Here is a 49,482-nt window from a genome sequence, read left to right as displayed (position 1 = left end):
TACGATTTCGAATATCCATGCTTAAGGCTTTCATGAATAAATACTGCTAACACCTTTTTCAAAAAAGGCGCCTAGAAAATCTGTCTATATCAAGAAAAAATGCGCTAGCTGTTCAGGGTTTCTTCCTTCCCCTTACGGCTTTGCATAGAATTGTCCTCGCCCTTATCCTTCTTGCGGTCCTTGCGGTCACGGCGCTGGTAATAACGATAGACGTAATCCGTTGAGCTATAAGAATAACCGTAATATCCATAGCGCTGAGCACCCGCTCCCTTGACCGAATTCAGGATAACGCCAAGCACATTGACGCCCACCTTGTCAAAGTCCTGTAGGACACGCTTAGCCTTATTGCGGTTGACCGCATTTTGGCGAGAAACATAGACAACCTCATCAACAACCTCACCCAACTGCAAAGTTTCCACGAAGATGCCAGCTGGTGGAGTATCCAGCAGAACCAAGTCGAATTCCTTTTTTAACTGAAACAACAATTCCTCAAAACGAGGCTGGGAGAGCATTTCTGTAGCGTTCTTAGACGTGCCACTAGCTGGTAACATCCACATGTTCTCCTCGAGTTGCACGATGCCTAATTCACTGTTCGTTTTGAGAGGTATCGAGTCTTGAACCTCTTTCTTAGTGTTCCACCAATTTAAAAATCCTTTCTCATTATCCAGCTTGTAAAAGCGGTGGAGAACGGGACGCCGTAAGTCAAAGTCGATGAGCAGGACTTTCTTACCATGCTTGGCGAACGTAAAAGCAAGGTTGGAGACCAGAGTCGATTTCCCCTCACCAGGTATCGTGCTAGTCACGAGGATGGACTTGGGAAATTCCCGCTCAGAAAGCATTGTAATCTGACCATACAGGACTCGAAATGCCTCCGAGAGAGAATCATTCATGTCATCACGAATCGCATAAGGCAGCTTTTCCGGATCAATGCGATTACTGCGGGGCACTTCACCCAACAATTCGCGTTCCAAGTAGACTTGTACGTCCCAGTAACCATGCAAGCGATTGTTGACCAACTCGAGCAAGATCGGCACGCCCAATGCCACAATGAAGAAAAGACCAATCGATTTAGTAATGATATCATTGCGATTTGGCGAAAAGGCCCATGAGGATGGCGCAGCATCGTCCAGCACACGAATATTGGTGTTGTCCAATTGTGCTGAGATCGTCGTTTCATTCATGCGAGAAAGAATCTGCTGATACAGCGAACGATCACTGTCCACCTCACGACGCATAGCATTGTACACAATTCGTAGCTCATCCAAATCAAGCGAATCCTGCTCTGCTCTCGCCATTTCCGCCTGCAAGTTGCTGAATTTACGATTCGCACCAGCCAGTTGAGCCCGGAGGTCGGCTACCGCCTGTCGCACGGCCTCATCAATCAAATTTTGATTCGCATCCAATTGATTTTGGTTGTCAATCATCTTTGGATGCCTTTCCAAGTAGCGGTGCTCCAAGAGAGCTCTGGCAGCCTTCAGGCTTTGACGTTGTGAGGCTAATTCACTGATGCCTGCGTATTGGCTGATCACGGGGATTTGCAATAAATCCACATTATTCTCTAAAGCCTCATCGACCTGCTGGAGCTGTGTCTCAATCGCCAGCTTCTCCACACGCGCTTGGGTCAGCGCCGTATTAAAGCTCTGCAAGCGACTTAGAATAACGTCTTGGCTCTCATCGAGAGAGATCGTGTTATTTTGACGACGAAAATCTTCCAAAGCCTTCTCACCCTTAGCGACCTTTTCCTTGAGCTTATCCGCTTGAGCTTGAAGAAATTGATTCGCCGAAGTTTCGCCCACTGTGGTCCTCTCCAAAAGGTATTGGATGTATTCACTGACGTAGCGATTTGCGATCAATGCCGCCATTTCAGGGTCTCGATGCGTGGCGGTGAAATAAAATACCTGGCCTTCTGGCAAACTTATGCTGACTTTAGAAATAATTGAACCAAGGTTGCCCTTGGATTCCTCGGTATCATAAGGCTGCGTAATTCTGGCAGCTTCTTTTTCGGTAAAGCTTCCGACGACGCGTCGATTGAAACTCCGACTACGCATTTGCGACAAATGGTTGCGTAACTCAGTGCTGCTACGAACAGTATTATCAACAACCTCAGCAATATCCACCACGCGATCAGATTTCGACTCGATTAGCATGGTGGCCGTCGAACGATACAAAGAGGGCTCTTTAAGTTGAAAGAAGGCAAACAAACAGGAGCAAAGTAATCCTAAACTCACGCCGATTAACCAGCGTTCGCGGATCATCAAAAGATAATCCCGCCAATTTCTGACTGGTGTGGGAATCGCGCCAGCAGCTGGCTTCTTAGGATTTAAAGACTTCCGAACTTGGTTCTGAGACATGGTCAGTTAGTGTGTAATAATGCAGTAAGTAGACTAAAGGGCAGCAATAGCTGAGTAGGCTGAGGCTAGAAAAGACGCTCAGGCACATAAATGATATCGCCCGGATAGATGAGGTATTCATCCTTATCATTCCCCTCATCTTGGTCTTCAATCATCGACTCAACGTCTACAATAAAGAACTCTTGGGTTCCATCCGGCTTTTTGCGAGTTACCTTAACTTCGGAGCCTCGTGCAATACCAGTAAATCCACCAGCACGCGCAATTGCCTCAACGATATCAATGGAATCTCGCTCCACCGGAAAAGGCACTTGCCCCTGTGAGCCAAGCTGCCCAAAGACTGAGTATTCGCGTGCCACATAACCCGAAACGGTAACATAAACCTGTGGGTCTCTCAGCAAACGCGCATCAATAAAAGCCTCCTGAATTTTATATTCCGCCTCTCTAATTGTGAGCCCCAGCAAATCGATTTCACCAAGCATCGGAATTCGAACTTTGCCATTTGCGGGTATAAGTTGCGAAACTGTTAGTTCAGGCTCTTGAAAGACCCTGATCTCAACAGTATCCGTGACATTTAGCTTATAGTTGGCGGGTAAGACAATTTGAGTAGTTGTCTCGCCAGAACCTCCAGCCGCAGATTGCCCGCCGCTCCCAGAATCGGTTGATTGAGCTTGCAGAGCAGAAAATGCGAGCGAAAGAAAAGTCAGTTGTAGCCAGCGTAAATGGTAGCGCATAAATAAATAAAACAAATGTAGGATAGTAGAGAGTGAATACTTGCTTAGCAAGCTTCATTTGGGACATCCGAGCATCGCGACCAGCAACAGCATCAATTGTTCCTCATCCTAACACAACAGTCTCAATTTGCCGAAAAGTGGAATTTGAACTGCAAATCGATGGGCACCGCAAGTAGGATTGCATTGTAAGAATCCAATGTATTCAAGACCTGTAATCTTCGATGACAACGTAGCAATAGCGGACACAAAAGCTACGTAAAAACTCTTAGCGCCAGCATACGATTCCAGGATTGCTGCTCCCAAAACGACGTTGACAGGCACTTTTTGTTCAATATGAATTGAATCTTTTAATCGCGGTAAAAATCACCGAGCACAACTACACTACTATCAGCTACATTGGTTTTCCTGAAAAAACAGGTTCCGACCAAGGGCGGCAGCGTAGCTGGCAATAGGCATTCAACAGTTGTAAGATGCAGGAAACCATCATAACTCCCGGATCAGGCGTTGGTTCTATTTGGAAAACCATCTCTCAAATGAGGAGCAATTTCCCGATGAGCTGGGAACTAGCTAAGAGAATGCTGATCAGGGACATACGTGCGATGTATCGCCAATCGGTCCTAGGCTACGCATGGATACTGTTTCCCCCGCTCGCCAGTAGCATCATCTGGATCTACCTCAACAACCAGAAGATCATCAACATCAATACGGGCTCAGTTCCCTACCCGATATTTGTCCTTAGCGGCAACCTGCTCTGGGCGGTATTTAACGGGACCTTAAGCGGCATGCTCAGCTCACTTCTGGACGCCCGAAGCATGCTCTCAAAGATAAACATCCCGCACGAATCGCTACTGATCAGCTCCTTCGGCAAAGCAGCTGTCAACTCGCTCGTGCCCTTGCTACTACTGATTCCGATCCTTCCTTTTTACCTGAAAAGCTTTTCAGCGCAAATGCTGCTTTTCCCGCTAGGGGTTCTACTCATCATGCTGATGGGTAGCATGTTCGCGATCCTTCTCATTCCGATCGCCACGCTGTACACCGACACCGCGCGAGGCATTCAACTCGTCCTCCGGTTTGCCTTCTTCCTGACGCCCGTCGTCTACCCACCGCCCCAAGCTGGCATTGCTAAGTTCATTTGCGACCTAAACCCCCTTTCACCACTTCTCATTACCACACGCAGCTGGCTTATTGGCGATGGCCCCACCTACGTCAGCATCATGATGATCGCTACAGTTGCGATTGTCTTGCTCTTGGCTGTTGCCATCGTGATTTACAAAATCTCAATCCCGTATCTAATCGAGCGGCTCTCAGCTTAGTTTCTTGCTCATGTCAGACTCAGAAATACTGGTAGACGCTCAACATGTCGGCAAAAAATTCTGCCGCTCCCTTAAACGCTCACTCTACTATGGCGCGGGGGACATCGCCAAGGCAGTCAACCCATTCACCCATACCCAGAATGATATTTTTGAGAAACCCGTTTTACGCAAAAAGGAGTTCTGGGCAGTACAAGATGTCAGCTTTCAGCTGAGACGTGGTGATTGCTTGGGGTTACTCGGCCATAATGGAGCCGGTAAAAGTACCCTGTTAAAAATCCTGAATAACCTGATCAAGCCAGACACCGGTCAAATTATAATGCGCGGCCGCGTATGCGCCTTGATTGAGCTCGGCGCCGGCTTTAACCCCATTCTGACCGGGCGGGAAAACATCTACAACTCAGCAGCGTTGTTTGGCATTCCCAAGAAAGTGGTCGACCAGAAGTTCGATGAGATTGTGGCATTTTCCGAGCTGGAAGAGTTTATCGATACGCCCCTACAAAACTATAGCTCGGGCATGCGTGTTCGACTAGGCTTTGCGGTCGCTATCCAAATGGAACCAGACGTGCTGCTGCTAGACGAAGTTCTAGCCGTTGGTGATATTGCCTTCCGCATCAAATGCTTGAACGCAATGTTTGAGATACTGAAGCACTCCGCAGTGATTTTCGTGAGTCACTCGATGTCCCAAATTCATCGGATCTGCAATCAAGTTTGCCTCTTGAGCCACGGCCAAACCGCATACTTGGGCAACGACGTTGGTGAGGGGGTCCATAAATACTTTCAACTCGCTCCAAACCAAAAAACAACACAGATAGGCGATGGCAGTATCTCAGTCGATGACATCAAAGTACTCCGCATTAGCCCGACTGGCAAGCGTGAATCGATTAGTGAGCTATCTCACGGGGACACGCTAGAAATAGAATTTTATGCCAGCAGCAAAAAAGGGCCTGTTGACTGCAACTTCTCAATGGTCGTGTGGAACAGTGAACTCTACCCCATTGACACTTACGTCGATGGCGATGCAAAGCCGCACAAGATTTCGCTGAATGGCGAACCTGCCAAATTTATCGTTCGCGCAGAATCCATTAAGTTGGCGGCCGGTCTATTTAGCGTGAGTTTCCACTTCACACAACCTCCACACAACAAAGTGCTATCTAGAATTGATGGCGCAGCATCATTCACCATGAAGGGGCAAGTCCAAGGACAGGCGAGCCAATTCACAACGACGACACTCACCAAAAGCTGACCTGCGACGATGCAACGAAAAGCATTCATCATTCTAACAACACAGCGTTCTGGTTCTACTTATTTGCGACTGTGGCTAAACAACCACCCCGACATCCGCTGCCACGATGAACTGTTCCTCCCAAACCACAATGGCAGCGAGTCCTTTTCCTCTTTTCTAAAAAGCCGTTTCTGGGCCCGCTCCGCTCACAAAGAATTTCTCGCCAGACAGGCCCCAAAAGCCTTCCTCTATCATCATTACCTGAAGTCTTATGTTGGGAGCATCCTTTCGGATAGCCCCCATGCCCTGCCCAGCAACTCGCATCATCCTTCCAAAGATGCAGCGCCCACTGGATATCAGTGCGAAGCAAAGTGGGTCGGCTGGAAGCAGATGGACAATCACCTCCGCGCGCTCCCTAAGCTCGAAATGTTGCTGATAGAGCGCAACACCCACGTGATCATTCTGCGGCGGGAGAAACTACTCGACATCTACGCCTCCAGAAAGGTCGCAGAGCACAGGAAAGTCTATCATTCCGAGAACTCTGCGTCGTTGGCTGATCTAAAGATCAAACTAGACACCAAGCACCTGATCAAGCACCTCGCTGGAATCACCAACGGACTAAAAATTGCGAAAGAAAAACTAGCAGGCCTGCCTTCCGTCAGCATCTCCTACGAAGAGCTGACAGCACCCGACACCAAGATGCAGACGATCAAGCGATGCTTCGACTTTCTGGAATTAGATGACTCTGCCGCCAGCGAACCCAGCCTGATCAAACAGGTGGACAAACCCGTCGCTGATATCATCGAGAACTACGAGGAAGTTGTCCAAGCACTCAAATTAAATGGATACGATGCCGACGGCCGCGTGATCGAAAGCTAATCCCATTTTCATCCACTTTCTTCAGCCCAAACACATGAAAGCAGTCATCCTAGCCGGAGGTAAAGGCACCAGAATCTCAGAGGAAACCAGCATCCGCCCCAAACCCATGGTGGAGATTGGCGGCCGGCCGATACTCTGGCATATAATGAAAACATATTCCCACTATGGGATTAACGATTTCATTATCTGCGCCGGGTACATGCAGTACTTCATCAAGGAATACTTCTCGAATTATTTCCTGCACTCTTCGGATGTCACCTTCGACATGGCCAAGAATGAGATGCACGTTCATCACCAGCGTTCCGAGCCGTGGAAAGTCACCATTGTCGACACGGGCGAGGAAACGATGACCGGCGGACGCCTCTTGCGCGTGCGCGACTACATCGAAGCTAATGAAACCTTCTGCTTCACTTATGGCGACGGCCTTGGCCAAATAAATGTCGCTGAGCTAATTGCTTTCCACCGCGAAAAGGGACGCTACGCCACGCTGACTTGTGTGCAGCCTCCCGGTCGTTTTGGAGCCCTGCAGTTTGCCGACGAAACCATCGTGGCCAGCTTTCAGGAAAAGCCACGCGGAGACGGCTCGTGGGTCAACGGCGGTTATTTCGTTCTCGAACCCAAAGTCTTTGAATACCTAAAAGACGACGCCACCATCTGGGAGCGTGAGCCACTAGAAAAGCTGGCCGCCGAAGAGCAACTTTCTGCTTATCGCCATCAAGGGTTTTGGCACGCGATGGACACCTTGCGCGATAAGACTCATCTCGAAGGCCTTTGGCAAAAAGGCGCTCCTTGGAAAGTCTGGTCATGACTTCACTCGAAACAACTTTCCGCAACAAACGCGTTCTCGTCACTGGCCACACTGGCTTCAAGGGAAGCTGGCTATGCGAGTGGCTACTCGCGCTGGGCGCGGAAGTTTACGGGCTGTCTCATCGCGGTGATTTTCCCCTCTTTCAAAGCCTTGGTCTGAGCGAGCGCATCAAGCATCACCAATTGGGAGACATCCAAAACGCAGTGGCGCTCCAAGACTTCATCCAGGATGCCCAACCAGACTTTGCCTTTCACTTAGCTGCACAACCGCTGGTGCTGGCGTCCTACGAATCGCCCGTGGAAACCTTTTCCACGAACGTCATGGGCACCTGCCATTTTCTGGAAGGAATGCGCACATTGCAGAAACGTTGCGTCGCCATCGTCATCACCACCGACAAATGCTACGAGAATAAGGAATGGCTGCATAGCTATCGCGAAAACGATGCGATGGGCGGGAAAGATCCCTATAGCGCCAGCAAAGGCGCTTGCGAATTGCTCATCGCCTCTTATCGCCGCAGTTTTTTTGCGCCGCAACACGACTCCCCCATCACGATTGCCAGCGCACGAGCAGGCAATGTCATTGGCGGCGGTGACTGGGCAGAAAACCGAATCGTTCCAGACTGCATGCGCGCGCTGATCGATGGACAACCAATCCTCGTGCGCAATCCGGTCGCCACCCGCCCCTGGCAGCATGTGCTCGATCCTTTGAGCGGATACCTGAAACTCGCGGCGACCATTTCCCAACACTCCTCCAACGACCTTGAGTTCTTGGAAGAGCTGACTTCGGGCATGAACTTCGGGCCACAAACCGAAGCCAACCGAACGGTCTGCGACCTAGTTCAAGAGATCACCCAACACTGGCCTGGCCCCTGGGAAAGTCTTCCCCCAAAAGGCATCAAGCGCGAAGCTGGCAAACTGGCGCTGAGCATCGACAAGGCTTTCCACCTGCTCGACTGGGGCCCGACTTGGGACTTTTCAAAATCGGTGGAGATGACGACCCGCTGGTATCGCGCAGTCCATGAAGGCGCGGCGGCCATCGCGATCACTCAAGACCAGATTCAGCAATACGCTGCGAAATTGGACAATTTGACTACCACGCAACCATGAAGATATCCGTTTCCCAATACATCGTCGACTACTTGAAGCTGCGCGGAGTCAGCAAGGTCTTCGAATTGTCCGGGGGCATGATCATGCACCTGATCGACAGCCTCGAGCAAGCCGCAGACATCGATGTCGTCAATGTTTACCACGAACAATCCGGGGCCTTTGCCGCAGACGCCGTCGGACGCCTGACGGGCAAAGCCGGCGTCGCGTTGGGCACCAGTGGCCCGGGTGCCATCAACCTGCTAACCGGCGTGGGCAGCAGCTTCTTTGACAGTTCGCCCACGGTCTTCATTACGGGTCAGGTAAACCGGCACGAGCAAAAGGGCGAGCAGCCCATCCGCCAACTAGGTTTCCAGGAAACAGACATTGTCGCGATGGTGAAGCCCATCACCAAATGGGCGCTTAAACTGACCGAGCCCGAGCAAATTCTGGGGGCCTTGCCAAAGGCCTTCGACGTGGCGGAGTCAGGCCGTCCCGGCTCGGTGTTGTTGGATATTCCAATGGATATTTTCCGAGCGGAAATTGAAGTTCCATCGCTTGAATTTCCTGAAGACACATCATCCAGTCAGCAGCCATCGACAGAAGATATTTATGAGCTCCTCAATGCGCTCAGGTCCGCAAAGAAGCCGTTGATTCTCGCTGGCGCAGGCATACGCGCCGCAGGCGCTGCAACTGAATTCTGCCAGTTCGTTGAGCAGTCGGAAATTCCAGTGGTCACCTCCCTGCTCGGCTTGGATATCCTGCCCGCATCCCACCCTTTGCGCGTGGGCATGATTGGCACTTATGGCAACCGCTGGGCGAATCTGGCCATTGCAAACAGTGACTTGCTCCTCGTCCTCGGTAGCCGCTTGGACATTCGCCAAACGGGAGCTATTACGGAATTCTTTACCGAAAACCGAAAAGTCATCCACGTGGATATCGAAGCGGCTGAGATGAACAATCGCGTCAAAGGCTGCCAAGCGATTCATGCGGATTTAAAAGCCTTCTTTAAAGCCATCGGCGACCAAGCGCCATCCCTCGCCGGTAAAACTCAACCCTGGCTGCAAGAGATCAACGACCTGCGCCAAAAATGGCCTCACACGGAGGAGCTGCAGAACGTCAATGGCATCAATCCGAACGATTTCATCCACCAGCTTTCCAATGGTCGCCAAGCTGCGGCCTATTGCATCGATGTGGGCCTCCACCAAATGTGGTCAGCGCAGTCTCTGCAACTGCCGGAGAACTGCCGTTTCCTGACTTCGGGCGGCATGGGTTCAATGGGATTTGCACTTCCAGCAGCGCTCGGCAGTGCCTTCACCTATGGCAACCAGCAACCCATAGTGATGATTGCGGGCGATGGCGGATTCCAGGTCAACATTCAAGAGCTACAATCTGTTCAGCATCATCAGCTCCCCATCAAAATGATCGTGCTGAACAATCATTGTCATGGCATGACGCGCCAATTTCAGGACACCTATTTTGGCGCACGCTACGCTGGAACTTATTGGGGCTATTCCACCCCAGACTTCTCCAAAGTCGCTGCTGCCTATGCCATTGAATCCAAGCGCATCAGTCAGGTCAGCGAGACCAAGAGCGCGATCGATTGGCTTTGGGAAGATCCTCTGAAGCCGCAACTGCTAGAAGTCGATATCGACATGAAGGTGAACTCGTATCCGAAGATTGCCTTTGGTAAACCCATATCAGAAATGGAGCCTCACGCATCACCCGTGCAAATGGGCGAAACGCGGTAGCGAAGAAGACTCTAAAGCAACTCCTTGCCACCGAGGCATTCTTCGCTGATGTGCACGTTATCTGTCATCGTCCCCACGTATAACCGCGCTCATTTCCTTGAGAAATGCCTGGAAGCGCTGGTCCCTCAGATACGTGCGGCAGGGAAACGAGCCGAGCTCATCATTCTGGACAATGCCTCGGCTGATCACACGCAAGCAGTCACAGAGCCCTATGCTAATGGCGACCAAATTCGCTATGTGCGCCATGCGGAAAACTTCGGCGTCATCTACAACATTTCCATCGGTCCAAGGGAGTTCGCTAATGGGAAATACGTTTGGATTCTGGGCGATCATAACCTCATTATGCCCAACGCTCTTGAGCGCATCATAAACGAGCTGGACTCCCACCCAAAGCTGGAATTGTTTTACACGAATTTCCGCTGTGCGATTTATCCAGACCAATGGCCTGACTCTTGCCCGAAAGGATTCTACGGCGATTTTGATTACCTGGGCAACCATCGCACCGAAACGCAAATCGTGCCGAAGTGGGGTGATCTACTTGATGCGAAAAGCGGATTTTGCACGCAACTCTACGCACAAATTGTCCGAACGAAAATCTGGTCGGATTACTGGATAGATCGCCCCATACCAGAAACGTTTCGCTGCGGATTGTCGACCTATCCGCACACCTGGATGCTTGCGGAAACGAGCTTCGATAAGCCAGCTCGTTTTCTACATGAACCTGCATTAACCATTTTTAATGGCGCGCAACACTGGGGTGACCCAACCAACAGGCTCAACGTTCTGCTCTATGGATTCAGTGACTTGGCAAAGCTTTTCAAACGTAAAGGCTTTAGCGAAGAACGATTTGGCTCTGCTGTCCAATACACCCGCTGGCGCGTGAACAAACTCATGAAAAGCTCATTTCAAGTTTCGGGAAAAACGGACTGGATACTGTTTACGCGATCAAGTTACATTGCAGCAAAGCGGTGCCCCTGGGCCCTTTCTGGCATACTTGCAACTCTGTTCTGGAACTCCCCCAACCCGATTCTGCGCGCCATGCGCAAGGTGTACCTCCAAGCCCAGAAAGCGAGCGTGTATCTCTTCAAAAATTGCCGACCAGCACGCTGGTTGCGCAAACTGCGTGAATCATGACTGGCGCGAACGTCAAACGCTATGCAATCGCATTTTCCTTCGATGAGAATATCCTCGTCGCAGCGCAGGTAGCCATCCACTCACTACTGGTAACGGCCCCCGAAAACGTTCGCTACGACATCGTTCTGACTTACGCCAAGCATACGCTCAGCGAAGCGAGTCTGGCAAAAATCGTTACACAAATCGAAAGTGCAGGACACACGTGCCATTTGATTGATGTCGGTGATGCATTCAAGGAGTGTTTTGAAATCCGAGGCATTACCGTGCCAACATATTACCGGCTGCTGCTTCCAGAACTACTCCCCTCCGTCGACCAGATCATCTACTCCGACGTAGACATCATCTTCCGCCAGTCGCCGCACAGCGCCGCCGACTTACTCACAGAAGACGATTGGCTGGCCGGTGTTAAAAATGTCTATCGCAACAAGGACGTAAAATACCTGCAAGAGCTGGGACTTGAATCGGGCAAATACATCAACGCGGGCTTTATCGTAATGAACCTGAGCAAAATGCGCGAGCATTCCCTGCAATCCCGGTTCATCGAAATGTCGCGCACAGACTACACTTATCAGGACCAAGACATCCTGAACATCACTTGCGCTGGCCACATCCGCTATTTGCCCGAACGTTACAATATCCACGCCATGCATGATTATTCGGAGGGCGCTGGCAAGCTCACTCCCGACCTCGATGAAGAGCTAAAGCAAGCAGTAGTCCTGCACTATGCAGGCGTAAAGCCGTGGAACTCCAATGCTTGCTTCTACTATGACCAATGGTGGGAGGCTTACCGTCAAAGCCCTGCCTATGACTTCGACTTTTATTTTAAACATCAACGCGAGTCGATGGCCCGGCAACAAAGGCAAGCCCACATTGCCGGCGGTCAATGGGCAAAGATGCAACACATGACCAAGGCGCAGCGCTTGCGCAGTATTTTAAAGCCTTTCTTCTGGTCCTAATATGATGCGCATCGACATTTGTGGCTATGATTCTCCCGTGCATAACGGCGGCCCCCTGGAGTGGCTCATGCGGATGCCGGAAGAGTTTCGCGAGCGCGGTTTGGACTGTCGCATCTTACTTTTCGGTTGGGCACCCAAAGACGAATGCATCGCCTATCAGTATTTCAAGGCCAACAATTTTCAGGTTCACTTTGCTGATTTCCAAGACACACACACGAATGTCCGCTGGCTGCTGCAACAGGCTCAGAATGATACGCCAGCAATATTCGTAGCCAACCATGTCGTGCCTGCCTACTATGCCGCAGGCTTCCTGAAACAGTCGGGAGTCGCCACGGTCGGCGTCATTCGCTCAGATGACGGCTTTTACCACGGACTGATCAATCAATTTTGCTCACGTAAAAACCATTGGGCGCCAACCGCAGTCGCATGCGTTTCTGAATTCCTTAGAGAGCAAGTTATACGCGCCAACTCCCTAGCGCCGAACCAATGCCGGACGATCCCATCTGGAGCCATCATCCCCGCTGAAACCGCTGCCCCAAAAGGAAAAAAGTTTCGTGCGTTGTATGCTGGGCGTCTTTGCTTTGAACAGAAGCAAGCCCTGAAAATGGTCCAAGCGCTACACTTTGCTAAGCAAGCGACCCCGAACCTCGAAGTTGAATTGATCGGTGATGGTAACGCGGTATCCGCAATCAAAGACTACATCGAGCAGGAAAACATCGACTGGATCAAACTACGCGGAGCCCTTCCCACTAAAGCGGTTCGGAACGCCATGCTCAGCAGTCATTGCCACGTATTACTGAGTGACTACGAAGGCACGCCAATGGCAGTAATGGAGGCCATGTCCTGTGGGCTTCCGCCTATCTGCCTGAGCACTCGCAGCGGCATATCCGACCTGATCACTTCGGGAGAATCTGGCATCATCGTTGAAGACCGCGAGCAATCTTTCTCCGATGCGGTGCGCCAACTGTCGCAAGACGACGCACTTTGGCGCAAGCTGTCCACTGCTGCGCGAGCAAAGGCAGAAACAGAGTTTTCCGTCAATGCCTGCGCGAATAAGTGGCTTGCACTCTTTCAAGACATCGCGCCACCACCGGAAACAATCAAGCGGCCGGAGTTGCCCAAGAAGCTCCGACTACTCGCGCCAGAACCAAACTTTAAACGCCAGGACTATCGTCTACCGCAAGGCTACCAGTGGCACAAAAGCCGGCTATATACCACCCTCCGGCGCATCAAAAGAAAGCTTGGCACATGAGCAAGCTCTGCATTATTGGATTCGATGACAACAAGGTCATCAAGGACTTCATTCGCCTGCACGTTGAAAACCTGTCTGGCGAAAAAGTTTTCCTGAACAATTACTACCCGTATTACAAAGAAGGTGGCCGTCTAATTGGGAGATTCTACAGCTTGGCTCCCATTCGACAAAAGCTGAGTAAACTGCTACCATACTTTTTGTTTCACAGGCTAGTCGAGCGCACACGTTTTTCACCTGCGGGCGTAAAGGATGCTCTTGGGGGTTATACTGAAAAGCACCAAGTCGATGTGATCCTAGCTGAGTTTGGAAACACGGGCGCGAATGTCGCCCCGATCGCCAAGGAACTGAACATTCCGTTAGTCGTCCACTTTCATGGCCACGATGCACACCGCAAGCCAATGCTAACGGATGAGCTTCTTGCGAAATATCGCTTCATGTTTGAATATGCCAGCTCAGTGTTGGGCGTCTCCAAGCATATGATCAATACGCTGCAAGAGCTTGGCTGCCCGGAAAACAAGTTGATCTACAACCCCTATGGGCCGCGCAAGTCATTTTACGACATTCAGCCTCAGTATGGCCCCACGCTTTTATCCGTAGGTCGCTTTACCGATATCAAAGCCAACCACTTGGTCGTCATGGCGTTCAAAGAAGCGCTGAAAAGCGTCCCCAATGCCCACTTACTCATGATCGGCGATGGTGAATTGCTCGAGACCTGCAAGACCTTAGCCCAAGTATGGGGCATTGATGACCGAGTAACGTTTACCGGCGCAATTCCCCATCAGGAAATTGCAGAGCACTTTGTACATTCTTGCTGCTTTGTCCAACACTCGGTAACGCCCAGTTACGGCGATGCCGAAGGCACACCCAATACTATACTGGAGGCAGCTGCAGCAGCCCTGCCCGTCATCAGCACCAGGCATGCAGGCATCAAAGATGTCGTCGTTGAAAATGAAACAGGGTTTCTGGTCGACGAACTGGACGTGCAAGGCATGGCCCAACACATGGTCCATCTTTTACAAAATCCTGAGCGCTGTCGCGAAATGGGTCAGACAGCGCGCAAACACATTCAAAACAATTACAGCAGTGAAATGCACATCGAGCGACTGCAAATCGCAATCGATGCTGCCCGCCAATCACACTAGCAACTTTTGCTGAACGCCATGAAAATCCTAGTCGCCAACATTCCTTTGCCAGGCAACCGCTTTATCGTGGACCTGCATGAGGCACTCGAAGAGCAGAGCATCGAAATTGAATATTCCCATGAGACATTTTGGAATATGCAGGGAGACTTCGATGTCGTGCATTATCATTTCCCAGAATACGTGACCTTCGAAGTGCAGGATGCTTATCAGACCCAACTGACTGAGGCCTTTGTAAAAGAGATTGAAAAACGCCTCAAATATTGGGCAGACCATGCGCGCATTGTCATTACCCGGCATGTGCTGCTGCCACACAATGCGACCAAAGATCCAATCTGGGAACGCTACTACGAACTTTTTTACAGCTATGCCGACGGAGTCGCACACTTCGCCCAAGCAAGCATTGATGAATTCAAAGAGCGCTACCGCGACACGCAGTATTATCGCGCCCAACCACCGAAGCACATAATCATCCCTCACGCAAATTATGCTTCGCTACCCAACAACCTCTCCCGCGAGGAAGCGCGAAGCCAGCTAGGCGTCTCACCCAATGCGCAAGTAATGCTCGTCTTTGGGGCCATTCGAAACTTCGAAGAGCGCGAATTGATCATGAACGCCTTTCAAAACTGTAAATCAGCCAATAAGCAATTGCTGGTCTCACGCTGGAAGGAAAAACCCGCCGACGTCTCTTGGATCCGCCTGAGAAATTGGATCCGCGACTGGAAACGCCTCTATTACAAGCTGCATCCCAAATACGTTTTCAACTATAGCTTTGTGAAAGAAGAAGACGCACAGATTTACCTCAACGCTGCAGATGTATTATTCATTCCCCGCTTCAAAGTGCTGAACTCTGGCAATGTCACTTTGGGCATGACGTTCGGCAAAGTTGTTGTTGGCCCTGATTCCTGGGACGTGGGCGAACTCCTACGCGAAACCGGCAACGTCACCTTTGATCCGGACAATCCAAGCACTGCTGCGCAAGCGGTCGAGAAGGCGTTCGAGCTTGCCAAGACAGACTTGAGAGAGAAGAACCGTCAATTGGCCCTCAACGAATGGACACCCGCCCAGTGCGCTCAAAAATACTACGAACTTTACCAATCTAAGCAAACCACCCATACAGCATAAGCTACATGCAAAAAATACTCATCACTGGTGGCGCCGGCTTCGTCGGACGCCGTTTCTGCAAACGCTTTCTTGATCAAGGAGCCGAGGTCCATTGCGTTGACCCGGTAGCAGAGTTCACTGGCGGCATTGACCCCGATGGCGGCTGGCCGTTGTTCAATCCGCGCGATTATGACAACTTCAAGTTTTATCAACAGGACTGCCGACAGTGGTTTAAAGAACATGGCGATGACGACTTTGACTACGTGTTTCACCTCGCTGCCATGGTGGGCGGACGCGCGATGATTGAAAACCATCCCCTCGCGGTCGCGGACGACCTCTCCATCGATGCCGAATATTGGCAGTGGGCAGAAAAAGCGAAACCTAGCAAAACCGCATGCTTCAGCTCCAGCGCCGCTTACCCAATTGGTCGCCAGCGCGCCGAAGGCTATGAGCTGTTGACCGAAGACATGATCGCCTTCGATGACGACATCGGCATGCCCGATATGTCCTATGGTTGGGCCAAACTCACCTGCGAATACCTGGCCCGACTCGCCTATGAAAAGCATGGCCTCAAGTCCGCTTGCTACCGCCCATTCTCTGGCTATGGCGAAGACCAGGACGATAGCTATCCCTTCCCCAGCATTTGCAAGCGCGCCATGGCCCATAAAGGTGAAGACACCTTGACTGTTTGGGGCACCGGCGACCAGATGCGTGACTTCATCTACATCGAAGACTGTGTCGATGGCGTCCTTCAAAGCATCGACAAGATCGACGACGGCGATGCCCTGAATCTTTCAACCGGCATCTACACAAGCTTCAAACAATTTGCGCGTATCGCGGCGGAAGAGTGCGGCTACGAGCCAGAAGTCATCGGCTTATCTGACAAACCCGCAGGAGTCTTCGCTCGCGGTGGCGACACCGCCAAACAAAAAGAATTCGGCTTCGAATACAATGTCTCCTTCCGCGATGGCATCCGCAAAGCACTAAACCTGTATCAAACCGTTTAAACTAGTACACGAAATATGGGGGCAATATCATTCAGCATCGATCCCAAGCTAATGTCCGCATTGCTAGGCTTGGGTATCTATAAGAACTTCGTCGAAACGGGAACATTCCACGGAGACACAGCAGAAGCTGCCTCGCGACATTTTGAGCAGACTTACACAGTAGAGGCATCTCCCGAATTATTTAAAGACATCCAGGCGCGCTTTGCGAACAACACCAAAGTCAAAGCGTCGCTGGGAGATGCCGCAGAGTGGCTAGCACAGCTAAAGCCTCAGCTAAAAGGGAACTCCATCTATTGGCTAGATGCACATTGGTGTCAGGCAGACAACACGAGCAATGAGACATCACAGTGCCCGCTACTTGCCGAACTGGAATCTATCGCGACCTTAGGGGAAGAAGACATCATACTGATTGATGACGCACGGCTATTTACCGCAACCCCAGCACCACCACATGAGATTAGCAGTTGGCCAACCCTCACGGAAATTGTGCATGGCCTATTGGCAATTAGCAGTAAGCACCAACTGTCGATCATCAACGATGTCATTTTCTATTTCCCAAAATCGATAGAAGAAACCATCATCGAATACTCCAAGCATGCTGTGGACTTGATCGAGCTCACCTGGAAGGCCCAAGAGTATGAGCGCATAAAAGCCGAATACTCAGCTAAGCAAAAAACGATGACGGGCAAAGCAAAGAATCTGATTCACAAGATTGTCAAGTAAGCCTCAGATGGACGTAGAGCAGTCAGACGTAGCGATTGCCCTCTTCGTATACAACCGCCCAAATCGTGCGGAGGAGCTTTTGCGAAGCATCAGCAGTCGTCCAGAAATCCTCCAACTGCCAGTCTATATTTATTCCGATGGGCCCAAAAAATCCGTAAAGGGTGACCAAGAGAAAGTCGGCATAGTTCGCGATATCTGCCAACAGTATTCCAATTTTACTTTGATCGAACAGCCATCGAACATCGGTCTTGCGAACTCGATAGTAGGCGGCGTTAGCAGCGTGCTCAAAAAGCACGAATCGATCATTGTATTAGAAGATGACCTCGAGCTGGCGGAAGATTTTTTTGACTTCATGTTGACCATGCTCGCACGCTACCGTTTCCATCCGCGCGTGTTTCATATCTCTGGCTACATGATCCCAACAAGTAAACAACTTCCCGAGCTTGGCCTGTATCGTTTACCGGGCTCCTGGGGTTGGGCAACCTGGCGTGACAAGTGGCAGCACTACACCCACGACATTCATCTCTTGATAAATAAAGTGAAAGCCAAGGGTTTATCTGCGTTTAATGTGGACGATAGCTTTAATCATTTTGCGACTTTAGAAGAGAATGCATCGGGAGCACGTGACACTTGGGCTATAAGATGGTATGCGACTCTCTATTTAAATAACGGATACAGCCTCTATCCACATAAAAGCTTCGTTCGAAATCGCGGATTCGACAAAGAGGCCACGAACTGTAAAGAGAGCGACTTGCTGTATCAGGTAGACCTAAGACATCGGCGAAACTTTTGGTCAGATTGTGATCTGCCCGATATAGAATCAAGCAGCTACCTTTCTGCCTACAAAGCCTTCCATCAACAGTTAATTGAAAGCTGGAATCCAAGCATCACCTTGAAACAAAGGGTGAAATCAAAGCTCAAACGTATCCTTGGCAAATAATCGAACGGTGCCAAAAATCTCCGTAATCATCCCAAGTTTCAATCAGGCGCAATTCCTGGAAGAAACGTTACTATCCTGCCTCTACCCTCAGCTCGATGTCGAAATCATCGTCATGGATGGCGGCAGCGATGATGGATCGGTTGATATAATCAAAAAGTACGAAGCATATCTGACCTACTGGCAGAGTCAGCCCGATGGCGGCCAAGCATCCGCCATCAACGAAGGCTTCAGAAAAAGCACAGGCGACATCCTATGCTGGCTAAACTCAGACGACTACTATCATCCCCGCGCACTTTCCTTGGTTAGCGAGCAGCTCAATCCTGAGCGGAAAGAGTTGCTGTTCGGCAACTGTTTTCACTTCCACCAGGCATCACCAACCGCACATGGTAGTGATATCGAAGCATCCGCTAAAAAACTCAACCTGCTTTGCTCTGACTACTTTTATCAGCCCAGCAGTTTTTGGACACGCAAACTTTGGGAGGCTGTTGGCGAATTAGACACTACGCTCAACTACGCGTTCGACTGGGACTGGTACATCCGTGCCAGTAAGGAATCCGAAATAAAAACGACGCCTGCCTACCTTTCCAGCTACCGCTTTCACGAAGCCCATAAAACTGGATCCGGTGGAGAGAAGCGTATCGAAGAGCTGCTAAAGATTTATCGCAGATACATGAGCCAACCCCAATACGATGCGGTGCTCGAAATTCGAGAAAATGCCGAGCAGACTAAGAAATGGGAACGGAAATACAAGCAGTTCAGGCTCGATGCGATGAGACCGGATCTGCTCAAAAAACAGTTCCCGAAAATATACCGCATATTTTCACTTTCAGAGGTTTCGCAAATCCGAGAAAACCTCAGCGGCTAAGCTAATGCCTGAGTTAGTTTCCATTATCATTCCCCATTATGAGCGTGTTGATTTATTGGTCGATACGCTCAATTCGATCAGGGAGCAGACTTACCCTCATTGGGAAGTATGCATCGTTGATGATGGTTCAAGAACAGATACGTTCCATGAGCTTCAACGGCTAGGCGATGGCGAACAAATCAAAGTATTGCAGCGCCTCGACCGCCCTAAGGGGCCATCAGCCTGTCGCAATGTCGGAGCCGAATCAGCAAAAGGTGAATGGCTGATTTTTTTGGATTCAGATGACTTGCTGGCCCCTTGGTGCTTAGAACAACGATTGGAGCATATTCCGCGCAATGATGTCGACTTCCTAACCTTCCCGGCCGCGTTGTTCAAAGAACGTATTGGCGATTTAGATGAACTCTGGGGTCAAATGAACAACGGCGTCCCAGAGCTCGAGAGATTCCTGACATCGACGGGCCCCTGGCACACAAGTTCCGGCTTATGGCGGCGGCAATCGTTTCTGGATTTAGGTGGATTCAACGAAAAAGTATTCTACGGCGATGACAGTGATTTGCATACGCGCGCTCTCCTTGCTGACTTGAAATTTGAAGCGGTCTTGGCCGCAGTCCCCGATGCCTTTGTACGCCGAGGAGAGCAAACACGGATCACGAGCGAGTCCGGGCAACACATGTTTCTCAACCGCCAGAATCGTCTAACCGAATGCGCCAAATCCATGAAGGCAGCAAACGCTTCAGCCCATCTCTGCAATCTTTGGGAAGGGCAGTTTTTCCAAGAAGCGGAATTCCTACTTTTCAACTTGCCCGAACCAGAAACGCCCGTCTGGAATACTATTAACCGGATGGAAGCATATTACACTCTACCAACGCTGCGCAGGATTATCATCCACAGCTACTTCCATATTGCTTTGCGTTGCAAAGTGAATGCCTATGCCTTGCTGCGCGTGGCACGTCGCCTCGCAATGGCCACCCTGCCCGCCAGCTATTTCCCCAGCAAAACAGGAGGCGGCCAGGGAGCCTGCGCCCATGACACGATGGAAATCGTTCGCCAAAGAATGAACATCCATGCAATGAGGGCATCGACGCAATAGCAATGCTCCGTCTTTTTTCAACCTGGTTTCCTTGCGCGGATAAGCATCGCCACGATGAATTTCTTGAAGCGGTCAATCGCAACCTCAGCTGCGACGCGATCGACCAGCTATGCATACTGCGCGAAGGCGAGGCAGAACTACCGGAACATCCAAAACTGGTCGTTCGCGAGATTCAACACCGCCCTCTCTTCAATGACTTCTTCGCATGGATTAATGAGCTGCAGACCGAAGAAGACATTGCCGCCATTGCCAACACCGATATATGGCTGGATGAAACCATTTCACTCGCACATAAGCATCTCACCCCGCAGAACGCCTGGGCCTTGGGGCGCTGGGATAGCTGGACCCAGAAACCTCAGCTTTTTGACCGCAATGACAGTCAGGACACGTGGGTATTTCGCGGCCCACTTCGCCACATGAATGGAGGCTTCCCATTAGGCGCACCCCGCTGCGATAATCGCATACTCTATGAAATGCAAGAGGCAGGATACTTAGTCAAAAACCCGGCGTTTAGTATAATCTGCCATCATCAGCACGATGAACCGCCGCGAGCTTATCTAGAAGTGGATTCTAGCTTTGAGGCCCCTCCCCCTTACCGCTATCTCTACCCAGAAAATTTAATGTCTTACTCAGAGATTCGTCGTCACAACGCCCAATCTCCAATCAAACTGCACTGGCAAATAGACCCTCGCAAAATTCAGCGCACGCTGCCTTACCGCGCATGGCTGCGGCTAACGAAAATATTCCGATGACCACTTCAGATCAGCCCATCATTTCTGTATTGGTCACGATTTATAATCGTGCACATATCCTCCAAGAAACAGTCGACAGCATTCTTGAATCCGACTTTAAGGATTTTGAACTAATTCTCGTCGATGACTGCTCCAAAGACTCCTCATTTAGCTTGGCGCAGCAATTGGCAAAACGCGATTCAAGGATTCGCGCATTTCAAAATATTGAGAATTTAGGAGACTATGCGAATCGCAATGAAGCCGCGTCCAAGGCGCGTGGAAAATACCTGAAATATGTGGATGCTGATGACATGGTTTACCCCTATACTTTTAGTGTTATGCTGAAAGCAATGGAGCAGTTCCCTGACGCAGCGCTAGCCCTATCTCTTAATAATTCAGACCCCGCACAACCATTTCCATTCTGCACGAGTGAACGTGCTACTTTACGCGCGCATTTTTTAGGAAAAAGCCTCTTTGGAGTGGGGCCGACTGCCAGCTTGATCCGCACCGACTCTTTTCAAGCTGTGGGTGGATTTAGCGGACGTCAGTTCGTTGGAGACACCGAGCTATGGTTCAAACTCGCTGAACGGTGGCCCCTCGTCAGCTTGCCTCCTGCGCTGGTCTGGTGGCGTCAACATGATGGACAGCAAATACAACTTGAGCAAAAGACTACCCAAATGCTCAACGTACGGCATAAACTTGAGCTGGAAACACTGCACAGCACCAGTCACCTGAACACTGAAGAAAAAAAACTAGTAGGCGAACGCATAAAGCGCACGCATGCGCGACGCATACTATCCATGATGCTCAGACGAAAGTCGCCCAAACTGGCGTGGCATACCTTTCAAACTTCTGGCCTGAGTTTTAGCGAGTTGATTGGTGGATTCAGAGGATATCCCAACCCCTAGCATCCATGTCACTAGTTTCGATTATCATGCCAGCTTTCAACGCTGAAAACTGGATTCTCCCGGCGGTTCAATCGGCCTGCGCGCAGACACATGAGGATCTAGAAATAATTGTCATCGATGATGGATCTACTGATGAAACAGCTGACGCCGTTTCAAGCATACAAGATAAGCGGATTCGGCTAATTCGACAAACCAACGCCGGACAATCTGCTGCTGCTAACCTTGGGCTCGAAAATGCCCGCGGAGAATACATAAAATTCTTGGACGCAGACGACGCACTATCTCCAAACCACATCCAATCCCAACTCGATGCTCTACAAAAAGACAATTCTAAGATCGCCGATTGCGCCTGGGGCTACTTCGTCGAAGATTGGCACAACGCGTCCCCACGCGAAGAATCAACAAACCGCGACTACGAAGACCCACTGGAATGGTTAGTCGAGTCGCTTAGCCAAAACGAAGGCATGATGGGTGGCTGGAAGTGGCTCATACCTCAAGCAGTGATTGAGCGCGCTGGGGGCTGGAACCCCAAACTCGGCTTAAACAACGACTTTGATTTCAGCATCCGCCTACTCCTTGCCTCAACAGGTGTCAAGTGGGCGCCAGACGCGCTCTATGCATATCGCAAAACAACTACTACTTCGCTTAGTGGTTCCCGTAGTCGCAAGGCGATGGAGTCTGCTTATTTAACGACAATGCTTGGGTGCAATCAACTACTGGCGAGAGAGAATTCTGAGCGTATACGCCGCCTGTGTGCCAACCGCTATCAGATGTGGTTGTTCCAGTTTTTCCCTGAATATCCAGACTTAGCGCAAAAAGCTGAAAAAGCAGTGACTTCGCTTGGTGGCAGCGACCTCAGCCTGCAAGGTGGGAGAGCCTTGAAATTACTTATGCCAACACTCGGCTGGAAAAACATTCGTCGCATGCAAACATTTGCCTACCGCAATGGCTGGTCTTCGATACTAAAGCGCAAAGAGCAGGCTCGAGTAAACGAGCTCGAAGCCCGCTAAGCATCTGAACCAGCCATTCGCCATGAGCACAACTTCCATTGCCTACTTCAGCGACCTCGATCTAAGTCCCGCGGGTGGCGGTTCCTACGCGGTGAATTGGCATTGCTTCGAGCAGCTCAAACGACATTTCGATCGAGTCACTCCTCACAAGATTACACCTCAAGTATCGGCGATGGAGCAGCGTTGGTCCCAATTTCAACGCAAGGTGCTACGCCGCCCCGGCAAGTTTGCATATTTTTCGCCCAAGGTGCTCGATGCCAACGCGCGACAGGTTGAAGCAAAATCCTCCAAGACCGATGACGCTATCTTTTTTCGCTCTGCAACACGGTGGTGTCGGAGTACACCTGACGGGCCTTACTTCGTCTACCTAGACGTCGTTTTCCACACCTTCTTCTTCAACACATTTGACCCCGCCGACTTTGACCAACGCGATCTCGAGCGCATTTGGGCTGAGGAAGCCGCGTTCCTGGAGAATGCTGCCGGCGTGTATTTTGAATCACAGTGGGGGTTAGACCGTGCACGCGAAGCCTATCAACTTCGTGCCCAGCATTATGAAGCCTTTGGCCGCGGCGGAGTCCTCCCCCCCCCCTCAAAAGACTCATGGGATGGCGAGTCGCTTAGCCTCGTAACGATCGCCATGAAGTTTGAGCAAAAAGGCGGCGACATCCTATTCGAAGCATTCAAGGAATTGCGCAAACGGCATCCTGCCCTTCGCTGGCACATCATCGGCGGAGAACCCGCCACTGACGACTGGCGTGCTTTTCCAGAAATTACTTACGAAGGCAAACTACGTCCAGACCACCCTGATGAGCTGAAACGCTTCGAAGAAATTCTGGGTAGTGCATTTCTGCTCGTTCACGTAACCCGTGAGGACACTAGCCCACTCGTCCTCACCGAAGCCGCTTACTTTGGCTGTCCGTCCATCAGCGTGCGAAAATTCGGCATCCCCGGACTGATAGCAGATGGCGAAACCGGCATTTTACTGGACCCACCCGTAGCCGCTGAGTCACTGGGCCAAACCATAGAAGCACTGATTGAAGACCGAGGACGCTACCAACACATGCGTGAACAAGCACGGACGCGAGCATTAGAAACCTCGACCTGGGAGGCAGTAGGCTCCCAAATGGCGGCACACATGAAAGCAAGGATTAACCAGTAGCATGCAAGCAACCTACATTGGCATCCTGACCAAAGGCACAACCTCACGCATGAGGGCGGATGTCCTCAAGGCGCTGACTCCCAGTTGGGAATGGAATTGGGTCGATACGCATAAGCCGTACTTACAAGCTCCGCGCTGGGCCAAGACCTTGTCATTCCGGCTTAAAATGGGGCCGGTGATCAGCCAAACCAACGCACTCGTTCAACGTGAACTGAAGCCCCAGCAGGATTTTATCTGGGTAGACAAAGCCGCCAACCTTTCCGTGCCGACAACCAAGATCATGCGAGAGTGTGGCGCCAAGCTGATCCACTACACACCTGACACCGCGTATCATACCAACCGCTCCAAATCATTCGATCAGTCTCTACAGTATTACGACTGGGCCATCAGCACAAAAACGTTCGAAGCCGAGGACTATGCAAAATGGCTCCCCGCGGAGCGCCTCATCTTCACCACTCAAGCCTACGACCCGCATTTCCACTATCCACGCGTTTCCCTTGAAGAAAAACGACTCGAGGCGGCGTTTATCGGCCTGTGCGAACCTGACCGCGAACAATGCGCCGAAGCATTGCTCAACGCCGGCGTTCCGCTGCGGTTGGCTGGTGTGAACTGGGGAAATTTCTGCGAACGCCACGCCGGGAACCCGAATCTGCATTTCGTCGGCGTCGAAATTTATGGCGATGACTACGCCAAACTTATTTCCCAAGCCTCAGTCGGCTTAGGCCTCGTCTCCAAGCGCTTTCCAGAACTGCACACCACGCGCACCTTTGAAATCCCAGCCTGTGGCACAATCCTGGCAACAGAATCGAACTCGGAAACCCGCTCCTTCTTCACCGACGATGAAGCCCTGTTCTATAACGATTACACAGATCTCGCTGCGAAAGTAGCCCAGTTGCTCCAAAGGCCTGAGCAATTAAAAGCCATGACCCGAGCTGGTGAAGCACGTGTTAAACTGGACAAACGAGACTATCATTCAATTCTCACCTCGTTACTTGAGCAAACTGGAGCACTGCCCGATCGAGCATGAAAATTGGCTACGTCCATATTTTGCCGATAGAATATTACCCTCCGGCAGTAAATACGATTCGCCACCTCGCCAGCCGTGAGGACGTAGAACTAACTGTGTGGAGCAGCGCAAACGATAAAGAGCGACCGGAATTCACTTGCAGCAGGGTTGAAATTCAGCGACCACGTTACGTCATTCCCTCCAACAACGCAGCCAAACGCCTGCTGGACAGCATTACTTGGAATTGGGCCTGCGCTCGGGGATTGAAGCGCGCCAAAGTCGATGCAGTCATCTACATCGAGCCACACTCAGCACTGGCCATCTGGATGTATTACCATCTACTGGGAGGGCAAGCGCGCCTTTTCATTCACCATCATGAATATTATGCGCCCGGGGACTACGATCGCCCAGGCATGCGACTCGTCAAATGGGCGCATGCTGCCGAGCGGAAAGCTTTGTTTAACCGAGCTGAATGGATATCACAAACCAACGACAATCGCCTACAGTTTTTTCAAAAAGACAATCCAGCGATCGACGGCGAAAAGCTACATTCATGGCCAAACTTCCCCCCCATCAGTTGGCGCATTAAACGCTCAAACCACCCCCAAAACAAGCGCTTAAAACTCCTATACCTTGGTTCAGCATCTTTCCATGATACCTACATCAGGGAGGTGGCTGAATGGGCAGCGCATTTTCCTGAACAATTGAGCCTAACCATCAGTGGCTTCAATGTAGACCAAGCTGTTTGGGATTGGCTGGATAAAAGAAATTTTTCCAATGTCATCACAAACCCACAGGGGTGGGACTACGAGGCTCTGCCCGAGCAGTTAAGCAAATATGATATTGGACTGATACTCTATAAAGGCAATACCACCAATTTCATCTATAACGCACCCAACAAGCTATTCGAATATTGGGCCGCAGGATTGGAAGTATGGTTTCCCAAAGAAATGATACAGATAAGTGAGATGAAGGCAAATCGCCCCGACTTGCCGCTTGTAGAACTGGATTACACTCGCTTAGGACCAGAAATAACACATTTTAAGCTAAAGGCACAGAAGGTTAATTTCCCAACAGACTACAGTTGCGAGCAAGCGACATCTCCCCTAATTAGTAAGCTTTTTAATGGGTAACCGAACACCATACATTTCAGCCTTCATCACGTTAGGCATCCTTGGCTCCTTCCAAGTATTTTCGAACGACATACTGTCTATTGCGGTATTCGCCTTGGCGTTCATTTCATTCTACAAGGGTTTAGACACGCACATTCCCATCATTGAAATTACCGCCTGCATTGCCAGCCTACAGTGGCTAATCGGTCCGATCATCGCGTATGCCTATGGCTCAACCGATATTCGCTACGAAATGTACATTGAAGCAGATCAATACTATGTATTTGCTTTGCCTGGGACCTGCTTCTACCTCGCGGCGCTCTACCTATTCCCAGCTGAAGTCCAACAAAAGGAATTCCTCAAAGGCCTTGGCCAACCCATACTCTTTTATCGCGGTGTAGCATTATTCATTTTAGGTATCTTAGCAGACATAGCGCTGCGATTCGGACCTGGAAGCTTGGCATTTGCCTTTGTCTTGCTTAGCCAGCTGAGATACGTAGCGGCAATCTACTTTCTTTTTAGCGGTCACCGATGGCGCTACCCCTTCGCGGTATTAGCCATGACCAGCCTCGTGGTGCGAAGCGCGGAATCAGCTATGTTCCATGACTTAATCATCTGGGTCAGCCTGGTAGCCTGCTATTGGTTTCACACCGTAAAGTGGACGCCCCCCAAAAAGGCGGTGTTTTTCTCACTCGGCTTCATTTGCGTTTTCGTCATTCAAATCATCAAAGCCGACTACCGTGAAAAAGTTTGGGGCCGGCAGGAAGTATCCTTGCTCGCAACAGTTTATGAAAAAATCGTGCTCCAGCAGGGTTTTTTCAATAAACACGCATTGATGGCGGCAGGGCAACGTATCAACCAAGGCTGGATCGTCTCGGCAATCATGGTGAACGTACCGTTAGCAGAACCCTATGCTGGGGGGGAAACGATTAAAGACGCCGTCATCAGCTCCATCTTTCCCCGCGCAGTAATGAAAAATAAAAAACAAGCAGGCGGGCAGGAAAATTTTGAGCGCTTTACCGGACTAAACCTAGAAAATGGCACCTCAATGGGTACCAGTATTTTGGGCGAAGCTTATGCGAATTTCGGGAGATTCAAAGGAGTCGTTTTCATGTTTATCTGGGGGCTATGCTATGCTGGCATATACAAGCTAGCCATACGCTTCACCTATAAAGATGCCTACTTCCTTTTCTGGATACCACTGATATTCTACCAGGCAATTAAAGCTGAAACCGAACTAGTCGTGGTCTTAAATCAGCTAGTGAAAGGATCTATACTAGCATTAGGTGGCTTCATTTGCATACATAAATTCATCATTCCAAGCGATGAAGAAGCAGATGACGAAGAGCTCACGAACCAAGAAGAAGAAAACCCACAACTGCCTGAATCCAATTAACCAAAATTCTATTCTCGCCAAAATCCAATTTTTTTCTAAGTTGTAGTAAAAATAGAAGCTTGTCACATCTAACACTGGTTAAAATGGGTGTTATGGTATGGCAAGTGCTACCACTACATACTCATGAAACGCGCAAATGCATTGGATAACTGCAATAGGTCTGCGAATTTTCTTCGCGAACCCGTAGTTGCCACGCCATTTGTCAATCCCGCGCAACAAAATAGGTCGTATGGCAAATCGAATGCTACCGATTTGCCTAGCATCAGCATGACCCATAATCGCGCCCATGGCTACACTACTGAAAAATACTGCTCCGGTTTTTGCCAAGCACACGACAACATCCCCCAAACTGATTCAGCATCGTGCAGGCGATGCGCGACGACATCAGACGCCCAGGGATACCTCGTGGCTGCATAAATCCGTGAATAGACTGGCTCAAGCCAGTGTCTATCATTTCGTCAAAGATCTCGACGCGAGCTCTGGCGGGTTATCTCGATCCGTACCACAAATTTGTCGAGAATTGGCTTCCCAGGGGGTAGATATTTCGATCATCACTCGAAATAGCCCATCGCCTTTGATTATTGACGAGCCAAAGTGCTACATCATGGGCACAAATGCTTGCAATGCAGATATTTATCTCAACGAACACATATCTGCAAGCCACAACACGATCATCCACACGAACGGGCTCTGGCTACCTTTTCTAAACGCAGGTCCTCGATTTGCCCAAAAATTCGGCCTCCCATACCTCATTTCACCTAGAGGGATGACTGCGCCATGGGCCATGCGACATAAGCGCCTAAAAAAGGCCGTAGCATGGCAACTGTATCAGCGTAGAATGCTACAGAATGCCTCATGTATTCATGCTACAGCTGGCAATGAAATGCAACAGGTGCGCAATCTCGGTATTACAGCGCCTATCGCAGTGATACCAAATGGAGTAGAAATTCCATCTGAAGCAGAGCTACAGACATTACAGAAAGAATCTAAAAAGAAAGCGCATCCCGAAATTCGCACGCTGCTTTTCCTCGGAAGAATCCAGAAGGTTAAAGGTATCGACAACCTTATAAAAGCCTGGGCTAAAGTAAGACAACCAGGTTGGCGTATTCAAATTGTTGGACCAGAAGAAGATAACCACAAGGCCGAGCTCCAAAAACTAGCTGACAGACTAGGCATACGCCAAGATATTACATTTTGCGAACCCCAAAGCAACGAGAGGAAATGGAAGACCTACCTTGAAGCTGATTTGTTCGTGCTCCCCACCCACACCGAAAACTTTGGCCTAACAATCGCCGAAGCGCTGGGCTGTGGAACACCTGTCATTACAACCAAGGGAGCCCCATGGAAAGACATCGAAACGCACCGATGTGGCTGGTGGACAGACATAGGGGCTGATCCCTTGGCCGTTGCCCTTCAAGAAGCCATGAGCCTAACAGACCAAGAACGTAGTCAACTAGGTGAACGTGGCCGCAAGCTAATCGTCGAAAAGTATAGCTGGGTCCGATTCGCCCAACAATTAAATGATGTCTATTCTTGGCTCAGAAATGAACAGCCAGAACCATCCTGCATTCAACGAGTTGCCTAAAACGCTTAGAATTTGAGCACAGGCTGCTCAGCAACATGCCCTGTCAAAACTGCCGAAGACCGCAGAGAGCTCAGAATTAGTGTTTTGCAGAGTTAGACGAAGTACACACATTTTTATAATCTCGAGCATGCTCGCTCTAGCTTTGGTCGGGATTATAGGCAGTGCATTATTCCTAAACAGTCATCCGCCACTAGCAATTCGCCTCAATGAACGCCCATCGCAAGATGACGTTCAACCATTGATATACTGGCAAGAACCAACAAAGAGTGGCGACGGCCAGTTGACGACGGTTCGCCTTGACCTCGAATCAAACCTCTACCAACTCAACCTTCTAGTCAATCCCCCCAATAATACCGCGCCCGAACAAGCAAACTCAAGACTAGAGCTGCCAACAACGATGGCTATGGTCGGCAGATTCGTGGTCGGCATAAATGCAACATCCTACACGTTGCCCAACAAATCCCCCGAAGCTACAGAGACTTGGAAAACTTTTATACGTGGAGCAAACGTTACACTGCGAGGATTCGCACTTCCACGAGACGCACCAGCGATAGGCGAAGGCCCGGCCGCCCCCTCTTATCCAATCCTATGGCAAAAGCCGAATGGCGAAATTGGGCTAACCGCAGAGAATTACCCCGATAATGCAGTCTGGGCATTTAGCGCTTACCATTGGCTGGTAAAAGACGGTGTGCCTTACAAAGCAATCACCCCCTACAAGGAACGCACTTTTCGCTCGTCAGCTGGAATTTCGGCTGACGGCCGATGGCTCTTCTTATGCGTGTGCGGCCCCCCACCCCTAGCCAAGTCAGGAAAACAAGGCGCATCACTTCCCGAAATGGCAAACCACTTCATCAGCCTTGGAGTTGATCGAGCGATTAATTTCGACGGGGGAAGTAGCACCAGCATGGTTATTCTAACCGGTGAAAACTATCTGTTGATTCCTCGCCCCAAAAAAGTCATCCCGCGACCAATCCCCTTCATGTTTGGCATCACCATAAACCAGGATGAATAACACTCTTCGAACCGTCGCAGCTCTTATGATGCTAGCACATGGATCAGCAACAGCCCAATGGAGCAACGCGGACACACTAAACCTACTCAAACAAGAGGCTCTCTTACAGCGTGCCGTTCGACCGCCGCCAGCTGGCCCCATGCTAATCTGGACTGGCGTGGGATTTGATCCATTGCCACCCAGCGATATCAAAGCGATACGATCCCTCGGCTTCAACCAACACCTACCACTTACGAAACATTATGGTGAAACAGCACAAGCACTCTATGATGCCAACGCTCCAATTCAAATCATGGAGGGCCTTAAGCAATTCCCCATTCAAGCTCCAAACGGATCGACCCGCCCATTTCCCCAATCCCCCGAAGAATCCCTAAACCTCAGACAGTGGCGACAAGTCTCAAGGCTAATCGATGAGTCCCTGGGGCTCTACGAAGATAAGGCAATCTCTGTTGACGCCCTATGGCTGGATTACGAGGGATTTCCCTTTTCCGCCCCCTACCCCAAGGCAACATCAAGCACAGTCAGCCCTGCCAACGTCTCCCCAGAACAATGGCCAGCCTTCCACCGTCAGCTTGCCCTAAATGTCGCCAGCACTTACATCTGTGCTCCAGCGAGAGAGCGCTTCCCTGCGATTAGCACTCTAAATTGGCTGTCGATACTTTCCTTCCCAGAAAACCCGGTAAAAAATGTCATAGGCGAACCGACTGCGACCAGTGGCCCCACCCTCTTCACCCATTCCAACCCATACGCATATGGTAATACCTTAGCCTTTGAAAAATCTGGGCTAGGAACCAACTCCAACCAGCAAGCCGTAGATCAATTTTACCTCAACTTGCTACTACGTCATGTATCAATTGATGCCCAAAACCGCATCAGTGCCGCCCCCTACCTCGGAGCCATACCCTGGGTAGCCAGAATCGTACGCGATGGATCAACACCAGAACTACCAACCATGAGTAGGTCCACCTACCGTGAAGCCTTGCGTCACCTTTGGCTTAGAGATATTGATGGGATGCTCGTCTTCAATTCGCCGCATCTAAGCCGCGAAGAACATCAAGCAGAAATTCTCGACGTTGCCCAAGTCTGGCGAGAATTCGAACCTCACTACTCGCTCATCCGGAAGGGAAAAACCTGCAACCTGGCCATGTCCAACGCACAATGCCACTACCTATGGTCTGGCAAAGCAACTTCAAGCGCTGCACTCGTGCACTTCACCGTCATTGGGCCGGATGCCCCGCCCTCCGCACAAGTCACTTTGTGGAACAAAACATACAATTTCCCTCTCCCACAAAATGGGGGAAAAACATTTTACATTTGGCGCGGTTTTGGCTCCGTAGAATTAGATATCATCACCGAGTTAAGCACCACACCATAAATAAAATAGTAAAAATTAACCTTGCGACTGGCACCCGCCATCTATTTATAAAAACAAACTGCAACTAACTGCCATACAATAGCTATGCATACTCGAAACACTCTGCTAACGGCAACAGCATGCCTTGCTGTCGCGACTAATGCCTACGCACTATTCCCCGTCCTTGGCGGTGAAGTTGGTGTGGCGCTGAATACATCTTGGGGCTATGACTCCAACATCAATGCCAACAGCGGCGAACAGGGAGATGACGTCCTGACCGTTACGCCCTCATTGGATTGGACCAGAAGCCAAGGCATAAACCATCTAACTATAAGCACGGGCTTCAGCATTGTGCGCTATGGCAGTACTGGCAATGTCAACGACTCCATAAACCCGAACTTTACTGCAACACTCTCGGGTCCTAACGGCGTCAGCAGCAACCTTACTTATAATCTAGGCTTCTCATTCTTTAGATCTACGGATGCGAATGACTTGGTTGGTCAAATCACAGACATTTACAACTACGATTTCACAACGAATTTCACTTACCAAGTAAATGAGAAATGGGGAGTTGGCCTCGCTCCATCCATTCAATATCAAGACTACCGCACCGCTGGATTCGCTGACATCCTATCGACAGCTATAGCAACTAGCCTACAGTATAGCTATTCTGAAAAGCTAACTTTAGATGGCGGCTATCGCTTCCGATATCAGTATGTGCCTAGCAGCTCAAGTGGCCCGACAAGCGAATCAATCGACCATACGCTATTCATTGGAGCATTTGGAGTTCTGGCCCCGAAAGTCACCGGCAACGTTCAAACCGGTATTTCCTATCGCGACTGGCTAAAACCCAGCACTCAAGATAATTTTGTCTATCCATACGTAAATGCTGGCGTTTCTTGGGCTTACTCCCAAAAGACAACCTTCACAGCAAATGCTGGTGTTGACCTTGGGCAGTCTCCTGCCAACCAAGGTCTCGAAACCGCATACGCCGGGATAGGAGTTAGCCACATGTTCACGGACCAGTTTAGTGGAGGCCTGAATTTCGACTATATCCACTCATTCTTCACCGGGCCGACCAATCGCTCTGACAATGCTTATGTGATCGGCGGGAACTTTGAATACATAATTAACAGCTGGGCATCCGCAGGCCTAACCGCATCATACCAGTGGAATGATTCTGACGTGTCTACATTCCAGTATAATCGCTGGAACGTGTTCGGTAATGTTAATATCCACTTCTAATTCCACTCTCCACACACACTGCAGCCAAATCAAGGAGCACCCAATGAAAATTCTAAATCAAGTATTTCTCTGGCTTTTCTTGGCCAGTATCGCAACAGCCGGAACCGTTCAGGACCCAACGGTTCAAGTCTATTTGGTGAAAGGTGATGTAACGCTCATCAATCTAGAATCCGGCGAAAAGCAACCACTTCAGCGTGGGGACCTCATTAGCGAAGGCTATGCAATCGAAACCCAAGTCGACTCATCCGCACTTCTCCTCTTCTCAAACGGCAGTTCTATTAATATTATCCCTGAGAGCTTTGTAAAGATTGCAGAGTTTACCCAGGAACCATTCGAAATGGCCGCAAAAAGCTACGCTCTACTCGGTGAAGATCCGTCCACTTCGAATACCACCCTCGAGCTTCATTACGGCAAGGTTGTTGGTAGTGTTCGCAAGCTACAGCCCACTTCAAGCTATACCATCAATTCACCGACCGGAAGCGCGGGAATTCGTGGCACTACGTTTGTTTTCGCTACCATTACCAAAAGCGATGCATCGCTAGCATCGGCAGGCGAACTCCAATCGGCAATCACATCCCTCTCTGTGGGAGAAGGCGTTGTAGATTTAACCGTTAATGGCAATACTTACACGGTAAATGCGGGTGAAAGCAAAACAATCACGGTTACCTTCAATGACGGCACCACTGGCGAGCTATTAATCTCGGCAATCGATGCTGGAGAAACAGGACCAATGACAACCGATGACGCCGCCTTGCTTGAACAAATTAATCAAGACCTTACTGACGCTCAAAACAACGAGTTTCTCATCTCACCTGGTGGCGATGAAGGAGACTTAGTGCTTACGCCACTGGAAACTGGCAATTTGATCAATATGGATGGCGGCACCGTTAATGTAGTAAGTCCATTCTAAAATCAGCGATCACCTTTCTAATGCTGGAGTGCGAAATGTGCTCCAGCATTTTTTTTTCTTTCAACAATGAGCCACAGCCACGATACCAGTACGACGCCAGCTACTTATATTGCAATTGCACAAGCCTCACTCCTAATCATCATTTCAAGTTGGGCGCTTGGAGGCAGACATCCTGAGAGCACTTCAATCATAACCATTGTAGCTTGGCTCAGCGCCATTCCACTGGCGATGCACTGGATGAATCGAGGATGGTTTGGTTTCGGAAAGTGGCTACTGTGCTTAAGCCCTTGGATATTCTTATCAATACAGATTCTTGCTAGCATCTACAACCCCCTGCGGATCCCAGAAAGCAGCCTTGATGCTAGCTACATCACTTGGTACAAAAACAACCCCATTCCCTTTCTTCCCATATGCTATGAACCGATTCGCACTCAAGAATATGCATTTATTCAAATCGGCTGCCTCCTCACCGCAGTAAGCGTGTTCACAGTTATACGCAAAAGAGAAGAAATCCACAAACTACTCTGCATAATAGCAGCCAACGGAGTCATTTTAGCCGCCCTGGGATCATGGTTTAAACTATCTAACAGCCCAAAAGTTCTTGGTATATTTGACCCGGTAAACCCCAATTTCTTCGCTTCATTCCGCTACTACAATCACTGGGTGGCATTCGGACTACTCAGCCTGGCGGCGGCAGCCGCAGTAGTTGAGCGCGAAATTCAGCATCAAAATGAATTTGGTAAATATGATCGAACAAGACAGCGTTGGGACATCGTTTGGATCGCCGCGACTGCAATATTATGGATTTCCATCCCACTTTCTGGCTCTAGATCCGGCCTTCTCTTTGCTATGATATTCATGTGCATTGCCTCAATTCGTCTTGCGATTGCCTACCGAAAGCACACTTCAATCTTTAAGGGAATGGAACGTAGATCACGAAAAACCATAGGCACAATGCTACTTCTCGGGATAATAATATTTGGTGCCATCGGGTTTTATCTCGCCTCAGAGAACATCATGAAAGGCATGGATAAATCCAGAAACCAAATTGAATCCAACGAAATAGACCAGAGATTTTACGCATCCCCAAGAGACTGCTATAAAATGGTAAAAGACCGCCCAATATGGGGCTGGGGCCTAGGCTCATACACCTACATATTCAGCACCTATGCTGGTCCCGAATATCGACATGAACTTGGCAAACTAATCCGACGCAATGAATACGCACATAACGATTGGATGCAATACTGGGTCGAATTAGGCTCAATTGGATTCATTATGCTCATCTCGGTACCACTCGCAATCGTAGTAAAAACCTTTAGACGCCCACGAAAATATTTAGAATGCTTCTGGCTCGCTTTGGGTATAGGCTTATTTTTAACGTTCGCCGCATTCGATTTTCCTCTTGGCCCATTCGCAGGAATCGCCATCTTATGCACAATCTTCGCCGCTGGAGCTCGACTAAGCCTTGGCCCTGGCAGAATACCAAAATTCGAAGACTACTACTAAAATGCCCAAACAGTCCTTCTCCAAGCCTCCTCCAGTGTGGCTCGGCATTGCAATATTATGCAGCATGCTTCTCAGCGCACTCTATATCGGCTACATTAAATGGGTTCGCTACGAAACGCAAATGGCGTACGAATTAGTCGAAGCAGGCCAAGCAAATCAAGCGCTTCGCCACTTAAAACGTCTTCAAATACTCCAGCCAACATCAAATGAAAATAAGCTACTATATGCAAAAGCCAAAGCACTGGAGGCCCCAGAAGAGGCACTGCCTATTCTAGAATCCCTAAGTCAAGACACCGAATCCGACACCTTCAAAGAAGCCGCACTAGCGTATTTGGAACTTTCGATTCAACTGAAGAAATACGAAAGCGCTACATCATTTATCAGCAAAATGGCACCTAAAATGAGTGGAGACACTCATTTCATGCTACTTAAGGCGCAGAACCTTCTCTTGCTTGGGGATTCCGAAGCCGCAATTAAAGAATTAACCTATTTAATCAACATCGAACCGAACAACGCTTATGCACAGTTCCTTCGGGCGACAATTTTGCTACAGCAACCAAGAATAACAAACTGGATTGAAGCAAAATCCGCATTGAAAGAAGCAAGCCAGTCCAATTCCTCAATCGGCCTTGATGCGCTAAAACTCCTCTCTACCCGGCCAGAAATAAAGTTGTTCCCACAGGAACGACAATGGCTCATTAGTCGGCTGAGCCAACACCCCAGAAGAAAAATCACCTCAAAACTGCTCGCAGCAACTCACCGCATCATTCTGGATGATTCAGCTAGAGAATCTGTCATTGAACAAATCATCTCCGAAGAATCCACAGCCCATCCCCTTGAAGTCTGCAATTGGCTCATTGACATTAATGAACCGCAAAGAGCTGAAGACCTACTTGAAGCGCCGGAACTAGCGCCATCACAGGAGCGCTGGCAACTACAATACCGAGCAGCGGTTCAACGTAATGACTTACAAAAAATCAATAAACTGCTAAACCTAGACTATTCAGCAGCCTCTACTCCACAGAAAGCTACTTTAATTCTGTATCTTCGCCTCCAAGAAGGCAAAATGGTGTCAAAAGAGGAATGGGATCAGACATTGGATCTAGCCCAAGAAGAAGGCGAAATAGACTCGCTTACCGTGTTGGCACGAACTGCTGGCACGCAAAACTGGTGGGATCGATCTGACACTGCCTATCGCGCTGCAATTGAACTCGCCCCCAATCAATTAGTTGCCGCCAATCTACAAAAAGAGCACTTAACTGTTGTTCTTTTTATGAAAAATACATCGGAGGCCTTGGAAATTTCCACTATTCTTCGACAAATCTACCCATCTAACCCAATTTACCAAAACAACTACTATTACTTTAGCAACCTACTTGGCCACCAAGAGCCAAACCAGATCATAATCCTCAGTGAAATACAGAAACAGTCCAAGCTAAGGGAACTCAATAGCACCATCGCGTTTCTCCTCTACCTTAATGGCCAATACACTGAAGCTAAAGAGCGTTTAAGCAACATCCCGGAAACACTGAAGCGGCAGCCGAGCGTCATCCTACTTAATGGACTGATAGAGAAAGAATTAGGAAACGATGAACTTAGCAACGAACTGCTATCAGCAATAAATCCGAACCAACTATTACCTGAGGAAAACAAGCTACTTAAAGCCGCAAAAGAATCCAACAACTTTTAAATTTATTGTCTAAAATTGGCTTTACAGCTCAAGACAATCATTTAAGATTTTACCTAATATGTGCTACTCAAAACTTAAACTGCTGAACATCGCTACGTTTGTTGCCGCAACCGCAACCTGTGCGAATGCCGTGTCGATTGTTGAATTCACTTTCAACAACACTGACATTGATGAATCTGCGGGCTTTGCCCCTTCCTCAATAAACGACAATGTTGCTTCCATCCCGAATAACGGAGATGCCTTCTTTGCAGGAACTGGTGGCCTGACAATCCAAACTCAGGGCACTGATATTGGCATGATCCAGAATGCAGTCGCTGGTTACAGTGGTACTACTGTAACTCCTGGAGGAGTACTGCCAACCCCTACATCTGCTGCCCTTGCTGAAAACATCACAGGCATAGCGCAATTCAGCCTACTATCTACCCCGACTCCCGATGGTGGGGCCGTTGCTGGGTATTATGTTCAGCCAACGAGTTTCAACATAACTGGCACTGGCACAAACCTTTCAGGCATTGTATTAGTTGATACCAATGGCCAAAGCTCTTTCGTCTCCACTTCTACGATCAACGGCGCTTTTGACTTAACTTTTGACCTAAGCACGTTTGATCCAATTGGCTACGTGTATGGTCAAACTGAGCGCTATTCTCTTTTCTTAGTAGGTTCCAACAGTGGAGCTTCAATCACCGCGACATTTGCTCTTGGTGATACAGCAACCTTCAGTGGCGATCTGATTTCGATTCCAGAACCCAGCACTTACCTAGCAGGAATCACCATTGTTGGATTAGGCGCATTCCTCTTCTATCGCCGCCGCAAACAAACCGTGATCAAAGAGGAAGAAGCAAATTAAAATCACTAAGGCAAAATTTACATGGCCTGCGGTAACAAATGCCGCAGGCTTTTTATTTTACTGATGCACTTGCCTACTGCCAGAATAGCAGCATGTATTAAACGATATAGATATTCATTCGATGAAATCTCGCCGTAAAAGCAAGAGCCCATCATGGCTAAAGCAAAAACTGGATGAGTTCTATTATTTTAGAGCGCATGGGATTCGCAATCAGCAGAACCGTTTGAAAAAATGGTGGAGGCTAAGAAAAAGCAGCCTCAGAAAATGGCAGCAAAGCCGCCCGATTGAACAAAAGATTCGCGAGCAGGAGCGCAAGCGAAATGCAAAAAAGCTCAATCGCAAGATTTCAGAAGCTCCTAAAAAATTCAGGCAAAGGCTTCAAGATACTCGGCATAGGATTAAGAGCCTCCCCCAAAAGTCTGCGAAGGCCATACGCTATTGGATCAAAAGGGTTCGCAAAATGACCTTCAGGGAATTCATTTTCGAAATCTGGGATATCTACCTAAATATATTGGCTTATCTAGTGGCCATTCCACGTAACTGGTTTAAGGTTTGGAAAAAGCAAAATCTCTTCCTACGCATTGTTTATGCCCTCGTATTTAGCTTAACAGCCATAACAGTACTCGCCAGCCCGGCACTGTTTCAATTTGCCAAACAATGGCGCGCGAAAACACTTCGTGCCGAAGCTAGCTCGCTAGTCGAACGCGAACAGATCAACCTGGCATACGAAAAGGCTCGCAGCGCAGCCCTCCTTGAGCCGAACAAACAAGAAGGCTTAGAACAAACCCTGGATCTGGCGGATCAGTTGCATCACCCTCACACCATCTGGTGGGCAGAAAAATTAGCACAAAGTAAAGGATATGACTCGGAGTCACTCGCGAGCATCGTATCACACTCCATCGACTATGGCCAACTCGGGTTAGGCTCTAAATATCTATCCATGATGCGAACTCGCTACCCCGAAAGCCAAACCTCAGCCGATATGGAGTTGGAGCTACTCATGCGCCAGGATCGACGAGAGGACGCGATCTCCATGTCATTAAAGATGCTAGAAAGAGACTCAGAGAGCCCCTTGGCGCATCGCATATTCGTAGAGCACGGAATTTACGCCCGTGACTCAGATCTCCATGCAGTTGCAATCAGCATCTTACAGCAGCAAATCCAGCAAACGAATACGGTAGGGCTAGAGCTCGCCCGCTTAGCAATGCGTCTTCCCCCCGCAATTAGAAAAGATCTTCCCTACGACACCCTTCAGTTGCGGGACATCATTATGCAAAACCCCGAAGCCAGCCAGGAAGACCGTGTGGCCGCGACAGGTCTGGCAGCATTCATGGGGGCTCTCACTCAAAAAGAAGCATTTGAGGCCATCGTTGCTGAATACGAGGATGAGGATATGCCAACCATACTTGAAACCCTGAGCCGCTACGACATTTATTATGGTCGAGATAAACTCATTAGTGAAGAACAGGTATTTATCGATTCCAACTACGCCTTGGCATACTTGGAATGGCTAGTTTTATCCGAAAACGCAGACCTAGATAAGGCAGCTGAGCTTTTGAGCCGCGAACAGGAAGGCGCACTGCCCATTAACTCGATCAAGCGCCGTTTCTGGCAAGCATTGATTGCCCATGAGCGTAATGACGATAAGGAGTTCTCGGTTCGATTGCTGCAAGCGCTTGATAACTCTACAGCCAGTGATTGGGACTATATGCACTACCTCTTAGTCAAGCACACCGAGCCCAAGCATCAGCATGCGTTCTATCGTGAACTATTTGGACGCCCAGAAAGCCCCCTACTCGCTGCCGAGCGTTACCTGATCCTTACCTACCAACTTGGCTTGGAAGAAGAGATGCAAATTCTACTACGGCAGATAAATCTTGAGCGCTTCAACGCTCGCCCAGAGGCTTTAAATTTCCTCCTCTACCTGAATGCACTCCATAACCGTGACTTAAACGCAACTCGCGAACGACTGGAGAAATTAATTGGGCAATATCCTAAAAACGTCTCCTTGTACCGCACCTTGGCTTTCGTCTACGCCAAGTCGAATGAGCAGGCCATCGCTCAAGCTATCAATGCCGAACTCCCCTTGCCTACTGAAAACTACGATGCCCGCCAGAAATTAATGCATGTTTACATAACCAGAGATAGCAGCAAATTACCCAATCCAGACGACCTTCCTCTTAAACTAGAAAGAGCGCTGCTATACAAACTTAAGTCAGAAACGGCATCTCTCTAGGCCATGCAAGCACCATACATTCCTGGCCCAGAAAAGGGTGATGAGTGCTTGAAGCAGCAACTGATCTAGCACAGCTTGTTGGACTGTTGCATGAGCTCTGAACCGATGAAATATACTTCATTCAAAATCTGGCTGCTGCCACTGGCCCTACAGTTTGCGTTCTACTACCAAATCCACGAATTCTGGGACCCCGATTCGCATTACTTTTTCGGCTGGGGCATTCCTGTATTGAGCCTGTTTCTGCTGTGGACGCGCAGCGAAGATGAACCCACTCCGGTGCGAACTTCCAAGATTTGGCTGCTGCCTGCCTTGGTATTCTTCTGCACATTCTGCGCACTGCGAGTGCTCTGGGAAACCATGAGTTCCTGGCACATGCTCAGCTGGACAGAAGGCCTTACCCTCGCCGCCTTCACCCTCTGCTGGGGCGCTTCCTGGGGGGGGCTAAAATGGACAAAGCACTATGCCTTTCCCGTTTTATTTTTCCTTGCATCTATCCCCTGGCCGGGGCGAATTGAACTCGGGGTCAGCGACTGGCTAACGGGCCACATTGCAAACATTGTCACCGTCTCACTACAAATGCTTGGCATTCCCGCGATGCTTCAAGGCATTCAGATATCCATCGGCGAATCTGTCGTCGAAGTCGCAGAAGCATGCAGCGGCATCCGTTCATTACAATTTCTCCTGGTGACCACTCTTTTCCTTGGCGAATACGGTGGCCTTTCGATTCCAAGACGCCTAACCCTGCTCGCAGCCGGCATGCTGGCTTCATTCGTTCAGAACGCGATTCGCGCGCTGACTCTTGGCTGGATTACCGGCATTGAGGGACAAGACGCCTATGACCGCTGGCATGATAACACCGGTGCCGTTACCTTCGTCATTGGCCTCGCCTTAGTCTTTATCGCTTTCCTCATCATTGAGCCCAAAGCACAACCCAAGCCTATTAAAAAATTTGGATCACCTGTCCTATCACGCGCTTGGGTTCCACTTACAGCCTTGGCGCTTATAGTCTATGCTGGCGTCGAAGCATTTCGCATCAGCTGGTATCAAATGCCCGATGTCGCACAAGCCAAAGCATGGCAAATAGACGAAAGTAAATTGCGTCAGCTTTCATGGCATCGTCAGCTCAAAGTGGACGATCTCGTCAAACAGATTTACGAGACTGACCATGTGATGAGCGGGCAGTTTCTTGTTAATGATAGCCTTGTCAGCTATCACTTCGTCTCCTGGGAAGACGGCTACCCAGTGATGCGAGCCAACGCCCACACACCAGAGGTCTGCATGGGCTCCGTCAGAGGGCTACGCCTAACCAAACAAATGGAAGCGCTTCACATGGACTCACCCTGGGATAACCTGGTTTACGAGGACTACGAATTCCAAGATCCAATCAGCGCCAAGAAAATTGCCGTTTATCGCACGCTAATGCTCCCGGTTAACACTGAAAACTATGATCAGTTCTATGAGCAGGCCAGTGGATCATGGTCACAAAAATGGCAATTGGCTTATCAAAACTTTTGGGAACGCATCGACGAAAACAGTATGCGAACTAAACAACTGCTGCTGATTGGTGTAACCTCCCCCGAAGGCGTGAGTAAAGAAGACACCTTCTACAAATTCCTCAATACCGTCATCGAAGAGCGCCCGTCCAGCTAGACTGCCAGCAACATCATGCGCCGACCTGCAATTTGCATACTACTACTACAATGCACGCTTGCGCTCATTGGCCGCGCCAATTTCGAAATTGAGGAATTACTGGGGCGAGCCTACGGACCCGAATTGGTCTCCTTCACCGTGCCTGTAGACACACCGGAGAAATTTCAGGTGCATGGAGCATTCGGTGCGATTGCCCACCAACAGCAGGGAAACTCCATCTACTTCATCTCCGAACCTTTGGCTCGCTATGAAACTCAGACCTATGCCCTCAAGTCGAGCCAAGATGATACCTCCACCGATCTATCCATCAAAGTAAACGGCGAATCTGCCGTGATCAGCACCGCTCTAATCAGCGCCAAATTTCCAATTGGTAGCGGCGGAAAGACGCCGCCTCCCCCGCTTCTCGGACTGCGTCTCGGCAATGGTGCCTGGTCTTCCAGCAGCAAGTGGGAAAACGCCAAAGCCATCTCTAGCTGGTCCAGCAAAATACAAAGTAGCGGCCCAGTCTTTGCAAAAGTGCGGATAGCCTATCAGTTCGATGATGGATCATTCGTCTCGTTTACCGCCACCTTGATAGCGGGCGATTCGGCCATCTATTGGCGCATGGCCAGTAGTGGAGATTCCCCGAACACCGTTGCGACCTTCCAACTGCCTACGATGCCCAATGTGCAAAATGTCGGACTGCCCAAAGGCTATGGCCAATGGGCGCGTAAAGACCGCCAACTCCCAGTATCAGCATTGCAAAACAATCTCACCAAGCTAAGCCCCAAAACCAGCGTGCTAGCGCTGTTTCCCAACGCCCCTTGGCGCTTGGACTTCGCAAATGAGCGTGATGAGCTAGCCCTTTTTTCACGCATGCCTGGCGATTGGGTTACACCCATCGCTGAGCAGACTTATTACGGGGAAACTCACTGGAGCCTGCCGATGATCGAAAAGATGTGGGCCGGCTGGCGGGCATGCGGCATGCCGGTCAACTACTCAGCCAACGGCGATATCGAGCTGCTTGCACACTGCACACGCGGCGTCCGCGAATGGGTGATTTCGAGCGGCGAACCGAAGATTGGACGACAGCTGGAGCATGTCCTAGCCCTCACACTGGAATGGAAGGAAACGGCCCAACACCCTCTGCTCTTTGTCGACCCAGCTGAGATCGCCGAAAAGCGCCTGGCGGTCAAACCGCGGCATCCAGATTGGGCAGTAGCAGCACTCAGCTTACCAACCGATGCGACAAAGGCTAAAGCGAAATCAGTCATCGATAAGCTACGAAAACAACTCGAGCTATTGGGCGAGTTTGACGTCATGCGCAAGGCCATCGCCACAGCGGGTCTCTATGACGCGCTAGTAGACTCATCCTGGCTGGACGAGACTGAGCGCCGTCGCATCCGCGCCCAGATGGCGTATCTAGCCTACATCTTGGCCGACCCGATGTGCTGGTCCAGCGAGCGTGGCTACGGCTCCGGCAATCCCAACATGCACTGCTCCTATATCCTCACGCTCGGCGTCGCCGCCTGCGTATTGCGCGACCACCCCATGTCCGAGCAATGGGCTAATTACGCTGCAAACTGGCTCGACCAGTGGCTCAGCACCGAAGTCGGTCCAAGCGGTGAATGGATTCCCGAAGGTTCGCACTATGGAAACGTCAGCTTAGAGGTAATCGTCAGCTTCGCCATCGCATCCCAGCGCGCCGGTTACCGGGACTTTACAAACGACCCACGCCTCAAGCAGCTTATTACGTTCTTTGCCCAGCAATACACTCCCCAAGATCCAGCTAGGGACAACCTGCGCGTAACCGCCAACTATGGACGCGGAGTTTCCAGCGAAAAGCTGGCTACCATGGGCATTGCCGCCCGTATGTTCGCACAAAGTGACCCAGCGCTATCCGCCAACCTCCAATGGGTATGGGCTGAGACCGGCTACAGTACCGACCTGGGCGACTACCGTCTCGGCGGCTTTCGTTACTACTATTTAGACAAAGAGCTTCCCTCACAGGCCCCAGAGTGGTGCTCCAAGCAGTTCCCTCAGCTTGGCGCCATCTTCCGCGCCGGGTTTAACACACCTCAGGAAAGCTTTGTCAATTTCCTCGCCGGTGTGGGCTCAGAACACAACCTGGATGTCTGGACGCCCAGCGTAACGGACATCGCGCAGTGGTATGCCCGTGGCAAGCCGCTGAGCACCTGCTTCACCATTCTCACCGGCACCCGCGAGCGGCATGAGCTGCTCAGTGAAGGCGTGCAGTTAGCCCGCAACTACTCTGGTAGCAACAAATCTCTACCCTTTGGCTACTACAGCACCACTGATTTCAGTGAATTTGCCAACCTCCCCAGCTTCGACTACGCTCGCACTCAACGCACCAACACCAAGCCCGACAACCGCAACTGGCTTCCGCCCGATCTGCCGACTTACCCAAAGCTCAAGCCTGCCAAGAGCGACCGTTTAACCATAGACCGGCAAGTCGCGTTCATCCATGAGCCAGACAATGCAGCGGGACCAGCCTACCTCGCCATCCGAGATACCGCCACCGGCGGCGAACCCACCACTTGGCAATTCTGGACCCTCACTGAGGGCCTCACCACTCCCGACGCACCCGAAGCGGACACTGGTGGAGAAAAAATCCTCCCCGCGCGCAAACTCCCCGATGGCGACCACTACGCCGCACAGGGCCAATTCGGCGTTAACTTGGACTACTTCATCGCCAGCCCCAGCAAAACGCCTCGCTACACGCTACGCTATGGCGGCAATGATCAGATTCACCGCAACCAAACCCAGTACCAAGACTTGCTCCACCTCCAGCGTCCGAACGATGGTGCCTACTTCTTGGCACTCTTCCCCTCGCTACCCGGCGAGCCTACCCCTAGCTTTGCCAAGAATCGTGATGAGACCATTATTCGCGTCAATTTCGACTCATGTGAGGACTACATATTCCTGATCGATCATGCTGATCGCTCCAAATTCGGTGAAGCTGAATTTCATGGAACCAGCGGCTGTATTCAGGTGCGCGCCACTGAAACTACTCTGTCACTCGGTGCCGCTGGCCAAGTCGCTTGGAAGAACCTACAGCTCGATGCTGAGATGCCCGCGAGCATTCGGGTGACCACCAATCGGCTCTACATCGACACCTCAAGCGGCGGCAAACTAACCATCACTGCGCCCGGAAATTGGAGTCGAGTCAAAGGCCTGCATGGCCCCACAAACTTCCGCAAAACGCTCCATCTGACCCTTCCTACTGGCGAGCACAGTTTGATTTTCAAGAAGTGATTAGATAATCCGTAAACGTCCGGCGGTCGGCCCTATTGACGCGGAGTGCTGCTGGGCAGGTATGACCCTATTTGGCAATGACGTGACTTCACATGGATCCATGACGTGACGTCATTTACCCATGATTGATGCCGTGAGGTCACGTGGTTGGTAACGACCATTTGGATGGAGCCAGTGGGCTGATGTCGTCCTGGTTGGTCATATTGGGTAGGCGGGTCAGGACATCCCGGAGGTAATCGAAGGGATTTACGCCATGGCGCTGACAGGAGACCGCGATGGAGTAGATGATGGCGGAGCGTTGCCCGGCGTCGGGATGGCCAATGAACAGGAAGTTCTTTTTGCCCAGGGCCGAGGGGCGTATGGCATTTTCCTGAAGGTTGTTGTCGATTTCGGCGACGCCGTGTTCGAGGTAGGCGATTAGCTTGGTCCACTGCCCGAGCGCATAGGCGCATGCCTTGCCCAGGGCAGATTGAGGTAACGAACGATTCTGGCAGATGCGGATCGTCACCTTGAGCCACTTGAGGATGCGGGTTTGCTCGTCCTCACGGCGGGCTTGGCGGTCATCGGGATCGAGTCCTTCTTTGAGGTAGTCGGCTTCGCAGGCGTAGAGCTTGCCGATGAGCTTAAGGACCTGCTCGGCTTCACGACGATGGGATTTAAGGGCCTCGTAAAACTTGCGGCGAGCATGAGCCATGCAGCCGAGCAGCGTCACCTTGTTTTGCTCAGTCGTATTACTTTGCGATGCAAAGTTTTCATAGGCCCCATAGGCGTCGGATTGCAGCAGACCCTGATAACCGTCGAGCAGGCTGGTCAGCTCGCCATAGCGCGCGATAGACGCCAATCGAACACGACATCGCCTCCCGGGCGACTGATCGCCCAGAGCCAGCCTTGTTCGGTTTTGCCTTTCTTCTGATCGGGATCGCAGTAGCGCACCGGCGTTTCGTCGGCCTGCACGTAACCGCCCCTGAGCAAGTCAGCGCGCATGTAATGGTAGATCGGCTTAAGCCATTCGACGACGGTTTCGACCCAGTCGGCCATCGTTTTGCGCGAGATCGTCGCGCCCCACATCGCCGAAGCTTTTTCCTGACGGTAAAGTGGCATGTGCTGGACGTATTTGCCGAGGGTGACCCACGCCAGCAGCCCCGCCGAAGCGTAAATGCATCGCAACTTCGCGTTCGACGATGGCTGAGCTTTTGCCGCGTAAAAGCTCCATGCCTAAGGTGGTCTTGATATCGCGAAAACAAAGCTCGATTTGCCATCGGTGCAGGTAAAGCCTCGCAATAGCTACGGCTGGCTCGTCGCGCATCGTGGTCACCACGGTGAGTTCCTTGGTGCGGAAGCCCGGGCGGGCAAGGTTCACGCGCACGAAGCGCAGGGTGAGCTCCTCGGGCATAGCCAACCATTCCTCACGGGTGCAGTAGTTGCTTTGTTGAGCCGGGCGTTTAATCGTAGTGATGGTGGCTGGCTCCCCCTTAAACTGGCCCATTGCTAGCGAGAAGATTTTCGGTCATAGACACCGTAAAATCATATGAAAAAAGGACGTCGCAGTACTGAACAGATTATCCGCATCCTTCGCGCCAGTGAAGGGATGAAAGTCGAAGAGGCCTGCCGAGAGCATGGCATGAGCACTCAGACTTATCATCGCTGGAAAGAAAAATAAGGCAACATGGGCGTAAAGGAGGCCCAGCGTTTGAAGGATTTGGAAAAGGAATCGGATCAGCTCAAGAAGATCGTGGCTGATCAGCTTTTGCAGATTAAGGCCCTGGAGATTGCCTTGGAAAAAAACGTCTGAGCCCGGACCGTCAGCGTAGCGTTGCCGCCAAGGTGATTGCTGCGCTGAAGTGCTCCGGGAGACAAGTCTGTCGCTAGTTGGGTATCCATCGCTCGACCTATCGCTACCGCGCCAAACCCCCGCCGCCGAAGCAACAACCCTTGGAAGCTGAGATTGTGAAGATGTCGCAAAAGTATCCGTTTTTCGGCTATCGCAAGATCACGCAGAAGCTGCGCAACGAAGGCTGGGATGTCGGCAAGAAGCTAGTGCAGCGGGTGCGCCGCGAAGAGCATCTGCAAGTGCCTCCGCCCAAGCCTCGGACCCGCCGCCAAGGCTTATCCACAGGGCTGCCGACCGAAGCGGTCCGTCGCAACCATGTGTGGAGCTGGGACTTTATGAGCGACTACACCCAGCGTGGCGGCAAGCTGCGCGTGTTCAATCTCATCGACGAATACACGCGTGAATGCCACTGCATCCATTCCGACCGGGCCATCAAATCCGAGGATGTGCTGACCTTGCTCAAGGACGCCATCGCCGAACACGGGGTGCCTGAGTATATCTGCTCGGACAACGGGCCGGAGTTCATCGCCAAGTGCATTCAGGGGTGGCTCAAGGACAATAAAATCAAGACCATCTACATCGATCCCGGGTGCCCCTGGCAGAACGGCTTCGTCGAAAGCTTCAACGATAAGTTCCGCCGCGAATGCCTCAACCGCGAGCTCATCTACACCCTGAGCGAATCACGCGTCATCTTCGATGATTACCGCCACCTGCATAATCACGAAAGACCACACCGATCTCTGGGCTTGCTCACGCCAGCACCATTTGCCAAACAACAATCCGCAGGTTCCGGCTCCGTTCGGCCTACGGCCTCTCTAGGCCAGAACCTCAGCAAATCAACCAACCCACTAAAAACCCACTAAACAACAAACCGACTGGAATCTTCTCATAACAAGTGGGCCCAAAAGGGCGAGCCAGCCAATGGCTTCGCGCTGGTTGGCCCGGAGGGGACATTTGCGACGTTGGTGCAGGCGGATGACTGACTCTGCGCCGCGCATCTTCAACAAGGCATGGCAGCGATAGGACTCGTAGGCGCGATCGCCCACCTGCACATCTCCAGCCTCAGCTTGCGGCATGACGGCGGTCTCAAACAGACTGGCTTCGCCCACGTTCCAAGGGCTCTTTTCCCAAGATAGCAACGCGCCGCTGCCCAGATCAAAGACGCCCAAAAGCTGCATAACCGGATGGCCGCAGCCCGGCTGCTGGCTGCCTGGTTGAGGATAGGCGGCTTGGTTCAGAGACGTATCAGCCAGCTGGCAACTCGTAGCGTCGGCCAAGAGCACGCGCCGACCTCGCCAGTCCCAGCGTGAGCTGAGTTGCAACTGCTGCGCCACGCGCCCGCCCTGCTGCTCGATCCACGATAACGGCAAACGCGCCCGCGCTTGGCAGTAAGCTGAGTTTGCCGAGCTGATCGGACGCTGCCCATCGGACTCACGATAGGCCTGCACCTCACGCGTGGCATCACGACAAGAACCACCAAGCAGCACTTGATTGAGAAAAGTCCAAAACGTGGTGCTGCGATCAAATACACGACGATAACCATCACCCGGCGGAAGCGTGATCTCCTCGCCGAAAAGGCTTTGCAGTTGACCGCCACCGCTACCACGCAGATAGTTAAGTTCTTTCTGGAGCCGATGGTTCGGCATCAATTTGGCTCGCCCACACAGCAAGTGAAGTCCTGGAAGGTATTTTGTTTTGCTCACACAAGCAATCTACTAATAGGACGTTGTGAGAGCGAGCTCCATGTCCGTAAAATCAACGATTGGGGATCAAATCGTTTCTCATTTCAGCCTTCTGGGGGGGGTAAGAGCAAGGTCGCGCTTGAGGCGCTGCGTGAGCAGGAGCCTTTGCATGATATCGCAAAGCGCTATCAGATCCACTCGACTCAGGTGACTGAGTGGAAGAAGGAGCCAGCCAGCGCCTGCGAAAGAGCAGTAGATATTATTGAGCGGCATGTGCCACTTGTCTTACCATCGAGTTCTTCAAATAGCGATGAAGTTCAGCGCCTAGCGCATCTAAATGCTATTAACCTTGGTGCTGGAGCACCTGCTACTTGTAGTGCAGCACATGGTATTTTTTTTACCACCATGGCAACACTCCGCACGGCATTAAAGCATTTTACATCTAGGTTGGCCGACTTTAGAGGCGTCTTTTGCAAAAAAAGGTGTTAGGCAGTTTCTTCAAAATCAATTGACTAGATACATCTTGATCCATGCGAGGTTCACAAATGCGGCAAATGAAGACACCGTTTTGTCATAGCGTGTAGCGAGTCTTCGGTTGTGCTTGAGCTTACCGATGGTGTTTTCGACCAGATGTCTAGCGGCATAAAGCAGCTTGTCATGCGGAATCGTTTCCTTCCGATTGCTCTTTGAGGGTATGACGGCTTCGTTGGCTTGTTGCATGACACCTTCACGCACGGTGTTGCTGTCGTAACCCTTATCTGCAATGACGGCTTGGACGGCCTGTTCGCATTGCTTAAGCAGGGCGGGCGCTTGGGTGCAATCGGCGCTTTCGCCGCCGGTGATGATGAAGTGCATCGGGTAGCCCAGGGCGTCTACCATGAGGTGTATTTTACCGCTGAAGCCGCCTCGGGAGCGTCCAAAGGCCTGCGCACCCTGTCCTGCGCGCGCCCCGGCCGAGTGTTGATGGGCGCGCACGACAGTCGAGTCAATCATGAGCCACTCGCAGT

General features: G+C 50.6%; 45 protein-coding genes. 38 read left to right on the top strand and 7 right to left on the bottom strand.

What is annotated here, in order from left to right; all coding sequences use genetic code 11:
- Positions 1–104: 104 nt before the first annotated feature.
- Together RBB62_RS18230 and RBB62_RS18225 are read right to left on the bottom strand one after the other, a co-directional pair.
- Entirely contained in the window at positions 105–2,351 is a 2,247-nt protein-coding gene (locus tag RBB62_RS18230; protein ID WP_309400672.1) for a GumC family protein, read from the bottom strand.
- A 65-nt stretch (positions 2,352–2,416) separates the two neighbouring features.
- Positions 2,417–3,082 (bottom strand): polysaccharide biosynthesis/export family protein, encoded by a 666-nt coding sequence (locus RBB62_RS18225; RefSeq protein WP_309400670.1) that lies wholly within the window; start codon positions 3,080–3,082, stop codon positions 2,417–2,419.
- Between the two features lie 575 nt (positions 3,083–3,657).
- Between RBB62_RS18225 and RBB62_RS18220 the strand changes: the two genes are divergently transcribed.
- The 34 genes from RBB62_RS18220 (at position 3,658) to RBB62_RS18055 (ending at position 44,962) form a co-directional block, all read left to right on the top strand.
- Positions 3,658–4,395, top strand: coding sequence for an ABC transporter permease (locus RBB62_RS18220; RefSeq protein WP_309400669.1), 738 nt, complete (start codon positions 3,658–3,660; stop codon positions 4,393–4,395).
- Between the two features lie 10 nt (positions 4,396–4,405).
- A complete protein-coding gene (locus tag RBB62_RS18215; RefSeq protein ID WP_309400667.1) occupies positions 4,406–5,638 on the top strand; it encodes an ABC transporter ATP-binding protein in 1,233 nt (410 codons plus the stop codon).
- A gap of 9 nt (positions 5,639–5,647) precedes the next feature.
- Positions 5,648–6,496 carry a sulfotransferase gene (locus tag RBB62_RS18210; RefSeq protein WP_309400665.1) on the top strand — a complete coding sequence of 283 codons (849 nt, stop codon included), beginning with the start codon at positions 5,648–5,650 and terminating at the stop codon, positions 6,494–6,496.
- A 34-nt stretch (positions 6,497–6,530) separates the two neighbouring features.
- Complete coding sequence (gene rfbF, locus RBB62_RS18205) at positions 6,531–7,304, top strand: glucose-1-phosphate cytidylyltransferase (RefSeq protein ID WP_309400664.1); 774 nt, start codon at positions 6,531–6,533, stop codon at positions 7,302–7,304.
- Positions 7,301–8,410, top strand: coding sequence for a CDP-glucose 4,6-dehydratase (gene rfbG / locus RBB62_RS18200; protein ID WP_309400663.1), 1,110 nt, complete (start codon positions 7,301–7,303; stop codon positions 8,408–8,410). Before rfbF ends, rfbG begins: the two co-directional genes overlap by 4 nt.
- A complete protein-coding gene (locus tag RBB62_RS18195) occupies positions 8,407–10,137 on the top strand; it encodes a thiamine pyrophosphate-binding protein (protein ID WP_309400662.1) in 1,731 nt (576 codons plus the stop codon). The genes rfbG and RBB62_RS18195 overlap by 4 nt, the downstream gene beginning before the upstream one ends.
- A gap of 48 nt (positions 10,138–10,185) precedes the next feature.
- Positions 10,186–11,271 carry a glycosyltransferase family 2 protein gene (locus RBB62_RS18190; RefSeq protein ID WP_309400660.1) on the top strand — a complete coding sequence of 362 codons (1,086 nt, stop codon included), beginning with the start codon at positions 10,186–10,188 and terminating at the stop codon, positions 11,269–11,271.
- Complete coding sequence (locus RBB62_RS18185; protein ID WP_309400659.1) at positions 11,268–12,227, top strand: glycosyltransferase family 8 protein; 960 nt, start codon at positions 11,268–11,270, stop codon at positions 12,225–12,227. The genes RBB62_RS18190 and RBB62_RS18185 overlap by 4 nt, the downstream gene beginning before the upstream one ends.
- Before the next feature lies 1 nt (position 12,228).
- The gene (locus RBB62_RS18180) at positions 12,229–13,479 is read left to right on the top strand and encodes a glycosyltransferase family 4 protein (RefSeq protein WP_309400657.1); all 1,251 of its coding nucleotides are present in this window, start codon (positions 12,229–12,231) and stop codon (positions 13,477–13,479) included.
- The gene (locus tag RBB62_RS18175; protein ID WP_309400656.1) at positions 13,476–14,621 is read left to right on the top strand and encodes a glycosyltransferase family 4 protein; all 1,146 of its coding nucleotides are present in this window, start codon (positions 13,476–13,478) and stop codon (positions 14,619–14,621) included. Before RBB62_RS18180 ends, RBB62_RS18175 begins: the two co-directional genes overlap by 4 nt.
- Positions 14,622–14,639: 18 nt before the next feature.
- Complete coding sequence (locus RBB62_RS18170; protein WP_309400655.1) at positions 14,640–15,743, top strand: glycosyltransferase; 1,104 nt, start codon at positions 14,640–14,642, stop codon at positions 15,741–15,743.
- Positions 15,744–15,748: 5 nt separating this feature from the next.
- Entirely contained in the window at positions 15,749–16,729 is a 981-nt protein-coding gene (locus tag RBB62_RS18165) for an NAD-dependent epimerase/dehydratase family protein (RefSeq protein ID WP_309400654.1), read from the top strand.
- A gap of 51 nt (positions 16,730–16,780) precedes the next feature.
- Positions 16,781–17,452, top strand: coding sequence for a hypothetical protein (locus RBB62_RS18160; RefSeq protein ID WP_309400653.1), 672 nt, complete (start codon positions 16,781–16,783; stop codon positions 17,450–17,452).
- Between the two features lie 7 nt (positions 17,453–17,459).
- The gene (locus RBB62_RS18155; RefSeq protein WP_309400650.1) at positions 17,460–18,392 is read left to right on the top strand and encodes a glycosyltransferase family protein; all 933 of its coding nucleotides are present in this window, start codon (positions 17,460–17,462) and stop codon (positions 18,390–18,392) included.
- Positions 18,393–18,399: 7 nt separating this feature from the next.
- The gene (locus tag RBB62_RS18150) at positions 18,400–19,257 is read left to right on the top strand and encodes a glycosyltransferase family 2 protein (protein WP_309400649.1); all 858 of its coding nucleotides are present in this window, start codon (positions 18,400–18,402) and stop codon (positions 19,255–19,257) included.
- Between the two features lie 4 nt (positions 19,258–19,261).
- Positions 19,262–20,347, top strand: a complete 1,086-nt coding sequence (locus RBB62_RS18145) for a glycosyltransferase family 2 protein (protein WP_309400646.1) — start codon at positions 19,262–19,264, stop codon at positions 20,345–20,347.
- Positions 20,348–20,349: 2 nt separating this feature from the next.
- Positions 20,350–21,099 (top strand): hypothetical protein, encoded by a 750-nt coding sequence (locus RBB62_RS18140; RefSeq protein ID WP_309400645.1) that lies wholly within the window; start codon positions 20,350–20,352, stop codon positions 21,097–21,099.
- On the top strand, positions 21,069–21,986 hold the full coding sequence (locus RBB62_RS18135; RefSeq protein WP_309400643.1) for a glycosyltransferase family 2 protein: 918 nt from the start codon (positions 21,069–21,071) through the stop codon (positions 21,984–21,986). The genes RBB62_RS18140 and RBB62_RS18135 overlap by 31 nt, the downstream gene beginning before the upstream one ends.
- Positions 21,987–21,991: 5 nt before the next feature.
- Complete coding sequence (locus RBB62_RS18130) at positions 21,992–22,996, top strand: glycosyltransferase family 2 protein (RefSeq protein ID WP_309400642.1); 1,005 nt, start codon at positions 21,992–21,994, stop codon at positions 22,994–22,996.
- A 22-nt stretch (positions 22,997–23,018) separates the two neighbouring features.
- Complete coding sequence (locus RBB62_RS18125; protein WP_309400640.1) at positions 23,019–24,155, top strand: glycosyltransferase family 4 protein; 1,137 nt, start codon at positions 23,019–23,021, stop codon at positions 24,153–24,155.
- A 1-nt stretch (position 24,156) separates the two neighbouring features.
- Complete coding sequence (locus tag RBB62_RS18120) at positions 24,157–25,182, top strand: CgeB family protein (protein WP_309400639.1); 1,026 nt, start codon at positions 24,157–24,159, stop codon at positions 25,180–25,182.
- Entirely contained in the window at positions 25,179–26,294 is a 1,116-nt protein-coding gene (locus tag RBB62_RS18115) for a glycosyltransferase family protein (protein WP_309400636.1), read from the top strand. The genes RBB62_RS18120 and RBB62_RS18115 overlap by 4 nt, the downstream gene beginning before the upstream one ends.
- Positions 26,287–27,669 carry a hypothetical protein gene (locus RBB62_RS18110; protein WP_309400634.1) on the top strand — a complete coding sequence of 461 codons (1,383 nt, stop codon included), beginning with the start codon at positions 26,287–26,289 and terminating at the stop codon, positions 27,667–27,669. Before RBB62_RS18115 ends, RBB62_RS18110 begins: the two co-directional genes overlap by 8 nt.
- Positions 27,670–27,955: 286 nt before the next feature.
- Entirely contained in the window at positions 27,956–29,254 is a 1,299-nt protein-coding gene (locus RBB62_RS18105) for a glycosyltransferase (protein ID WP_309400632.1), read from the top strand.
- A 127-nt stretch (positions 29,255–29,381) separates the two neighbouring features.
- On the top strand, positions 29,382–30,266 hold the full coding sequence (locus tag RBB62_RS18100; RefSeq protein WP_309400631.1) for a phosphodiester glycosidase family protein: 885 nt from the start codon (positions 29,382–29,384) through the stop codon (positions 30,264–30,266).
- Positions 30,259–31,641 carry a hypothetical protein gene (locus tag RBB62_RS18095; protein WP_309400629.1) on the top strand — a complete coding sequence of 461 codons (1,383 nt, stop codon included), beginning with the start codon at positions 30,259–30,261 and terminating at the stop codon, positions 31,639–31,641. The genes RBB62_RS18100 and RBB62_RS18095 overlap by 8 nt, the downstream gene beginning before the upstream one ends.
- A gap of 84 nt (positions 31,642–31,725) precedes the next feature.
- The gene (locus RBB62_RS18090; protein ID WP_309400627.1) at positions 31,726–32,865 is read left to right on the top strand and encodes an outer membrane beta-barrel protein; all 1,140 of its coding nucleotides are present in this window, start codon (positions 31,726–31,728) and stop codon (positions 32,863–32,865) included.
- 43 nt (positions 32,866–32,908) lie between these two features.
- Positions 32,909–33,775, top strand: coding sequence for a FecR family protein (locus RBB62_RS18085; RefSeq protein WP_309400625.1), 867 nt, complete (start codon positions 32,909–32,911; stop codon positions 33,773–33,775).
- Between the two features lie 66 nt (positions 33,776–33,841).
- The gene (locus tag RBB62_RS18080) at positions 33,842–35,284 is read left to right on the top strand and encodes an O-antigen ligase family protein (protein ID WP_309400623.1); all 1,443 of its coding nucleotides are present in this window, start codon (positions 33,842–33,844) and stop codon (positions 35,282–35,284) included.
- A 64-nt stretch (positions 35,285–35,348) separates the two neighbouring features.
- Entirely contained in the window at positions 35,349–36,974 is a 1,626-nt protein-coding gene (locus tag RBB62_RS18075) for a tetratricopeptide repeat protein (RefSeq protein ID WP_309400621.1), read from the top strand.
- Positions 36,975–37,032: 58 nt separating this feature from the next.
- Complete coding sequence (locus RBB62_RS18070; protein WP_309400619.1) at positions 37,033–37,821, top strand: PEP-CTERM sorting domain-containing protein; 789 nt, start codon at positions 37,033–37,035, stop codon at positions 37,819–37,821.
- Positions 37,822–37,942: 121 nt separating this feature from the next.
- Positions 37,943–40,057: a hypothetical protein gene (locus tag RBB62_RS18065; RefSeq protein WP_309400617.1), complete on the top strand. Its 2,115-nt coding sequence runs from the start codon at positions 37,943–37,945 to the stop codon at positions 40,055–40,057.
- Positions 40,058–40,147: 90 nt separating this feature from the next.
- Positions 40,148–41,707, top strand: coding sequence for an exosortase/archaeosortase family protein (locus RBB62_RS18060; RefSeq protein WP_309400616.1), 1,560 nt, complete (start codon positions 40,148–40,150; stop codon positions 41,705–41,707).
- 15 nt (positions 41,708–41,722) lie between these two features.
- Positions 41,723–44,962, top strand: a complete 3,240-nt coding sequence (locus RBB62_RS18055; protein WP_309400615.1) for a hypothetical protein — start codon at positions 41,723–41,725, stop codon at positions 44,960–44,962.
- Between the two features lie 139 nt (positions 44,963–45,101).
- On the opposite strand, the gene tnpC is transcribed toward RBB62_RS18055, so the two are convergent.
- The 3 genes from tnpC to RBB62_RS18040 are packed head-to-tail and all read right to left on the bottom strand — an operon-like array spanning position 45,102 to position 46,448.
- On the bottom strand, positions 45,102–45,803 hold the full coding sequence (tnpC, locus tag RBB62_RS18050; RefSeq protein WP_309400613.1) for an IS66 family transposase: 702 nt from the start codon (positions 45,801–45,803) through the stop codon (positions 45,102–45,104).
- On the bottom strand, positions 45,773–46,063 hold the full coding sequence (locus RBB62_RS18045) for an IS66 family transposase (protein ID WP_309400610.1): 291 nt from the start codon (positions 46,061–46,063) through the stop codon (positions 45,773–45,775). The genes tnpC and RBB62_RS18045 overlap by 31 nt, the downstream gene beginning before the upstream one ends.
- Positions 45,963–46,448 (bottom strand): transposase, encoded by a 486-nt coding sequence (locus RBB62_RS18040; RefSeq protein WP_343219103.1) that lies wholly within the window; start codon positions 46,446–46,448, stop codon positions 45,963–45,965. Before RBB62_RS18040 ends, RBB62_RS18045 begins: the two co-directional genes overlap by 101 nt.
- A gap of 42 nt (positions 46,449–46,490) precedes the next feature.
- Between RBB62_RS18040 and RBB62_RS18035 the strand changes: the two genes are divergently transcribed.
- From RBB62_RS18035 to RBB62_RS18025, 3 genes are all read left to right on the top strand, one after another.
- Complete coding sequence (locus RBB62_RS18035; protein ID WP_309400609.1) at positions 46,491–46,622, top strand: transposase; 132 nt, start codon at positions 46,491–46,493, stop codon at positions 46,620–46,622.
- 6 nt (positions 46,623–46,628) lie between these two features.
- Positions 46,629–46,754 (top strand): hypothetical protein, encoded by a 126-nt coding sequence (locus tag RBB62_RS18030; RefSeq protein WP_309400607.1) that lies wholly within the window; start codon positions 46,629–46,631, stop codon positions 46,752–46,754.
- A gap of 77 nt (positions 46,755–46,831) precedes the next feature.
- Positions 46,832–47,656, top strand: a complete 825-nt coding sequence (locus tag RBB62_RS18025) for an IS3 family transposase (protein ID WP_309400606.1) — start codon at positions 46,832–46,834, stop codon at positions 47,654–47,656.
- On the opposite strand, the gene RBB62_RS18020 is transcribed toward RBB62_RS18025, so the two are convergent.
- Positions 47,642–48,439: a transposase gene (locus RBB62_RS18020; RefSeq protein ID WP_309400604.1), complete on the bottom strand. Its 798-nt coding sequence runs from the start codon at positions 48,437–48,439 to the stop codon at positions 47,642–47,644. The two genes, RBB62_RS18025 and RBB62_RS18020, sit on opposite strands and share 15 nt — an antisense overlap.
- Before the next feature lie 24 nt (positions 48,440–48,463).
- Between RBB62_RS18020 and RBB62_RS18015 the strand changes: the two genes are divergently transcribed.
- Positions 48,464–48,964, top strand: a complete 501-nt coding sequence (locus tag RBB62_RS18015; protein ID WP_309400602.1) for a hypothetical protein — start codon at positions 48,464–48,466, stop codon at positions 48,962–48,964.
- 15 nt (positions 48,965–48,979) lie between these two features.
- Here RBB62_RS18015 and RBB62_RS18010 read toward each other — a convergent pair.
- A partial coding sequence (locus tag RBB62_RS18010) for an IS5 family transposase (RefSeq protein WP_309400600.1) occupies positions 48,980–49,482 on the bottom strand: 503 nt, incomplete at its 5' end.

The organism is Cerasicoccus maritimus, from assembly GCA_031296935.1.
GTDB lineage: Bacteria > Verrucomicrobiota > Verrucomicrobiia > Opitutales > Cerasicoccaceae > Cerasicoccus > Cerasicoccus maritimus.
This window is presented reverse-complemented; position numbering and strand designations above follow the sequence as displayed.

What these genes read in the sequence shown, in the direction of transcription:
- RBB62_RS18080 (WP_309400623.1), top strand. Translation starts at nt 33,842, where the DNA reads ATGAGCCACAGCCACGATACCAGTACGACGCCAGCTACTTATATTGCA.
- RBB62_RS18215 (WP_309400667.1), top strand. Translation starts at nt 4,406, where the DNA reads ATGTCAGACTCAGAAATACTGGTAGACGCTCAACATGTCGGCAAAAAA.
- RBB62_RS18130 (WP_309400642.1), top strand. Translation starts at nt 21,992, where the DNA reads ATGTCACTAGTTTCGATTATCATGCCAGCTTTCAACGCTGAAAACTGG.
- RBB62_RS18090 (WP_309400627.1), top strand. Translation starts at nt 31,726, where the DNA reads ATGCATACTCGAAACACTCTGCTAACGGCAACAGCATGCCTTGCTGTC.
- RBB62_RS18045 (WP_309400610.1), bottom strand. Translation starts at nt 46,063, where the DNA reads ATGCCACTTTACCGTCAGGAAAAAGCTTCGGCGATGTGGGGCGCGACG.
- RBB62_RS18085 (WP_309400625.1), top strand. Translation starts at nt 32,909, where the DNA reads ATGAAAATTCTAAATCAAGTATTTCTCTGGCTTTTCTTGGCCAGTATC.
- RBB62_RS18230 (WP_309400672.1), bottom strand. Translation starts at nt 2,351, where the DNA reads ATGTCTCAGAACCAAGTTCGGAAGTCTTTAAATCCTAAGAAGCCAGCT.
- RBB62_RS18020 (WP_309400604.1), bottom strand. Translation starts at nt 48,439, where the DNA reads ATGCCGAACCATCGGCTCCAGAAAGAACTTAACTATCTGCGTGGTAGC.
- RBB62_RS18035 (WP_309400609.1), top strand. Translation starts at nt 46,491, where the DNA reads ATGAAAAAAGGACGTCGCAGTACTGAACAGATTATCCGCATCCTTCGC.
- RBB62_RS18140 (WP_309400645.1), top strand. Translation starts at nt 20,350, where the DNA reads ATGCTCCGTCTTTTTTCAACCTGGTTTCCTTGCGCGGATAAGCATCGC.
- RBB62_RS18070 (WP_309400619.1), top strand. Translation starts at nt 37,033, where the DNA reads ATGTGCTACTCAAAACTTAAACTGCTGAACATCGCTACGTTTGTTGCC.
- RBB62_RS18060 (WP_309400616.1), top strand. Translation starts at nt 40,148, where the DNA reads ATGAGCTCTGAACCGATGAAATATACTTCATTCAAAATCTGGCTGCTG.
- RBB62_RS18190 (WP_309400660.1), top strand. Translation starts at nt 10,186, where the DNA reads ATGTGCACGTTATCTGTCATCGTCCCCACGTATAACCGCGCTCATTTC.
- RBB62_RS18135 (WP_309400643.1), top strand. Translation starts at nt 21,069, where the DNA reads ATGGCTGCGGCTAACGAAAATATTCCGATGACCACTTCAGATCAGCCC.
- RBB62_RS18055 (WP_309400615.1), top strand. Translation starts at nt 41,723, where the DNA reads ATGCGCCGACCTGCAATTTGCATACTACTACTACAATGCACGCTTGCG.
- RBB62_RS18105 (WP_309400632.1), top strand. Translation starts at nt 27,956, where the DNA reads ATGGCTACACTACTGAAAAATACTGCTCCGGTTTTTGCCAAGCACACG.
- RBB62_RS18175 (WP_309400656.1), top strand. Translation starts at nt 13,476, where the DNA reads ATGAGCAAGCTCTGCATTATTGGATTCGATGACAACAAGGTCATCAAG.
- rfbG (WP_309400663.1), top strand. Translation starts at nt 7,301, where the DNA reads ATGACTTCACTCGAAACAACTTTCCGCAACAAACGCGTTCTCGTCACT.
- rfbF (WP_309400664.1), top strand. Translation starts at nt 6,531, where the DNA reads ATGAAAGCAGTCATCCTAGCCGGAGGTAAAGGCACCAGAATCTCAGAG.
- RBB62_RS18160 (WP_309400653.1), top strand. Translation starts at nt 16,781, where the DNA reads ATGTCCGCATTGCTAGGCTTGGGTATCTATAAGAACTTCGTCGAAACG.
- RBB62_RS18125 (WP_309400640.1), top strand. Translation starts at nt 23,019, where the DNA reads ATGAGCACAACTTCCATTGCCTACTTCAGCGACCTCGATCTAAGTCCC.
- RBB62_RS18115 (WP_309400636.1), top strand. Translation starts at nt 25,179, where the DNA reads ATGAAAATTGGCTACGTCCATATTTTGCCGATAGAATATTACCCTCCG.
- RBB62_RS18225 (WP_309400670.1), bottom strand. Translation starts at nt 3,082, where the DNA reads ATGCGCTACCATTTACGCTGGCTACAACTGACTTTTCTTTCGCTCGCA.
- RBB62_RS18170 (WP_309400655.1), top strand. Translation starts at nt 14,640, where the DNA reads ATGAAAATCCTAGTCGCCAACATTCCTTTGCCAGGCAACCGCTTTATC.
- RBB62_RS18210 (WP_309400665.1), top strand. Translation starts at nt 5,648, where the DNA reads ATGCAACGAAAAGCATTCATCATTCTAACAACACAGCGTTCTGGTTCT.
- RBB62_RS18110 (WP_309400634.1), top strand. Translation starts at nt 26,287, where the DNA reads ATGGGTAACCGAACACCATACATTTCAGCCTTCATCACGTTAGGCATC.
- RBB62_RS18095 (WP_309400629.1), top strand. Translation starts at nt 30,259, where the DNA reads ATGAATAACACTCTTCGAACCGTCGCAGCTCTTATGATGCTAGCACAT.
- RBB62_RS18030 (WP_309400607.1), top strand. Translation starts at nt 46,629, where the DNA reads ATGGGCGTAAAGGAGGCCCAGCGTTTGAAGGATTTGGAAAAGGAATCG.
- RBB62_RS18165 (WP_309400654.1), top strand. Translation starts at nt 15,749, where the DNA reads ATGCAAAAAATACTCATCACTGGTGGCGCCGGCTTCGTCGGACGCCGT.
- RBB62_RS18065 (WP_309400617.1), top strand. Translation starts at nt 37,943, where the DNA reads ATGAAATCTCGCCGTAAAAGCAAGAGCCCATCATGGCTAAAGCAAAAA.
- RBB62_RS18120 (WP_309400639.1), top strand. Translation starts at nt 24,157, where the DNA reads ATGCAAGCAACCTACATTGGCATCCTGACCAAAGGCACAACCTCACGC.
- RBB62_RS18195 (WP_309400662.1), top strand. Translation starts at nt 8,407, where the DNA reads ATGAAGATATCCGTTTCCCAATACATCGTCGACTACTTGAAGCTGCGC.
- RBB62_RS18180 (WP_309400657.1), top strand. Translation starts at nt 12,229, where the DNA reads ATGATGCGCATCGACATTTGTGGCTATGATTCTCCCGTGCATAACGGC.
- RBB62_RS18040 (WP_343219103.1), bottom strand. Translation starts at nt 46,448, where the DNA reads ATGGGCCAGTTTAAGGGGGAGCCAGCCACCATCACTACGATTAAACGC.
- RBB62_RS18100 (WP_309400631.1), top strand. Translation starts at nt 29,382, where the DNA reads ATGCTCGCTCTAGCTTTGGTCGGGATTATAGGCAGTGCATTATTCCTA.
- RBB62_RS18220 (WP_309400669.1), top strand. Translation starts at nt 3,658, where the DNA reads ATGCTGATCAGGGACATACGTGCGATGTATCGCCAATCGGTCCTAGGC.
- RBB62_RS18075 (WP_309400621.1), top strand. Translation starts at nt 35,349, where the DNA reads ATGCTTCTCAGCGCACTCTATATCGGCTACATTAAATGGGTTCGCTAC.
- RBB62_RS18185 (WP_309400659.1), top strand. Translation starts at nt 11,268, where the DNA reads ATGACTGGCGCGAACGTCAAACGCTATGCAATCGCATTTTCCTTCGAT.
- RBB62_RS18155 (WP_309400650.1), top strand. Translation starts at nt 17,460, where the DNA reads ATGGACGTAGAGCAGTCAGACGTAGCGATTGCCCTCTTCGTATACAAC.
- RBB62_RS18145 (WP_309400646.1), top strand. Translation starts at nt 19,262, where the DNA reads ATGCCTGAGTTAGTTTCCATTATCATTCCCCATTATGAGCGTGTTGAT.